A 55,524-nucleotide genomic window follows, 5' to 3' on the forward strand; every position below is an offset into this window, starting at 1 on the left:
ACCGCAACCACGACGGTTTCCTGAGCGCGCGGGAGCTGGCCCAGCCGCCGCGCTGAGGAGTGGTTGAAACCGAACCGCTGACGCCAGTTGCGCGCCACATCCGCAGGGAAGGATCCGGGAGCGGGTGTTGCCGCCTGCGGCGAGGGATAGGCAACGGGCTATTGCCTGGGCCGCAGCAATGCCGGCGCGCCTTTGCGCTATCGTGCGCGCTTCACCGGCCCGACCCGCGCGCATGGACTCGACCCACACCGCCCTGAGCGACACGCGCCGCCGCGCCGCGGTGGCCTTCATCTTCGTCACCGTATTCCTGGACATCCTGGCCTTCGGCATCGTCATTCCGGTGCTGCCGCACCTGATCGAGCAACTGGCCGGCGGCGGCATCGCGAAGGCCGCGTGGTGGGTGGGGGTGTTCTCGACCGTGTTCGCGGTCGTGCAGTTCGCGTTTTCGCCCGTGCAGGGTGCGCTGTCGGACCGCTTCGGACGCCGGCCGGTGATCCTGATCTCCAACCTGGGGCTGGCGATCGACTTCGTGGTGCTCGCGCTCGCGCCCACGCTGTGGCTGCTGTTCGTCAGCCGCACGTTGCTGGGCATGACAGCGGCGAGCTTCACCACCGCCAACGCCTATATCGCCGACATTACGCCGAAGGAGAAGCGCGCGGCGGCCTACGGCGTGTTGGGCGGCGCCTTCGGGCTGGGTTTCATCATGGGGCCGGGACTGGGCGGCTTCCTCGGCGACATCTCGCTGCGGCTGCCGTTCTGGGTCGCCGCGGGGCTGGCGGCGTGCAACTTCCTGTACGGCTTCTTCATCCTGCCTGAGTCGCTGCCGAAAGAACGGCGCACGCCGCGCTTCGAACTGCACAGCGCCCATCCGCTGGGCTCGCTCAAGCTGCTGCGGCGCTACCCGCAGGTGCTCGGGCTGGGTGTGGTGATGTTCCTGGTGTACCTGGCGCACTACGTGCTGCAGACCACCTTCGTGCTGTACGCGGACTACCGCTACGGCTGGGGTCCGCAGGCGGTCGGCTTCGTGCTGATGCTGGTGGGCGCCTGCGACGGTTCGGTGCAGGCCTTCCTCACGGGTAGGCTGACGCCGCGCTTCGGCGAACGGCGCGTGCTGCTGGCGGGCATGCTGTTCGGCATCGGCGCATTCCTGTTGATGGGCGTGGCGAGCCAGGGCTGGCTGTTCCTGGTCGGCATTCCGCTGATGGCGCTGTGGAGTCTGGCCGGTCCGCCGATCCAGGCGATCATGACGCACCAGGTCGATCCATCCGAACAGGGGCGGCTGCAGGGGGCGATCACCAGCCTGGGCAGCTTCGCCGGCATCTTCGGCCCGTATCTGTTCGCGCAGGTGTTCGCCTTCTCGATCGCGCCCGGCTCGCCGGTGCACCTGCCCGGCCTGGCCTTCGTGCTGTCCGCGCTGCTGCTGGCCGTCGGCGCCGTCATCGCCGCGCGCGTGACCTCGCATACCGCACCCTTGGCAAGCGCGCCGCCAGACCCCACCGTGGGACCTTCGAGCGCGCTGCCGCACGACCCTACCCACTGACGCTGGAGTTCTCCATGACGCTTTCGATGTACCAGGCTTCCGTACCCGTGTTCGAGCGCGCGCTGTCCAACCTCCTCCATGTGCTCAAGAAAGGCGAGGCGCACGCCAAGGCCAAGGGCGTGACCGACGAAGTGCTGCTGGGCACCCGCCTGATCCCGGACATGCTGCCGCTGACCAAGCAGGTGCAGATCGCCTGCGACATGGCCGCGCGCGGCACTGCCCGTCTCGCCGGCGTGGAACCGGCCTCGTTCGAGGACAACGAGACCACGCTGGAGCAGCTCTACGCCCGCATCGAAAAAGTCATCGCCTATATCAAGGGCTTCGAGCCCGCGCAGATCGACGGTAGCGAAACGCGCGCCATCGAGCTGAAGATGCGCAGCGGCGAGCTGAAGTTCACCGGGCAGGAGTACCTGCTCACCTTCATCGTCCCGAACCTGTATTTCCACTGCACCACCACCTACGTGATCCTGCGCGAGGCCGGCGCGGACCTGGGCAAGACCGACTTCATCGCCGGCGCCCAGCAGTAAGGTCCGAGCGGGCGCGGCGGCCTGCCGCCGCGCCCGGCTGAACCTTGGCGGCACGCCGATCCGCCGCATGTTGCGAAACGTGATGGGCTTCACGCTGGCCGGCGGCCACTGGCCCGCCTTCTGCTTGCTCCTGCGCGAGCCCCACTCGAGCAGACCCATGGAAAACTTCGTCGAATGCATCATCGCCGGCGGCCCGCAGCACGGGCTGGTCTATCGGCGCCCGCTGGATACCGCCCGTCCCACGCCGCTGGCCGTGGTCACCGATGACGGTGAGCTGTGCACGCCGGCCGCGCGCAAGTACGGCTCGCGCGTCGTGCTGCTGCACCCGCGGGCCACCGGCGCGCAGTTCCTGACCATTCTTGCCGCCTGAGGCCGATGCGGCATGGACTGGAATGCGCCGGCGTTGAGCACCTGAGGGCAAGGCCTGTCCCGATGCGTCACCCGCCGGCTCGCCTTGTCCAGGCCCGCCCCTCGCACGGACAATACGCAGCCTGGCGCGACGGACCGATCCCGGTCCCGGCCACCAACCTGCCGGCTCCATGCTGCGACTGACCGACCTCAAGCTTCCGCTAGACCATCCGCCCGAAGCGCTGGACCGCGCCATCCGCGAGCGGCTGTGCATTCCCGCGGAGGCGTTGCGCGGCTACAGCGTGTTCCGCCGCGGCTACGACGCGCGCAAGCGCGGTGCGATCGCGCTGATCTACACGCTGGACGTGGAAGTGGCGGACGAGGCGGCGGTGCTCGCGCGCTTCGCCGACGATCGCCACGTGCAGCCCACGCCCGACACGAGCTACCACCCGGTCGCGCAGGCGCCCGTCCGGTACGCACACCGCCCGCTCGTGGTCGGCTTCGGCCCGTGCGGCATCTTCGCCGCGCTGATCCTGGCCGAGCTGGGCCTGGCGCCGATCGTGCTCGACCGCGGCAAGGCAGTGCGCGAGCGCACCAAGGACACCTGGGACCTGTGGCGCAAGCGCAACCTGCATCCGGAGTCGAACGTGCAGTTCGGCGAGGGCGGTGCCGGCACCTTTTCCGACGGCAAGCTGCACAGCCAGATCTCCGACCCGCACCATCACGGCCGCAAGGTGCTGACCGAGTTCGTCAAGGCCGGCGCGCCGGAGGAGATCCTCTACGTCAGCAAGCCGCACATCGGCACTTTCCGTCTGGTGACGATGGTGGAGAACATGCGCGCCACGATCCAGGCGCTGGGTGGCGAGATCCGCTTCGACCAGCGGGTGGACGACCTGCTGGTCGAGACCGGCGCCGACGGCGCGCGCCACGTGCGCGGCGTTCGGCTGGCCGACGGCGAGGAACTGCGCTCGGATCATATGGTGCTGGCCGTGGGCCACAGCGCGCGCGATACCTTCGAGATGCTGCACGCACGCGGCGTCCACCTGGAGGCCAAGCCATTTTCGATCGGCTTCCGCATCGAGCATCCGCAATCGGTGATCGACCGCGCCCGCTTCGGCTCGCAGGCCGGGCACCCGGTCCTGGGCGCGGCCGACTACAAGCTGGTCCACCACGGCAACAAGGCCGGCCAGAGCGGGCGGTCGGTGTACAGCTTCTGCATGTGCCCCGGCGGCACGGTGGTGGCCGCCACCTCCGAGCCGGGCCGCGTGGTCACCAACGGCATGAGCCAGTACTCCCGCAACGAACGCAACGCCAACGCGGCGATCGTCTGCGGCATCACGCCGGAGGACTTCGCGCCCTACGGCGAGGGGCCGCTGGCCGGCATCGCGCTGCAGCGGCACTGGGAGTCGCATGCCTTCGCCATGGGCGGCGGCGACTACAGCGCGCCGGGCCAGCGCGTGGGTGACTTCCTCGCCGGTCGTCCCTCGAAGGCCTTCGGCGAAGTGCTGCCTTCGTACAAGCCTGGCGTGCACCTGGCCGACCTCTCCAGCGCATTGCCGGACTACGCCATCGGCGCGATCCGCGAGGCGCTGCCGATGTTCGACCGGCAGATCCGCGGCTTCGCCATGCACGATGCAATGCTGACCGGCGTGGAGACGCGCACGTCTTCTCCGGTGCGCATCCGGCGCAACGAGGGCGACTATCAGAGCCTCAACACGCGCGGGCTGTTTCCCGCGGGCGAAGGCGCGGGGTATGCGGGCGGGATCCTTTCCGCTGCGGTGGACGGGATCCGCGTGGCGGAGGCGGTCGCGCGGGATATCGTCGGGCAGTAGCGCGCGCTGCGGCCGTGCCGGGAACTACACCTCGTTCCGCAACCATTGCCCGATCGGCGCCGGGCGACCCAGCAGATAGCCCTGCCCCAGCTCGCAGCCCATGTCCAGCAGCGCCTGGCGCTGGGCCGGCGTCTCGATGCCTTCGGCGATCACCTGGATGTTGAGCGCGCGGGCCAGCGCCAGAATCGCGGCCACGACGGTGGTCGCGGTGCTGTGCTCGTCCTCGCCCAGCGCATGCACGAATGCGCGGTCGATCTTGAGCATGCGCAGCGGCAGCGAGTGCAGGTAGCTCAGCGACGAGTAGCCGGTGCCGAAATCGTCCAGCGCGGCGCCCACGCCGATCGCCCGCAGGCGTTCGAGCATCGTGCGCACCTGTTCGGGGTTGTCCAGCAGGGAGCCCTCGGTGACCTCCACGATAAGCCGCCAGGGCGGCAGCTTCATGCGCTCGAGCAGGCGCACCAGGCGGACGTCGAAATCGCCGTGGCGCAGGTGCAGCGCCGAGACGTTGAAGGTCAGGAAGGTATCGGTGTCCGAAAGCCGCAGGAAGCGCTCGCAGCTGCGCTCGAACAGCCGCCAATCGATGGTCTCGATGTGCCCGCTGTCCTGCGCCACCTTGAGGAAGTCGGCCGGCCCGAGCACGCCCAGCACCGGATGGTTCCAGCGCAGCAGCGCCTCGTAGCCCACCACCCTGTTGTCGTCGAGCCGGCAGAACGGCTGCAGGTAGGGCTCGAACTCGTCGCGCTGCAGGGCCTGGCGCAGTTCGCCTTCCATCATCAGCACGTCGACCGCGTTCTTGGCCAGCGTCTCGTCGAACAGTTCGTAGCGGTTGCGGCCCTGCTCCTTGGCTCGATAGAGCGCGATGTCGGCGTCGCGCAGCAGTTCGTCGGCGGTCTGATAGGTGTTGTCGCCAACGGCGATACCCATGCTGGCCGATGGCGCCAGCTCGCGGCCGGCGACCTGCATCGGCACGCTGAGCGCATCGAGCACGCGCTGGGCGACCGCCACCGCAGCCGCCGGCACCTCCACGTTCTCCAGCAGGATCGCGAATTCGTCGCCGGACAGCCGCGCCACCACGTCCGGCTCGCGCATGCAGATTTGCAGGCGGTGTGCGATCTCCTTGAGGAAGGCGTCGCCGGCGAGATGTCCGAGGCTGTCGTTGATCACCTTGAAGCGGTCCACGTCCAGGTACAGCAACGCGCAACGCCGGCCGGGCTCGTGCTGCAGGATCGCGAGTGCGCGCTCGAGGCGCTCGCGCAGGAAGCCGCGGTTGGGCAACCCGGTGAGCGCATCGTGCATCACCTCGTGCTTGAGCTGGTCCTGGACGCGCTCGCGTTCGGCGATCTCCTGGCGCAGCTCGAAGGTGCGCTCCTGCACGCGCAGCTCCAGCTCCGCATAGGCGCGCTGCAGCGACGCCGCCGCGCGGCGACGATGAATGCTGTTGGCGATTTGCAACGCGGCGAAGGTGAGCAGCTCCTGATCGGCCTGGTCGTAATCGACCGAGGGCGTATAGCTCTGCACCGCGACCAGGCCGATCGCCTCCTCCGCGACCCGCAGCGGCACCCCGAGCCAACACACGGCCGGCCGGCCGACACGCTGCAGGTCCACCTCGCCCTGGCGGGCCAGCGCGAGCGTGTCATCCTGGAAGGCCAGCAGCGGCCGGCCGGTGCGCAACACGTATTCGGAGAGGCCGCGGCCGAGCGCGCGCTCCTCCGCCTTGCGCACGCCGGCGTCGACGTAATAGGGGAACACCAGCCGCTGGCGGTCATCCGAGAGCAGCGCGATGAAGAAGTTGTCCGCGTTGATCAACTCGTTGACCACCGCATGGGTGCGCTCGTAGAACTCGTTCTTGTCGATGTCGGCGGTGGCCAGCTGCGCCAGGTGGAACAGCGCCGCCTGCAGACGCTCGGCGCGCTGGCGTTCCAGCACCTCCTGCTGCAGGCCGCGGTTGGCCGCCGCCAGTTCCTGCGTGCGGAGGCGCACGCGCCCTTCCAGTTCGGCCTTGCTCTGCTTGCGTTCGAGCGCGGTCAGCACGTGGCTGCCGACGAACTCCAGCAGGGCGCGGTCCTCCTCGGAAAAGCCGATACCGGGACGGTAGCTCTGCACCACCAGCGCGCCATGCACCTGGCCGTCGCGCAGCATGGGCACGCCCAGCCAGTCGACGCTGTCCGGCCCGGACGGCGAGAACGTGCCGGTGACCTTGCGGCTGATCTCTTCCAGGCTGCCCATCAGCGCCTTGCCACCGGTGAGCAGGTGCCAGGTGAGCGAATTGCGCAGGCTAGCCAGCGGCACGTCGTGACTGGTATCGGGTGCGTCGGTGTCCTCCACGTCGACGTAGTAGAGGAAGCGCATGGTGCCGTGCTGGGGGTCGCTGCGTACGATGAAGAAGTTCTCGGCGTACATCAGCGAGCTGATGATGCCGTGGATGCCGCGCAACATCTCCGGCATGTCCAGTTCGGAACCGGCCAGGTCGGCGATGGCGAACAGGGCGCGCTGCAGCGCCTCGGAGCGCGCCAGCTGCTTGTGCGAGTCCTGCAGGTCGGTCAGTTGCAGCACTCGTTGCAGGTGCTGGCTGGCCAGTTCGAGGAACGGTTCCAGCGATGCCATCAGCGGTTCGGCCTTCTGACCCTCCTTGAGCGCCAGCAGCAGCATTGCGCGCTGTTGCGGCAGCAGGCGGATCGCCAGGTGGCAGCCGATGGTCACGAAGGGAGCGGTGGATGCCTCCAGCATCGTGCGTGCGTGCGCTACCTGCTCGGTATCGGGAGGGGGGCCGCTCGCGCTGCAAGCAAACGGCATGCCCGAGCCGATCCAGGTGACGGCCGCGTCGGCGCAACCCTGCGCGCGCGCGAAGGCCGCGATGGTCGCGCCCACCGTCACCGGCGTGGCGGCGGCGACCAGTCGCCTGAGCCAGGCCAGCTGCCCGGTTTCCGCCGCTGGCGACGGCGTGTCGCGTGAAACGTTCATGCGAGCCATCCTCGCCGGTTCGGTGGCCCGGACCCGCAGGCATGCGGGTCCAAGCCATGCCCCCTTATGCAACTACTGTAATGTCCTCGCGCGCAAGTCATCATCGGCTATCACCGGATCGGCCGCCACGACCATATCTTGAGCCGTGTCTCGAGCTTGCGAGGGGCGCTGCAGCACGCGCCCGGCTAGAATCGGGCGATGCTCACCGACCCCACCAAGGACGCGATCCGCGCCGCCTACGCGCGCCTGAAGGAAGGCTTGCCCGGCTTCCGCCCACGCGCCGCGCAGGGGCGGATGATCGCCGAGGTGGCCAAGGCGCTGGCCAGCGAGGGCGGCGCCGCGGCGATCGAGGCGCCGACCGGCACCGGCAAGTCGATGGCCTACCTGATCGCGGGCATGGAAGTGGCCCGCGCACAGAAGAAGAAGCTGCTGATCGCCACCGCCACCGTGGCGCTGCAGGAGCAATTGGTCGAGCGCGACATCCCGCTGTACCTGAAACTTGTCGGGTACCAGGCCAAGGTCGCGCTGGCCAAGGGCCGCGGCCGCTACCTGTGCCCGCGCAACCTGGCGATGGCCCGCCAGAGCATGGGCGCCGAGGCCAGCCAGCTGGGCCTGGGTTTCGATGCCGACCTCGCGCTGTGGTCCAAGCCACCGGCCGAGCGCGACAAGCAGGCGCTGTCCAAGCTCGCCGGCGCCTTCGAGCGCGGCGAGTGGAGCGGCGACATGGATGCCGCGCCCGAGCCGGTCGGCGACGTGCTTCGCCCGATGCTGACCACCAGCGCCGGCGGCTGCACCTCTCGCAAGTGCATCCACTTCATGAACTGCCCGTTCTTCGCCGCGCGCCGCGCGGTAGCCGACGCCGAGCTGATCGTCGCCAACCAGGACCTGGTGCTGGCCGACCTCACCATGCCCGGCGAGGACGAGGGCTGGGGCGGCGTGATCCTGCCCAAGCCGGCCGAGACGCTGTACGTGTTCGACGAGGCGCATCACGTGCCGGCCAAGGCGATCGACCGCGGCGCCGCCGAGGTGTACATGGGCGCCAGCGTGCGCCAGCTGAGCCGCCTGGCGCGCCAGGTGCACGCGGCCTATTCGCTCACCGACAAGGAGTCGCTGGGCAAGCTGACTCTCGATGCGGGCGACACCAAGCTGCAGGAGTTGAGCGACGGCCTGGAGGAATTGGAAAAGGCGATCCGCCTGGCCTGGCTGCCCGACCCGGGCGAGAACGAGCCGATGTACCGCGGCTCGCTCGGCCAGCTGCCGGAAGACTGGGTGATGCAGGCACAGGCGCTGCATGCGCAGACTGCCGAGATCCAGCGCTGGCTCACCGCCGTGCGCCGCGCCGTGGTCGAGATGACCGACGGCGGCCCGACCCAGGAGGCGCTGGCGCGCGAGCTCGGCATGGCACTGGAGCGGCTGGACCGGCAGGAACGCACCTGGCGCGCATGGTCCGACGAGGATGCCGAGCATGCGCCGCCGCTGGCACGCTGGGTCACCCTGGCCGGCGACCAGCAACTGGTCTGCCATGCCTCGTCCGTCTCCGCCGGGGGCCTGCTGCGCCACGTGCTGTGGAACAACGCCAGCGGCGTGGTGCTGACCTCGGCCACGCTGAGCGCCGGCGGCAACTTCCGCGGCTACGCCGATGCGGTGGGCCTGCCGGACCAGGCGGTCACGCTGAGCCTGCCCTCGCCGTTCGATCTCGCGCGCCAGGCGCGGCTGGAAGTCCCCGCTCTCGATGCGCTGCCCGACGCGCGCGAGGAGCACGCCCAGGCGATCTGCGACTGGCTGGCCGGGCACCTGGACTGGGGCGCCGGCAACCTGGTGCTGTTCACCTCGCGAGCCAAGCTCGACCGGGTGCTGCAGCGCCTGCCGATCGACAAGGTGCGCAAGGTGCGCGCGCAGGGCTCGTTGGGCAAGGCGCAACTGATCGCCGAACACGTCGCTGACATCGAAGCCGGCAAGGGCAGCACGCTGTTCGGCCTGGCCAGCTTCGGCGAGGGCCTGGACCTGCCCGGCAAGTTGTGCGAGACGGTGGTGATCACCCAGCTCCCGTTCGCCGTGCCGACCGATCCGGTCGGCGCCACCTATGCCGAGTGGCTGGAATCGCGCGGGCGCAATCCGTTCCTGGAAGTGAGCATTCCGGAGGCCACGCGCCTGCTGACCCAGTACTGCGGCCGCCTGATCCGCAGCGAGGCCGACCGTGGGCGCATCGTGCTGCTGGACCGCCGCGTGGTCACCAAGCGCTACGGCGCCGGCATGCTGCGCGCGCTGCCGCCGTTCGAGCGGGTGATCACCTGAGGCCACCGGCTCGCACGCGGGGAAGACTCGCCGCCGCGCAGCCTCGTGAGAGGCCTTCCCCCGCTTGCCGGGAGAAGAATCGACTGCGCTCATGGGTAATCGAAATCACCCCTACAATCCCGCCGCTCCCGCCAGCAAACCACCATGCCGATCCTGCACCTGCACGACTGCCCCGCCCAGCCCTGGAAGAATGGCCTGGGCCGCACGCGCGAGCTCGCCGTCGAGCCGCCGGGGGCCGGCATGGAGGATTTCCTCTGGCGCGCCAGCATCGCGGAGGTGGACAGCGCCGCGCCGTTCTCCGCCTTTCCCGGCGTCGACCGCAGCATCGTGCTGCTCGAAGGGGAGGGCTTCCGCATGCAACTGGATGACGGGCGCGGCCACGACCTGACCGAGCCATTCGCGCCCTTCGATTTCCGTGGCGAGGCGAAGGTGACCGTGGCGCTGGCCGGCGGCCCCACCCGCGACTTCAACCTGATGACGCGACGCGGTCGCGCGCGCGGCCGGCTCACGGTGTGGCGCACGCCGGCGGATGCGACGATCCACCCGGACACGGTGCTGGTCTACCTCGCCCGCGGCACGCTCGTGCTGGATGGCCGCACGCTGCAGGAAGGCGACATCTGGCGGCGGCAGAACGAGACCCCCTCGCGCATCCTGCTGGCGCCGCAGGGCGTGGCGCTCGCCGTGCAGGTGCACCGCCTGGACTGAAAGCACGCCAGCGGCCAAGCGAGCCCGTCACACGGGCCCGCCGCCTGCATCCTATGATCGGCCGCGGGCCCTCACGGAGAAACGCGATGCAGATCCTGATCTTCGGCCTGTTCGCCTTCTGCGGCGTGCACCTTGTGCGCCTGCTCGCGCCGCGCTGGCGCGAGCGGCAGATCGCGCATTTCGGCGAGAGGCCGTGGAAGGGACTGTTCGCGCTGGTCGCACTGGCCGGCCTGGTGATGATCTGCTGGGGCTTCGGGCTGGCCCGGCAGCTGCCGCTGGTGCTGTATGCGCCGCCGGCCTCGCTGCGCCACCTCACCGCGCTGTTCACGCTGGTGGCCTTCGTACTGGTGGCGGCCGCGTACGTGCCGCGCAACCACATCAAGGCCGCGCTGGGGCAACCAATGCTGTTGGGTGTGGTGGTGTGGGCCTCCGGGCACCTGTTGTCCAACGGCATGCTGCACGACGCGGTGCTGTTCGGTGCCTTCCTGTCCTGGGCACTGCTGATGGCCCTCGCCCTGCAGCAACGCGACCGACTGGCCGGCGTGCGTGCTGCACCGGGCACGCTGCGCGGCGATGGGATCGCGCTGGTGGTCGGCACCGTCGCCTGGGCGGTGTTCGCGTTCTGGCTGCACGGCTGGCTGATCGGCGTCGATCCGATGGCAGGCATGCACTAGCGAGCCTTCGAAAGGCAATACGCGGGTGCCGGGAGGCATCTACGCGATGCCCCCGTGGCGCGCTAGAGTCGCAGCATTTCCACTGCCCGAGGAATGGTCATGGTCGGTTTCCTGCTCTGGCTTCTGCTGCTCGTGTTCTGCTGGCCGCTCGCGCTGCTGGCCTTGGTGCTCTACCCGATCGTGTGGCTGGCCTCGCTGCCGTTCCGGCTGGTCGGCATCACGCTGCACGCCGTGTTCGCCTTCCTCGCCGCATTGCTGTTGCTTCCGGCGCGCGTGCTGCGCGGCCGCCCCGCCTGAGCATGCCTTGGCATGGTGCGGACCCGCACTTGAGGCAGGGTTGAGCGGCACGTGTGCCGCCTGGGCCGAGTGCACGCGCATTTGCAATTTTTTCGCGACGCGGCAGGATGGGCTTGCTGTCTTGCTGCGGACTTCCTTACCACGTGCGCGCCGTCGACACCCTCACGCCCTGCCCTTGCGGCAATGCCAGCGGTTACGCGCGCTGCTGCGGTCCGCTGCATGAAGGCAGGCCCGCCTCCTCGGCCGAGGCGTTGATGCGCTCGCGCTACAGCGCCTACGTGCTCAAGCGCGAGGATTACCTGCTAGCCACCTGGCATCCGAGCACGCGGCCGGCTCACCTGAAACTGGCCACGCAACAACCGGCGCCGAGCTGGCTGGGACTATCGGTCAAGCGCCACGAGGACGGCGCTACCGAGTCGGTAGTGGAGTTCGTCGCTCGCTTGCGCTACGGCGGCGGGCGCGCGCAGCGGCTGCACGAGGTCAGCCGCTTCCGGCGCGATGACGGGCGCTGGTACTACCTCGACGGCGAGATTCTCACCTAGCGGCCACTGCAGCCTGCCCACGCCGGCTGCCCGGCACACCCGCCGACCGGTCGAATCCGCGCGCGAGATTCAGAAGCCCGCGACACCAGCCTCGTGCAATCGATCCGCCAGCCGTTGCACTTCCGGATGATGGAAGAACGCCCGCAACTGCGCCGCCCGTCCCGGGCCAACGCCCGGTTCGCTCTCCCACGCGGCGGCATCGCGTCGCGACAGCGACCGCCAGTCGGGCAGCGAGGCCTTGCCTGCCGGCGGCATGCCGAGCGCGGCAAGCCAAGACGTGAAGGCTTTGCCGCGGCTGCGCGCGAAAGTCCGGGCCAGATGCGCGGCGCGCCCCGGCCCGATCCCCGGCACTACCGCCAACTGCGCGGGCGTCAGGTTCATCCAGTCGAGCAGGCCATGTACCAGTCCGGCATCGATGAGGGCGCTCCATGTCGCCTCGCCGGCACCGTCCAGAGCCAGCCCCTGGCGCCCGCCCAGCCACACCAACCGCGCCAGGAACTGGCGTCGGCAACCGGCCTGCGGATGCCAGCAGTCCAGCCCGTCGCGTGCTTCCTCGTCCGGCATCGCCACCGCCGCGCGCTCGCGCGTGCGCCAGACCACCGCATCGAAGCGCGGGATGGTCAGGCCCGCCAACGACAGCGCGACCTGGTCGCCTGGCCGCACATCGAGGCGGCGCCAGTGTTCGATCGAGCCCACGCTCACGCGGCGCACCGTGCGGTCGTCCAGCACCACCGGCTCCAGTTCCAGCACCACGCTGATGCGGCCGCGCCGGCCACGGCGGAAGTCGACAGCGCGCACCGTGGCCAGCGCCTGTGCTGGCGGGTATTTCCACGCGACCGCCCAATCCGGCGGCGATGCGATCCATTGCGCCGCGGGCGGGCGACCGCCCTGGCGCAGGACGGTGCCGTCGGTGGCGAAGGGCAAGGCGCCGCGATACCAGCGATCGCGCCAGCGGCGCACCTCATCCAGGTCGCGCACAGGCTCGGTCAGCGCGGCGCTGGCGCCCAGGCCCATGGCCGCAAGACCGGCCAAGCGGGCACGCATGTCGGGCGGGCCGCTCGGCCAGTCCCACACGAACAGGTCGATACGCTCGCCCACCCGCCCGTCGAACGGTTCGCGTGCCAGTGCACCGGCGACATCGGCGCGTGCACGCACGCCGCCGTCCTGCGCCTGCCGATGACCGGGCAGGCGCCACACCAGCTCACCCTGCAGCACGACGCGAGCCGGTGCCTGCGGCAGTTGCTTTGGCACTGCCGCGATGCGCTGCACCTTGGCTGTCCAGTCCGAGCCGCGCACGCCGTCGCCGCGGCTCACTGCCTGGCGCAGCCGGCCATCGACGTAGAGCAAGGTCACGGCCACGCCATCGGCCTTGGGTTGCACCCACAGGTCGCGCCCGCCGCGCGCGTCCATCCAGGCCTGCACGGCGGCAGCGTCGTACAGCTTGGCCAGACCGGTCTGCGCGACCGGCGCGCGCACCGGTCCGGTGGCATCGGCGAGGTGCGCGAGGGGTGCGGGTGCCTGTGCGGGAAAACAGACGAGCCAGCTTTCGTAGCGCTCCAGCGCCTGGTCGTAGATCGCATCGTCGACCGGCGAACGGCCATCCGTGCGGTAGGCATGGTTCCAGCCGTCGAGCTGGTCGTGCAGTGCGCGCAGCTCCTGGCTGGCGCGCTGGGCGTTCCATGCCGGACAAACGGCGTGGCACGGCGCCGCGAGCCAGAGTCCGGCCAGCAGCCCGCAAGGGTATCGCCATGGCTTGCGCATCGGTCGCATCCTGCGGTTGATCCTTCGGCCACGGTACGCGCCAGGCCGGACCGCCGCATGGGCGGGAGGCCCACCGGATGCGTAAGGCAACGGGGATGCGCCGCGTGCGCGTTCAGGCAGGCGTGGACACCGCCCGGCCAGCGACGACCCACGCTACGGCGCGCGTGCGTGCTCGGACGGCGCCCATTGCAGCGAGGTCTCGCCCTCGGGGCGCCCGCCGGGACCAAAGCGGCGCTCGATGATGCGGCCGCCGCCGGCATGATCGATCGCCACCACGGTGCTCGCGCGGGTGCCGTAGGTCTCGCCGCGGATGAACGCGGCCGACAGATGGCGCTCGCGCTCGCGGCCGATGCCGGTGTCGGGCAGTTCCTCGTCGCTCGCAGGAAGCTCGTCGGCCAGGGCTTTGAACAGCACCGCGAAATCGTCCGGCGTGGCGTCCTCCAGCCAGGCTTGCAGGCGCGCCATCAGCCGGCGCGTCTTCGGCCAGGTCGTGTTGAAGTCGGCGTTGGAAAGACCGTGCACGCCAGGCGCCACCGGCTGCGCACTGGGTCCGGGCCTGTTGCCCAGGTAGAAGGCGGCTTGGTCGTCGAAGGTGAGCAGGTTGAAGGGCCGGTAACGGACCGCGAGCTGGTGCAGGGCACGCGCGTGCATGGGGGCATCCGACGTCGCGAGCAGCCAGTCGGTCACCAGCAGACCGCGCGAGAGGCCGTGTTGCGGATCGCGCGGGTCGCGCACGTTGGTCACCACGCCGCAGCGGCCCGACGAGTTCACGCCGAGCCAGGTGCCGCCGCCTTCCAGGTCGCGCCCGGCGATCAGCGGTAGGCCGTCCCAACGTGCAAGCGGGGCGCTCGCCCGCGCATGGAATTCGTCGCGGTTGCCCGCCAGCACCAGCCGCCAGCGCGGGTGCGACAGCCAGGCGAAGGCGATCAGGCACATGGCGTTCCTATCGACGGCAAAAAAAAGCGCGCGCCGAACATCGACGCACGCACGGCATGATGCCAGAGCACCTCGCCCGCGACGGTGCCGCGGGCGAGGTGGCTGTCTTACAGGCGCACCTTCACACCCAGGTTGTAGAAGCGGCCCACGACGCCCGCCTGCGACCAGGTCGGGTTGTAGTTGGCGCCCGCGCCGGCGTAGTTGGCCGGGTCGAACGGCGGCTTGTGATCGAACAGGTTCATGATCGAAGCGGTGAGGCTGACCTTGTCGTTGAAGGCGTAGCTACCGGTCAGGTCGAAGTCGTAGAACGAGCCCACATGGCAACTCGCCGGGAAGTTGGTGCCCGCCGGCGTGGTGGACAGGCAGTCGCCGTCGAACAAGCCGAGCACACCCACGTCCGCCGCGATCTCCTTATAGCCGCTGGTGTAGTAGAGCGTACCTGTGACCGTGAGCGGGCCGGCTTCCAGCGTATTGGCCCACGACGCTCGGGTGCGCGGCGTGCCGGCGCCGGAGGACAGGTTGTACGGACCCTGTGTGCCCACGTAGCTCTGGCTGGTGCCGTCAGGCAGCCTCAGCTTCCACTGGAAGATCTGCGTGCCGGTCAGCTCGGTGGTGTAGCGCATGCCGTTGGGGAAATCGAAATGGGCCTGCAGGTCCAGGTCCACGCCGGTGGTCTTGAGCTGCTGCGCGTTGAGGTAGGAGCCGATCAGTTCGGCGGGTCGCGGCTGCGCGGCCGGATTGGCCGGGTCGGGCAGGTCGGGCACCACGGTCACGCCGGGCGATTGCGGCAGGCCGGCATAGTAGTTGGCCAGCGCCGCCGACGTGTCGGCCTGCACGATCAGGTTGCTCTTCCTGATGTTGTAGTAGTCGATCGAGGCATTGAGCCAGCTGGTCGGCTGCAGCACCACACCCAGGGTGAAGCTCCTGGACTTCTCCGGCTTGATGTTGGGGTTGGCCAGGGTGTACTCCGACAGGCCGTAGGGCACGGTCACGTAGGTACTGCCGCCGTGCAGTGCCTGGAAGGCCGGCGGCGGCGTGTAGGTGATGAAGCCCTGGGTCGAACTGGAGCCATTCTCGGCGAACGCCGGGGCGCGGAAACCCTTCGACCAGGTGCCGCGGATGGCCACCCAGTCGAACGGCTTGTACTTGATGCCCAGCTTGGGCGAGAAATTGTTGCCCACGTCGGTGTAGTGGTCGAAACGCCCGGAGGCATCCACTTCCAACTGCTGGAACAGCGGCAAGTCAAGCTCGGCATAGGCGCCGCTCACGTCGCGGCTGCCCTTGGTCTGCGCGTTGCCCAGGCCCTGGAACTCGAAGTTGGGATTGAGCGTGGGATCGTTCTGCGCCTCATGCCGCAATTGCACGCCTAAGGCGAGGCCGGCCGAGCCGCCGGGCAGATCCCACAGCGAGCGGTTGGCCGACAGGTCCAGCGAGTCCAGATCGGTGGTGGAGGTCTTCTGGTAGCCCGGCGCCAGTGACGCGCGGACCGCAGCGGAATTGGCGCTGGGATTGACGAAGTTGTAGGAACCGTTGGCCACAGCGGCGAGCAGGCCCTGGTAGCTGATGAAGCCGTATTGGGTAGTGTCCAGCCAGGCGTGGTTGATCACCGCGGTAGCGTCCCAGTTCCAGTCGGACCACTGGCCGCGGACGTCGCCCACGATGCGCGCGTTGTGATTGTTGTAGTTGAAGCCGCTGGGAATGTCGCCGAAGCTGTAGCTGATCAGCGCCGGCACCGCGAACGGATTGGACGGGTTGCCCACAGGCAGGGTGATCCCACTGGTGTTGTGCGGCGTGCTGTTCTGGATCGGCCGCGGGCCGCCCGGAGCTTCGGTCTTGGCCTCCATGTAGCTGGCTTCGAGGTAAGCCTGGGTGGTGTCGTTCAACTTGATGGTAAAGCGCCCGGACACGCCGCCCTGTTCCATCGCCGGTTGCAGCTGACCGAACAGGTTGACCGGGTCGTAGCGGCAGTAGCTGCCCGTGGCATCGGTGACCAAGGGTCCTGAAGTGCAGGCCTGCAGGGGCTGCCACAATCCGCCCGTGCTGGGCATGATGGCGCCGTTGGTGCCGCCGGCCCGCGCCGCCGGGCCGCCCAGCCCCGGTCCGCCGAGCGAACTCAGGTCACCCGTGTTGAACGGGAAGGAGCGCTGCCGGGTCCAGATTGGGTTGTCCTTCTGGTACTGCACGCTCATGTAGCCGTTGTAGCGGTCCTTCTCCAGGTCACCGCCGCCGGCTAGCAACGTGGCCTTGCGGGTGAACCCTCCGCCATGCTGGGAGGTGCCCACGTCGGCGGTGGCCTCGATGCCCTTGAAGCTGGGCTTCATGATGATGTTGACCACGCCCGCGATGGCGTCGGCGCCGTACAGCGACGAGGCGCCGTCCTTCAGCACTTCGATGCGCTCGACCGCGGCCAGCGGAATGGTGTTGAGGTCGACGAAGGAACGTTCGCCGTCATCCGCCACGGGGTAGCTGGTGACGCGATGGCCGTCGATCACCACCAGGGTGGAATTGACTGTCAGGCCACGCAGCGCCACACCCGAAGAACCCGCAGCGAAACCGTTGCTGAAGGCGTTCGGGATCGAGCCGCTGTTGTCGGCCGAAATCGCGCGAACGACGTCCGATATCGTCGTCAGACCGCTGCGCGCGATCTGGGCAGCGGTGATCACCGTGACCGGAGAAGGCGTTTCCACGTCGATACGCGGGATGGCCGAGCCGGTGACGGTAATGGTCTGCAGTTGCTTCGCCTGTTGCGGATTGGCCTGCTGGTCCGGTGGCGGATTCTGCGGGGACGCGTTGCCGGTGGGAGGGGTAGCTGGGGTGGTCTGCGCGAAGGCAGTTCCAAGAGGCGTCAACAGCAAACCAGCCAACGCGAAAGCGAGCTTGTTAGGCTTCATGACTCAAGTCCTCGGATTATGGGTGCGCAACGCGCCCGAGGACTGGGGTGGATGATGCGACGCCACCAGCTCGACGGGCGAGGGGAGTTGCGGCTCGGAGTCTTCCACTTTGTGCCATCACTTACAAGCACTTAACTTCAATATCCGGCAAATTAACGCGCAAGATTTTACGCTTGCAGACACGCTGCCGTGTGGCCGTCTAGGCGTCCAAATGTCGAGCTCGCCAGGGTCCGGGGGGCCGTGGCGGAGCATCTGCTGCAGAGTCCGAACCCGGGCTTTCCTCGGCGGCGACCGGACCGGTGGTGGCCTCGTCCAGCCGGCGCCAGGGCCATTCCGCCCTACCGCGCGCCCGCTTCGGGGATAATCGGGCGCCATGCGCCGCCCCTCCCTTCGTATTCTCGTCCGCCTGACGGCCCTCATCGCTCTGATCGCCGCGGTCCCCGCCGGCGCGCAAGAGTCTTCCCGCCACAAACAGGCCGAGGCCAAGCAGCAGCTGGCCGAACTGCGCAGCAGGATGGAGGCGCTGGCGAACGAGCAGGCGCAAACCGCCGCGCGGCGTGACAGCGCCAACGCCGAGCTGGCGCGCCAGGCCGATGCGCTGGCCGCTGCAGCCCGCGCCCTGCGCGAGGTGGATGCCGCAGTGGCTGCCAAGCAGCAGGACCTCGAGCAGCTGCAGGGGCAACGCGCCGATCTGGAGCGGCGCCTGTCCGGCCAGCGCGCCGCCATCGCCGACCTGCTGCGCGCCACCTACACGCTCGGCCGTGGCACCGACCTGCGCCTGCTGCTGGGCGACCAGGACCTCGCGCAGATCGCGCGCGCGCTGACCTATTCCCGGTACTTCCAGCAGGACCGCGCCGCGCGCGTGGCGCAGTTGATGGGCGAGCTCAGCCGCCTGCAGCAACTGGAGGCCCAGATCACCGCCGAGCAGCAGGCGCTGTCCGCCACCCGCGCCGAGCGCGCCGGCAAGGCCGAGGTGCTGGCGGTACAGCGTGCGGCACAGAAGAAGCTGGTCGCCCAGGTGGATGCCAAGTACAAGGACGAAGCGCAGCGCCTGACCGCGATGAAGCAGAACGCGCAGTCGCTCGATCACCTGGTCGACCAGTTGCAGCGGGCGATCGACGAGGCCGCGCGAGAGGCCGCGCGCAACGCGCGTACCAGTCCGGCCGCGCCCAGCCGTGCCGGCGGCAAGGCCGACATCCGAGGCAACCTGCCTTGGCCTGCGGCCGGCGCGGTGGTCAGTTACGGCAACGGCGTGCTGATCAAGGCCCAGGGCGGCAGCGAAGTGCATGCCGTGGCGCGCGGCCGGGTGGTCTACGCGGCGTTCCTGCGCGGCTACGGCCTGCTGGTCATCCTCAACCACGGCGATGGCTGGCTGAGCATGTACGGCAACAACGAGAGCCTGCTGCAGGGCGTGGGCGACCAGGTCGAGGCCGGCCAGACCATCGGCACCGCCACGCCACTGCTCGGCGTCAACACCGGCGTGTATTTCGAGCTGCGCCACAACAACAAGCCGGTCGATCCGCGCAGCTGGCTGGCAAGGCGGCGTTGACGCGCCCTTCCTCCGGCCGCAGGCTTGCGTTTGAACGACCGCGCCCGCGCGCGGTCCAAGGCCATCCGTCCGGCGAACCCCATCGACGCAGGAGTCATCGCATGCAACCGTCCCCCCGTGCCCTGGCCTGCGCCGTGTGCGCCGCGCTGCTGCTCGCTCCGCTGCATGCGCAGCAGGCTCCGGCCCATGCCGTGAGCGCGCCGGCGGCCGCGGCCAGCGCGCCCGACCGCGTCGATCTGGACGACGTGCGCAACTTCAGTCGCGTCTACGAGGTGATCCGCCAGGCGTACGTCGAGCCGGTCGACAACAAGACCCTGATGAAGGCCGCCATCAGCGGCATGCTGAGCGGACTGGACCCCCACAGCGAATACCTGGACAAGCAGGGCCTGGAGCAGCTCTCGGAAGACACCACCGGCCAGTACAGCGGCTTGGGGATCGAGGTGCTGGAGGTCGACGGCACGCTGCGCATCGTCTCGCCGATCGACGACACCCCTGCGGCGCGCGCTGGCATTAAGCCCGGCGACACCATCGTCAAGATCGACGGCAAAGCGGTCGACCCGGACAACGTCGACGACATGTTCAAGCTGCTGCGCGGCGAACCGGGCAGCAAGATCACCCTGACCATCCTGCACGAAAAGAGCGACAAGCCGGTCGACATGCATCTGGTGCGCGAGCAGATCTCGGTGACCAGCGTGAAGCTGCGCGAGCTCGAGCCCGGCTACGTCTACATCCGCATCAGCCAGTTCCAGGAAGACACCGCCGGCGACCTCGAGAAGAAATTCGCCGACTACGCGGCCAAGCATGGCCAGCCCAAGGGCGCGGTGCTGGACCTGCGCTCCAATCCCGGCGGCCTGCTCACCACCGCGGTAGCGGTCAGCGACGACTTCCTCGATGCGGGTACGATCGTCACCACGCGCGGGCGCCTGGCCGATGCGAACCTCAAGTTCGCCGCGCACCCGGGCGACCTGCTCAAGGGCGCGCCGATCGTCCTGCTGGTGGACAACGGCACCGCCTCGGCCGCCGAGATCGTTTCCGGCGCGCTCAAGGACAACCGCCGCGCGCTGATCGTGGGACGGCGCACCTTCGGCAAGGGCGTGGTGCAGACGGTGCTGCCGCTGGACGCCGACCACGCGGTCAAGCTCACCACCGCCCGCTACTACACGCCCAACGGCACCTCGATCCAGGCGGCAGGCATCAAGCCGGACATCGCCCTGGCCGACCTCACCGTCAATCGCGCCGACAACGGGCCTGAGCCGATCTCCTCCGAGGCCGACCTCAGGCATCACCTGGCCAACGAGAACGCCGGCGCCGGCAAGGACATCGACAACGACGGCAGCGCCGCCAACGCCAAGCTCGCCACCGAGGACTACACCCTGGCGCAGGCGCTGAACATCCTCAAGGGATTGGCGCTCGGGCATCGCGCCAGTACGGCGCGGTAGTCGTCGGGACTCCTCGCTCTCCCGAGGGAGCGGAGTCAGGCGTGCGACTCGTCCGAAGCCTCGCGCGGCTTGACCAGCCAGCGCACCGCCAGCACGCCCAGCTCATAGAGCAGGCACATCGGCACTGCCAGCATGATCATCGAGGTGATGTCCGGCGGCGTGATCACCGCGGCGATCGCGAACGCGCCCACGACCGCGTAGCGGCGCACGCTGCGCAGCTTGGCCACGTCGACCACGCCCACCGCAGCCAGGATCACCACCGCCACCGGCACCTCGAAGCACAGGCCGAAGGCAAAGAACATCAGCATCACGAAATCCAGGTAATGCGTGATGTCGGTCATCATCTCCACGCCCGCGGGGGTCACCGCGGTGAGGAAGCGGAACGCCGCCGGCAGCACCAGGAAATAGGCGAAGGCGCAGCCGATGTAGAACAGCACCATGGCCGCCACCAGCAGCGGCCGCGCCAGCCGCTTCTCATGCTTGTACAGGCCGGGGCTGACGAACGCCCACAGCTGGTAGAGGATCACCGGCATGCTGATGAACAGCGCGGTGTAGAAGGCGAGCTTCAGCGGCGTGACGAACGGGCTGGCCACTTCGGTAGCGATCAGGTGCGCGCCTTGCGGCAGCCGGGCCACCAGCGGCGCGGCCAGCAGCGAGTAGAGCCGGTTGGCGAAGGGGATCAGCGCCACCAGCACGATGAGCACCATCGCGCAGGCCTTGAGCAGGCGCGAGCGCAGTTCGATCAGGTGCGAGAACAGGCCCTGCTGCAGATCCAGCTGGGGCTGGGGCTCAGGCGAGGCCATGCGGATGTTCCTTCACCGGGGCATGCTGCGGGTCGTCGGCGAACAGGTCGCCAGTCAGGGTATCGCGTTCGGGCGGCGGCTCCTCGAGTGGAGCGGACTCGATTTCCGGTTCACCGGCCAGGCGCATCGGCTCCGCCACCGGCGCGGATGCCGGCGCGGCCGTCACCGCACTGACCGCCTCGCGGACTTCGCGGGCGGTGGCATTCATCTGCTCCTGCGCGGCCTCGGCGCGCGTGGCCGCCTCGCGCGCGGCGCGTTTGATCTCCTCGATCTCCAGTTCGCGGGTGACCTCCGCGCGCACGCTTTCCCAGCTGTTGCGCACGCGCCGCACCAGCGCGCCGGCGGTGCGTGCTGCGCCGGGCAGCTTCTCCGGCCCGAGCACGAGCAGCGCAATGAGCGCAAGCAACAGCAGCTTGCCGAAGCTGATCTCGATCATCGCCGCGCCACCGCGCGCTTACTTGGTCTGGCTGGTGTCGCGCGCCTTGCTGGCGGCGCCCTCCGGCGCGGGCGGGTCGGCGCGCAGCTGCTCCTGCGACTTGCGCTTGGCCTCTTCCTCTTCCTCGTCACCCTGCATGGCCTTCTTGAAGCCGCGCACGGCGTTGCCAAGATCCGGGCCGATCTTGGAGAGCTTGCTGGTGCCGAAGATCACCAGCACCACCACCAGCAGAATGATCCAATGCCAAAAACTGTCCAGACCCATGACTGCGAACCTCTGACGGACTGAGCCGAAAACGTAGCGTTGCCGCCCACCATGCCAGCAACGCGGATCAACGCGAAGTGTACTCCTCAAGCTGGTCGCGGAAGTCCACGACCGGCCCCGGCACATTGGCGACCCCGCCTTCGAAGATGCGCCGCGGCGTGACGCCTGCGCCATAGATGGCGGCGTTGGCGTCGTAATCGATGCGCAGCACCGAGCCGTCCAGCGCCACGCCGGCGAACAGGCCGCGCGAGCGCGAGTAGGAGTAGATCTCCGCCTTCATCTGCTCGTCGGTGGCCGCGGTGGCGGTGCGGCCGACCGGGCCGGCCGCGGCGGCCGCGTCGGCGCCCATGGTGAACTTGCCGTTGACGATCGAGTCCACCCCGCGCTGAGTGCGGAACACCAGGATCACGTCGGTCGAGGACACGCCTGCCTGGAAGCCCACGCTGCCGCCGGTTAGCGTGATGAAGCTCGGGTTGGACCAGGTGCCGTCCGGACCCTTCACCGAGATCAGGCCTTCGCCGCGACGCCCGCCGAAGATCAGCCCGGCCTTGACCATGTCGGGAATCACCGCGATCGCCTTGGCATTCTTGAGCAGATCCTGCGGGATCGCCTTGTCCGGCGCCTGCATGACCTCGCGCAGCACGCGCACGGCATTCTGCGAGCGCACCAGCGGCGGATCTTCCGCATGCACGGCCATCGCCGGCAGCAGCAGGGCCAGAGCGATCAGCGAGCAACGACGCAATGCCTTGAACATGGGATGCTCCTTCCACCAGGGATGTGAGGGCGTACCGACGGCTTGTGGCAGACTCCACCGCCTGCCCGCGCGCCACCGGTCCGTTCGATGCCACAGTCCAACCACTATACCGGCCCTGCCGGCACCGCCCCTGACCGCGGCGTTCAGGCTGGCGCCCCGGCAACCGGCGTGCTGCTGGTGAACCTGGGTACGCCGGAGGCGCCCACGCCACGCGCACTGCGCACCTATCTGGCCCAATTCCTTTCCGATCCGCGCGTCATCGACTATCCGCGCTGGCTCTGGTGGCCGATCCTCAAGGTCATCCTGGCGATACGCCCGCGCCGCTCGGCCCATGCCTACGCGCGCATCTGGACCGCTGCCGGTTCGCCGCTGCGCGTGCTCAGCGAGGCGCTGGCCCAGGCGCTTGCGACCGAACTGGACGGACGGGCGCAGGTGGCGCTGGCGATGCGCTATGGCGCGCCGTCGGTGCAAGCGCAGATCGACCGGTTGCAGGCGGCTGGCGTCCGTCGCCTGCTGGTGATTCCGCTGTACCCGCAATACTCCGCCACCTCCACCGGATCGGTGATCGACGCCGTCGCGGACGCACTCAAGCGCCTGCGCTGGCCGCCGGAATTGCGCCTGGTCAGCGACTACCACGACGAACCGGCGCATATCGAGGCGTTGGCCAGCAGCATCGAGCGCTGGTGGGCCGAGCACGGCCGTGGGGAGAAGCTGCTGCTGTCCTTCCACGGCATCCCCGAGCGCTATGTGCGGCTGGGCGATCCCTATCTGGATCAGTGCCAGGCCACTGCACACCGCCTGCGCACGCGGCTGGGGCTGGATCCGGGCCAGTTGCTGCTGAGCTTCCAGTCGCGTGTGGGCCGCGAGCCATGGTTGCAGCCTTACACGGACGCCACCGTGCGTCAGCTCGCCGCCGAGGGGGTTCGGCGGCTGGACGTGGCCTGCCCCGGCTTCGCGGTGGACTGCCTGGAGACGCTGGAGGAAATCGCCATGCAGAACCGCGATTTCTTCGTTGCCGCCGGCGGCAAGGAGTTGCGCTACATCCCTGCACTCAACGATTCGCCCGAGCAGGTGGCGAGCCTGGCCGCACTGGTCCGCCGGCACGCGCAGGGCTGGCCGGATTCCGGCGCGTAGCGTTTGCGGTTGATCCCTCACGTGCGTGAGGGATCGACGTCAGAGCCGCCCGCCCTGATCGGCTGCCAGCAATTCGGCGGCCAGCGGAAGCGCATCCAGGCCGCGCGCGAACAGCATGGCCTGGAAGCGTTCGCCCATCTGTTCGGGCATCGTCAGCCGGCGCACCTCCTGCGCCAGCCGGTGGCGAGCGAGGTCGTCGGCCGCTTGCGCGTACGCCTGCTCGAACACGCCCTGCAGGCCGCTCGCCAGCAGAAACGGCGCCTGCGGCAGGTACGCCGCCACGCCGAAACCGGCGCTGTTGCCAGCCTCCGCCAGCGCGGTGAAATCGACCGAGGCGGTCAGGTCGTTGAGCCCGGGCAGGTAGAGCGGATCGGCGTGGGCGTGGTGGCGGTAGTGCGCCATCAGCGTGCCATCCCGGCGTTCGGCTAGGTAGTACTCGCGGCGCACGTAGCCGTAGTCGACGAACAGCATCACGCCGGCCTCGAGCGAGCCGGCCACCGCCTGGATCCAGTACGGCAGCTGCGGCAGCACTTCGGAGCGGTAGCCGTCCTCGAACGGCCGGCCGAGGTCGCGCTCCAGGTGGCGCACGGCGCCGGCGACCAGCGCGTCGGCCGGACGGTCGGTGCGCATCAGCCGGCCTTCGCCATCCAGCGCCACGTGTTCCTCGTAGACCTCGCCGGTGCGCAGGGTGAAGCGCGTGGTCGGCAAGGCGTCGACGACCTCGTTGGCGAACAGCACGCCGCGCCAGCCATCTTCCGGCGGGCGGTCCAGCCAGGCCACGCGCGCGTTGAGCCCGGCCGGCAGGGCGGTGGCGAGCCGTTCGCGCTGGCGCTCGCGCAGGTCGGCGCTGGGTTCCAGGATCAGGTAGCGGCGCGGCGGCACGCCGGCGTCGGCGAAGGCGAGCAGCGCGGCCTCGGCGAACGCGCCGCTGCCGCCGCCGAGCTCGAGGAAATCCGCCTGCTCGCCCAGCATCGCCATGACCGGCTGCACCGCGTTGACCACGCAGCGGGCGAACAGGCCACCGAGTTCCGGCGCCGTGACGAAATCGCCCGCCGCGCCGAACTTGGTCTTGCCCGCGCTGTAGTAGCCCAGGCCCGGTGCGTAAAGGCAGCGCTCCATGTACTGCGCGAACGGCATCGGGCCCTGCGAGGCGATCTGCGTGCGCAGCAGCTGCAGCAGGCGTTCGGAATGCGCGCGCTCGTCGGCGCCAGGATCGGGGAGTCGGGAGGCCATGGGTCGCGGCTGGTGCAAAAGGTGCACAGGGTAGCCGATGCGGCGTGGGCATCCTGTTTTGGACGCCACGCTGGCCTCCGGCTCATGCGCGGGAAGGAGCTGCCGCTCAAAAATCCTTCTGCAGACTGAGGTACACCCCGCGCCGTGGGCCGAACTGCGGCGCGCCCACGCCGATGCCGCTGCCGTCGCGTAGCTCGTAGCTGCGATCCAGTGCGTTGATGACCGCCAGCTGCGTGTGCAGGTCGCCCAGGTGACCCCAGCTGAAGTCGTGCGCAAGGCTCAGGTTGAGCTGGAAGTATGCCGGCAGCGAGGCGCCGTTGGGCACGCGGCCGTTCTTGCGCAGGCCGCTGCCGAACAGGTAGTCGGCGCCCACGCGGGTCTTGTCCGAAAGCGTGTAGCTCAGGCCGCCGGAGGAGGAATACGCCTGGTCGTGGTCGAGGAAGATGTAGTGGTCGGCGAGGTAGGCCAGATCGCCCGGGTCGAAATGGTACTGGCTGGTGATGACCCGGCTGCCGATCGCCTGGCTGGCTGCCAGGTTGAAGTAGGCGCTGAACGGGCCGCTGTCGTAGTTGGCGGTGAACTCCACGCCCTTGATCCGGCCTTTTGCGTAGTTGAAGGTGGAATACACCAGCGCGGCGCCGAACTGGCCTTCGTCCTGCAGGCGCCGCACCTTGCGGTAATAGGTGTCCAGGCCCAGGGTGAGAGGACCAAACTGCTGCTGCACGCCGACATCGAAATAGTCGCTGCGCTCGCTCAGCGGCGTGTTGTCGCCGGCGTGCGGCAAGGCATTGGTCGTTCCATCGAACTTTTCGATATTCGTCGTGGTGATCGCCTCGGTCGCCGGCGGCGTGAAGTAGCGGGAGTAGCCGGCGTGCAGCACGGTGCTGTCGGTCGCCTGGTACACCAGGCCCAGGCGCGGGCTGAGCTGGCTTTCGGTGCGGAACGCATGGTAGCGGTCGCCGCGCAGGCCGTAGTTCACCGTCAGCTTGTCGCCGATGCTCCACTCGTCCTGCAGGTAGGCCGACCACGTCCTGGCGGTCAGTCGGTTGCCGTCCGCGATGAGGATCGGCGTGGTGCTCGCCTGGTTGCCGGTGGCGTCGGTCGGGAACACGTAGGCGTCATTGCGGCTAGGCGCGCGCTCGAAGCTGCCGTAGACGCCGTAGCGCAGGGTGTGGTTGTCGCCCAGCGGCGTGGCGAAGTCGGCCTGCAGGGTGCTGGCGCGGTTGCTGCGGTCGATGGTCGAGGCGACGCCGTTGAACATCAGGTCGCCGACGAGGTCGGGGATGAACTGGAGGCTGGAATAGCGCTGACCCAGCGACACCTGGTAGTCGGTGGCGCCCAGCTTGCCCTGCAGCGAAAGCACGCCGAAGCGGGTGTTCTCGCGCTGTCGCTCATCGAGCCGGGCGGAGTCGAAGTACACGGTATCCAGGTAGCCGAACTGCGGCGACTGCCCCGGATTGTTCGGGATATGGAAGCGGTTGTTGCTGACCCCGAACAGCAGGCTCAGGCGCGTGTCGTCGTCGATCAGGTAGGAGACGTCGCCGAAACCCTTCACCTGGTGGGTGCGGTCGTGGATCGGCCTGCGGCTGGACGTGGGGTTCTCCACGCCCACGTCGCTCTGCAGGTAGTTGGCGGTGAAGAAGAAGCTCCAGCGGTCGTTGCTGCCCCACAGCGAGGCGTTCGGATTGAGCATGCCGAACGAGCCGCCGGTGACTCCGACGCTGCCGCCGTCGCCGAGCTGGCGTCCGCTCTTGGTGGTGATGTCCACCACGGCGGCGGTGCGCAGGCCGTATTGCGCCGGCAGGGCACCATCGAGCAGCTTCACGGTCTCCACGGTGCGCGCATCCAGCGCCTGCCCGAAGCCGGCGATCGATTCGGGGATGATCACGCCGTTGATGCGGTACTGCAGGTTGGCGTGGTCGCCGCGCACGTGCAGACCGCCGTAGGAATCCTGCACCACGCCCGGCGCCTGCAGCACGACCTGGTTGAGCGGCGTGGACGCGCCAAGCGGCAATTGCTGGATCGCCTTCTCATCGATCACGTACTGGCTGGAACCGGTATCGGGCGACAGCGCGTTGCGCGACCGGTCCAGGGCGCCGCTGACGTCGACCGTGCCCAGCTGGCGCACCTGCGGCGGAGCGGTGGCCGCCGTCGTCGTATTGTCGGCAAAGGCCGGGGCCGCCAATGCCAGAGCAAGACTGGCGGCGAGCAGGGGGCGGTTCATCGTGGCTCCGTCGGCGGAATGAGGTTCTTCTTTAAGATATATTATAACGTTTCATTCGGACTCCGACAAAGATCATGGGCACTGCGTTCCCGCCCATTCACGTCCTCCCACCCACACTGGCGTTCTCCGCTTGGAAGGACGAACCATGGCCAAGCCGCCGATCCAAATTCCCGCCGTGCCCGCAACCGCCGATCATGGGCGGCTCGCAACGGCGATCCTCGATTTCGCCAGCCAGATTCCGGATAGCCAGGTCCATCGCGGCCTCCATCCCGAAGCGAAGGCCCAGGAGCTGGTCCGCCAGGCGGCACGCAAGGCGGCGCTGACGGCCGGCTCGCTGGCCTTGCCGCCCGGGCCGCTGGGATGGTTGACGGTGCTGCCCGAACTGGTGGCGATCTGGCGCATCCAGGCACAGATGGTCAGCGACATCGCCGCGGCCTACGGGCAGCACGCCAGCCTCGGCCGCGAGCAGATGCTCTGGTGCCTGTTCCGCCACACCGCCGCGCAGGCCTTCCGCGACCTGGTGGTACGCCTGGGCGACCGGCTGCTCTTCCGCCAGCTTTCCGCCACAGTGGCCGAACGGGTGGCACGGCGCATCGGCATCAGCCTGTCGCAGCGCGCGGTGGGCGCCGGCATCTCGCGCTGGCTGCCGGTGGTCGGCGCCGCCGGCGTGGGCGCCTACGCCTGGTACGACACCCGCAGCGTGGGGCGCACGGCGATCGAGCTGTTCGGCAGCGGCAGCCTCGTGCAGACCGAACCGTTGGCGACGCCAACCGACTCCATGCAGGAACCCGACGCGGGCGTTTCGCCGCCGGATCGGTGACGCCCCGCCCGCTTTGCGGCAAGCTCGCCGCATGAGCACCGAGCCTTCCCGCCCCGTCGCCCTGGTCACCGGCGCTGCCCGCCGCGTCGGCGCGACCATCGCCCGCACCTTGCACGCAGCCGGCTACGACATCGCGCTGCACCACCGCCACTCCGCCGGCGAGGCGGCGGCGCTGCGCGCGCAACTGGAACGCGAACGGCCCGGCAGCACGCTCGGCGTGCAGGTCGACCTGGCCGCGATCGAGCACCTGCCCGCGCTGATCGAAGACGTGCTGGCGCACTTCGGCCGGCTCGATGCGCTGGTCAACAACGCCTCGGCCTTCTATCCCACGCCCATCGGGAGCGTTACGCCAACGCACTGGAACGAACTGTTTGCCTCCAACGCGCAGGCGCCGTTCTTTCTCGTCCAGGCCGCCTTGCCCGCGCTGCGCGCGGCGCGCGGCGCGATCGTCAACCTGGTCGATATCTATGCCGAGCGCGCACTCGCCGGCCATCCGGTGTACGTCATGGCAAAGGCCGCCCTGGCCGCGATGACGCGCACGCTGGCGCAGGACCTGGCGCCGGAGGTACGCATCAACGGCGTCGCCCCCGGCGCGGTGCTGTGGCCGGCCGAGGGCAAGGATTACGACGATCGCGCCGCGCTGCTGGCGCGCACGCCGCTCGGGCGCGCCGGCACGCCGGAGGATGTCGCCTCCGCCGTGCTGTGGCTGCTGCGCGATGCGCCCTTCGTCACCGGCCAGATCATCCGCGTGGACGGCGGCCGTACGCTGGCGGTCTAGCCGTCACTTCTTCGTGCGGAAAGCGTTTTCCAGCAGCGCTTGGTCGAAACCGGCGCCCGCCTGGCCGACCTCGGCATAGCGGTACAGCGCCGCTGCATAGATGCCCTGCAGCGAGGCCTGCACCAGGCTGAGCAGCACCAAGGCGACCACCACCACGCCCACCGCCACCACCAGCGCCGGCAGCGAGTGCAGCGCCACTGCGCCGCCTATCAGCACCGCGCCGGCCAGAATGGCGAGGAAGGTCATCAGCCCGAACGCGGCACCCAGGCCGACGCTGCCGATCAGGTTCTCGCCCCAGGTGCGCTTGAGCAGCTCTACGCTGCGCTTGACCGCATCGACCGGTCCGATGTCCTGGCTGGCCAGCACGGGCACCACCAGGAAGGTCGCAACCGTCCACGCCAGACCGAGCAGGCCGGCCACCAGCCGCCCGATCAGACCCAGTCGCTCCTGCAACGCGCGCAGGAACAGGCCCACCGTCGCGGCGATCAAGGCATAGCCCAGGATGCTGGTCCAGCGCGAGCGCGCCAGGGCGAGGCCATCGGACAGGCTGGTCGGCTCGCCGCGCAGGTGCCGCAGCGCACAGCCGGCCAGCGCCGTGTTGAAGAACACGATGACGAAGTACTGCACCAGGTAAAAGGCGAAGAACACCAGCCAGGTGACCGGCGACCAGCGATGGGCCTGACCGGCCAGGTGGGCGTCGTCCGCCAGCACCGCCAGCGCCACCGGCACCAGGAAACTGGCCGCCACCACCAGCGAGCAGACACCCGACAGCAAGGGGAAGGCCAACAGTGCCTTGTCCGAGCGCAGCATCGCCGCACTCGCCTTCATCAACGACCAGCTGCGCGCGAACTTGCCTGCCATAAGCCCCCCTCGATCCGTGAATGCCAGGCGCCTTTCTAGCATCGGCGTCGGCAGCGCGACAGTGGCGCAGCGGCTAAGGCCAGGGCAGCGGCTCGGGCGTGAGCGGCTCGCTTTCCTGCGCGAACGCGGCCCACAGGTCGGCCATGCGGCGGCCGTCGCTTGGATGGCGCGCGTCGGGCGCGATGTCGGCCAGCGGCCGCAGCACGAAGGCGTGGCGCAGTTCGTCGCGCGGCACCTGCAGGTGACCTGACCCGTCGATCACCGCGTCGCCGTAGAGCACCAGGTCCACGTCCAGCGTGCGGTCGGCATAGCGCGGCACGTCACGGCGGCGGCCGTGGCGATCCTCCAGCGCGTGCAGCCAGCCGTTCAGTGCTTCGGGCGACAGGTCGGTATCCAGGCCGACCGCGAGGTTGATGAAATCCGGGCCGTCGAAGCCCACCGCGCGGCTGCGGTAGGCGGGTGATACGGCCAGCTCGCCGAAGCGGGCCTTCAGCTCGTCCAGCGCGGCGCGCAGATAGCGGTGCGGCTGCAGGTTGGAGCCGAGGCTGAGATAGGCGCGCGTCACGGCCGCGTGCCGCGCTCGATGCGCACGCCCACCGCGCGCGCGCCGCGCACGGCGCCCGGCTTGGAGAGTTTCAGCCGCACCCAGGCGACGCCGAACTCCTCAAGGATGATCGCAGCGCAGCGCTCGGCCAGCGTCTCCACCAGGCCGAAGCTGGAATCGCCAACGTACTCGATCAACCGCTTGGACACGTCCTTGTAATTGAGCGTATGGGCGATGTCGTCGCTCGCCGCCGGCACGGTGTTGTCGAAGGCCATCTCGATGTCGAAGGCGAGCGTCTGGCGCACCCGCCGCTCCCAGTCGTAGATGCCGATCACTGCGTCGATGCGCAGGTCTTCGATGAAAACGATGTCCATGCGGCGAAGGGTCGGCAACTTGGCCGGGCGATGCAAGCGGCGTGTCGCAGCCCCGGGCCCGGGAGCGCCGATCCGCGCGGGTTCTCCCGCCCCGCTAGGACGATGGCGCCCCGGCTATACCGCCGGCAGACTTTCCAGATCCCACCGGGGCGACACGCGCACCGCGTCGTCCTGGCCCTGCCCCGCCGCCAGCCGGATCGCGCCTGCCAGCGCGATCATGGCGCCGTTGTCGGTGCAGAACTGAAGCCGCGGGAAATACGTGCGGAAACCATCCTTCTGGCCGGCTGCCGCCAGCGTGTCGCGCAGGCGCCGGTTGGCGCCGACGCCGCCGGCGATTACCAACCGCTGGGTACCGGTGGCCTCGAGCGCGCGGCGGCACTTGATCACCAGCGTGTCGACGATGGCTTCCTCGAATCCGCGCGCGATGTCGGCACGGGTCTGTTCGGACTGGTCGGAGTGCTGCCAGGCGAGCAGTACCTGGGTCTTCAGGCCCGAGAAGCTGAAGTCCAGTCCCGGCCGGTCGGTCATCGGGCGCGAGAAGCGGAACACACCCGGCCTGCCCTGCTCGGCCAGCTTCGCCAGCGCCGGGCCGCCCGGATAAGGCAGGCCCATCAGCTTGGCGGTCTTGTCGAAGGCCTCGCCGGCCGCGTCGTCCAGGGTGTCGCCGAGGATGCGGTAGCGGCCGATCGCGGCCACCTCGACCAGCATGGAGTGGCCGCCGGAAACCAGCAGCGCCACGAACGGCGGCTCGGGCGGATCGGCCTCCAGCAGCGGCGCCAGCAGGTGGCCTTCCATGTGGTGCACGCCGATCGCCGGTACGTTGAGCGCCCAGGCCATCGCCCGCGCTGCGGCGGCGCCGACCAGCAGCGCACCGACGAGGCCGGGCCCGGCGGTATAGGCCACACCGCCGAGATCGGCCGGGGTCAGGCCCGCCTGTGCCAGCGCCTCGCGTACCAGCGGCAGCAGTTTGCGCACGTGGTCGCGGCTGGCCAGTTCCGGCACCACGCCGCCGTAGTCCGCGTGCAGCTTGATCTGGCTGTAGAGCGTGTGCGCAAGCAGGCCGCGGCCGGGCTCATCGGGCTCCCAGCGCAGCAGCGCCACGCCGGTCTCGTCGCAGGAGGTTTCCACGCCGAGAACGGGCTTGCCGAGCGGGTTTGAAAGTTGGCTGGTATGCACGCTATACTTCGCGGCTCGCCCTATTCTGAAGGCGCGCCAGGTTGGCGGGCCAGTTTACCACCCGGAGTTTTCATGCCCAGCGTAAAAGTTCGCGAGAACGAGCCGTTCGAGCTTGCCCTGCGCCGTTTCAAGCGTACCTGCGAAAAGGCCGGCGTCCTTGCCGAGACCCGCAAGCGCGAGTTCTACGAGAAGCCGACCCAGGAGCGCAAGCGCAAGCGTGCCGCTGCGGTGAAGCGCCACCTGCGCCGCCTCTCGCGCGACGTTTCGCGCAAGACCCGGATGTACTGATCCACCTCGCCGCAGCGCAGCGCGCGGCAAGGAGATCTTCCGGCGGCACGACCGCCACATCCCAAGGGCCGGTGTTGCCGCGTGGCAACGCCGGCCTTTCGCATTTCCGGAGCCCAACCATGAGCCTCAAGCAGCGGATCAGCGACGACATGAAAGCCGCCATGCGCGGTGGCGAGAAGGAACGGCTGGCGGTGATCCGGCTCATGCTGGCCGCGATCAAGCAGCGCGAAGTGGACGAACGCATCGAGCTCGACGATACCCAGACGCTCGCCGTACTGGAGAAGATGCTCAAGCAGCGGCGCGATTCGATCGTGCAGTACGACGCCGCCGGCCGCGTCGATTTGGCCGACGTCGAGCGCGCGGAGATGACGGTGATCGAGGGCTACCTGCCGGCCAAGCTTTCCGAAGCCGAGGTCGATGCGCTGATTGATGACGCCATCGTGCAGACCGGCGCCAGCTCGCCCCGCGACATGGGCAAGGTGGTCGCTTCAGTCAAGCAGCAGGCGGCCGGACGCGCCGACATGGCACAGGTCTCCGCGCGCATCAAGGCGCGCCTGGGCGGCTGACCGGCGGGCTTTTGCTTTTTTCCCTCCCTCCCCGGGAGAGGACCGAAGCGCCGCTCGGGTGGCTGGACGCCGCCGAAATCACCTCAGGGCGCCCAAGCTCTTCCCCGCAGCTCGCTCGTTACACCGTTCTTCGGAGAAGGGAACGGCAGGGCGAACGTCACGCAGCGCACAGCGAGCTGATGCGCAGCTTTCACGCCCGATCGCCTACAACGGCCCGGCATCGCCGGACCGGAGGCCTCCGCCCCGGCCGCACGACCAGGGAGAAGCCGCATGCTCAAGTGGGCCATCATCTTCGCCATCATCTCGCTGGTCACCGGCTGGCTCGGTTTCGGCGGCATCTCGGGCGTCACCGGGACCATCGCCAAGGTGCTGTTCGCGATCTTCTTGATCCTGTTCCTCATCGCCCTCTTGGCGGTCATCGGCGTATTCCACATCCTGTAGCGCGCGCTCCATTCGTCGGTGATCGCGCACGGCGCCCTGTGTATTGGCCAGCCGCGTGCGTCGTTCCCGGATCGCGGCAAAGCCCAGCCCCCCGTAGTACAGGGCCTGGGCGCGCGGGTTGCTGCAGGCAACTCCCAGGCGTGCGTGGGACGCCCGGCGGCGGTCTTAGGCCAGTTTGCCGGGCCTGGCCGCGCGCTCCCGCGCCCTCCTCCGCCGCCGACATCCCGCAACCTCTAAACTAGCGGCATGCGCGGCCGTATTCCCGACAACTTCATCGACGAACTGCTTGCGCGGGTCGACATCGTCGACGTGATCGAGCGGCGCGTGCCCTTGAAGAAGGCCGGGCGCGAGTGGACTGCCTGCTGTCCGTTCCACAACGAGCGCACGCCCTCGTTCTACGTCAGCCCGACCAAGCAGTTCTTCCACTGCTTCGGCTGCGGCGCGCACGGCAGTGCAGTGAAGTTCCTGATGGACTACGAGCGGCTGGAGTTCCCCGACGCGGTAGAGGAACTGGCGCAGTCGGTCGGCCTCACCGTGCCGCGCGAGGGTGGCCGCGAGGCCGCGCCGCGCGAGGACAAGAGCGACCTCTACGCATTGCTCGACGGCGCCGCGCGCTGGTACGAGAACGAACTGCCCAGGAGCGCCGAGGCGCAGGCCTACTGCGCGAAACGCGGCCTGGACGCCGGCACCATCGCTCGCTTCCGCCTGGGCTGGGCGCCGGCCGGCTACGACGGACTGATCAAGGCATTGGGCGGCAGCGACCGGCGCATGCAGTTGCTGACCGAGGCGGGCATGGTGGCGACCGGCGAACGGGGCCATCGCTACGACCGCTTCCGCGAGCGGCTGATGTTCCCCATCCTCGACCGCCGGGGAAGAGTCATCGCGTTCGGCGGAAGAATCCTTGCAAAGCCCGAAGGGGGATCGCCGGTTCATGATTCAGGCGCGCAGGACGCGCGCAAAAATGACGGCCCCAAGTACCTCAACTCGCCGGAGACCCCGCTGTTCCACAAGGGTCGCGAGCTGTTCGCGCTGTGGCAGGTCAAGCAGGCGAACAGCAGCCTGCAGCGCATCGTGGTGGTCGAGGGCTACATGGACGTGATCGCGCTTCACCAGGCGGGCCTGCCGATCGCGGTCGCCACGTTGGGCACCGCGACTACGCCAGAACACACCGAAGTGCTTTTTCGTGCAGCGCCCGACGTGGTGTTCTGCTTCGACGGCGACCGCGCCGGTCGTGCCGCTGCCTGGAAGGCGCTGGAGGCCGCGCTGCCGCGCCTGCGCGACGGGCGCCAGGCCTACTTCCTGTTCCTGCCCGATGGCGAAGACCCGGACACGCTGGTGCGCAAGGAAGGCAAGGACGGCTTCGAGCAGCGGCTCAAGGCGGCCACGCCGCTGTCGGACTATTTCTTTGGCGAACTGGCGCGCGACGTCGACACCGCCAGCCTCGACGGCCGCGCGCGGCTGGCCGAGCGTGCGCGGCCGCTGATCGCGCGCCTGCCCGATGGCGCCTTCCGCGACCTGATGGCGGACGAGCTGGAAAAGCGCACCGGCGCCCGTGCCAACGTGCCGCCGGAACCGGCCGCGCATCGGGCCGTGCAACGGCCGGTGGCGGTGCAGCGCTCGCTGGTGCGCAGCGCGGTCGCGCTGCTGCTGGCGCAACCGGCGCTGGCCGACCTGGTCGAACCGCCCTACCGCTTCCTGCGCCTGGACCGGCCCGGCGTCGGCCTGCTGGCGGAACTGCTCGACCTGGCGCGCGCGCGTCCGGGCATCAACCCCGCCACGCTGGTGGAGCATTTCGCCGAGCGCACCGAATACGCTTCGCTGCAGAAGCTCATGGCGGCGACCGCGGTGGGCGAGCCGGAAGCGCAGCGCGAGGAATTCCTGGACGCCCTGGCGCGGATGGAGGAACAGGCCACCGCGCTGCGCCGCGAAGCGCTTGCCGCCAAGCACCGCGAAGGGACGCTGAGCCAAGCCGAAAAGGCCGAGCTGCGCGAGTTGCTGGCGGCGCGCAGCCCCTCCGCCATGCAGGGCTGACCGATGGTTCACGTTACCGCGCGCTTGCGCCCTCATGCCACGGCGCGCGCGCCAGGCCAGGCCCACGATGCAGTTGCTTGAGCGGCTGATCCTGCTGTTTGCCGAGAGCGGCTACGCGGCGGTGTTCGTCGCGCTGCTGCTGTGCGGCGCCGGCGCCCCACTGCCGGAGGACATCACCCTGATAGCCGGCGGCGTGATCGCCGGGCTGGGGTACGCCAACGTGCACGCGATGGCGGCAATCGCGCTGGTCGGCGTACTGGTGGGCGACGCGGCGATGTTCCTGCTCGGCCATCGCCATGGCGCGCGCATCATGCAATGGCCGCTGGTCGCGCGGCTGCTCACCCCGGCCCGGTACGCGAAGGTGCAGGAGAAGTTCGCCCGCTACGGCAACCGCCTGCTGTTTCTGGCGCGCTTCCTGCCGGGCATGCGCACGGCGGTGTACGTCACCGCCGGCGCCACGCATCGCATATCGTTCCTGCGCTTCCTGCTGCTCGATGGGTTGGCCGCGCTGATCAGCGTGCCGGTGTGGGTGTACTTAGGCTATGCAGGCGCCAACAACCGCGAATGGCTGGCCATGTGGATCGGCCGCAGCCAGAACGGCATGTGGGTGCTGGCCGTCGCGGCCGCGCTGGTCGCGGGCTGGCTGTGGTGGCGGCGTCGATACCGTGCGGGCCGCTGCGACGGCTGAAGCCGCATCCACGCACGCGCCACTACAATGGGGCGCCATCTGGCACACCGCTTCGCCATGCCCTATCTCTCCCTGCGCCGGCTGTTGCCGGACGGTTTCACCCTTGCCCTGATGGGCACGGTCGGTCTGGCCAGCGTGCTGCCCTGGTCGCAGGGCAAGCCGGCGGGCTGGGCGCGCTGCTGCTGCCGCTGATGATCTTCCGCCAGCTGCAGCTGATGGTGTGTGCTGGCGCGGTGCTACGCCGCCCACCACGGCTGAAGATGGGACGCCCGCGGAGCCTCAGTCGGGCAAGGCCATGTTCAAGCCCAGCGTGAACCAGCGTCCGGGACGCCGGCCGCTCGCGCATCCGGCCAGCAGGTCCAGGCTGGCGGTTGCGTCCAAGGCGCGACGCAGACCGAGTTGCCTGTCCATCTCGCCGCTGCCGTCGGCATAGAGCTCGGCCAGCACGCTCCACTGGCCGGACAGCCGGTGCTCCAGCGCGAGCCCGCCGGCCAGCGCGCCCGCGGCGCCGCGCAGCTTGCTCCAGCCCAGGTCGGCATGCAGCAGCGTGCGCCCCTGCGCGTCCACCGCCAGCGTGACGGGCACGGTGAGGTTCCAGCCCTCCAGGCGCCGCTGTGTGACATCCCACGCCGCGACGAGGGAAATCGCGGCGCCCCAGGCCTGTCCGTCCGGATCGCGCAGCGTGCGCTTGATGCCCGGCGTGAGCAGCAGATCGTGCGGGCGGTCGTAGCTGCTCACCCCCAGGCTGTATTCGACGCCGCCGCGTGTGCACGCCGGCACGGCGCTCCACTCCTGGCCTGGCGCATAGCTGCGTGTCCAGCTCTCCAGCTGGCAGTGGCCGGGCGGCGTGGTCCCGGCGTCGTCGACGTAGAGACTCGCGCCGGCATGCACGGCGCGCGCGGTAGCCAGCAGAGGCAGGCCCAGGGCAAGGAAAGGTCTCAGCTTCATGCACGATTCCGCTCCGCCGCATGCGGCGGAGTGTCGTTTGGTTGTGCGGGGTCGGCGCGGCGTGGCCGCGCTTGCCGGAGAACGCCGCTCTACAGCCAGCGGCCGTAGCGACGGATGTAGAGCAGCTTGACCAGCTGCGTGAGCGCGCAGTACGTGAGCACGGTGAGTGCCACCCAGCCGAAGTAGGCCGTCGGCAAGGGCACCATGCCGATCTTCGTGCCGAAGGCGACGAACGGGACTGCCAGGCCGATGGTGATGATCGCGCCCGTGAGGGCCAGTACCGGCGCCGACGCCACGCTCTGCAGGAACGGGATTCGGCGCGTGCGGATCATGTGCACCACCAGCGTCTGCGTCAGCAGGCTCTCGATGAACCAGCCGCTCTGGAAGAACGACTGGTGCGCCGCCGAATTGGCGCCGAACACGTGCCATAGCAGCAGGAAGGTGGTGACGTCGAAGATCGAACTGACCGGGCCGATCCAGATCATGAAGCGGCCAATGTCGCTGGCGTCCCACTTGCGCGGCTTGGTGAGATATTCCTCGTCCATGCGGTCGAACGGAATGGTCAGCTGGGAGATGTCGTAGAGCAGGTTGAGCACCAGCACCTGCAGCGGCAGCAGCGGCAGAAACGGCAGGAAGGCGCTGGCCACCAGAACGCTGAACACGTTGCCGAAGTTGGAGCTGGCCGTCATCTTGATGTACTTGATGATGTTGCCGAAGGTGACGCGGCCCTCGAGCACGCCCTCCTCCAGCACCATCAGGTTCTTCTCCAGGAGGATGATGTCGGCCGACTCCTTGGCGATGTCGGTGGCGCTGTCCACCGAGATGCCCACATCCGCCGCACGCAGCGCCGGCGCGTCGTTGATGCCGTCGCCGAGGAAACCCACCGTGTGGCCCTGGCGCTGCAACGCCTCGACCACGCGCGCCTTCTGCAGCGGCGACATCTTGGCGAACACCGTGGTGCGTGCCACCACGCCATCGAGCGCGGCCTCGTCCAGCGCATCGATGTCGCGGCCCTGCACCGAGTTGCTGACGTCCAGCCCCACCTCGCGGCAGATCTTGCGCGTCACCGCTTCGTTGTCGCCGGTGACGACCTTCACCGCCACGCCGTGCTGGCGCAACGCGGCGATCGCGGTGGCCGCCGAGTCCTTGGGCGGATCGAGGAAAGCCAGGCAACCGATCGCGGTCAGCCCCGCCTCGTCGGCCAGGCCGTAGGTGTGCCCGCTCGGTTTCTGTCGCTTGACCGCGACCACCAGCACGCGCAGGCCGTCCTCGTTGAGGTGCCGGGTCATCGCGCGGATCTCGGCGCGGCGTGCATCGGTGAGCGGCACGTCGATGCCGTCCTGGCGTGCGGCGGTGCAGATGGCGAGCATCTCCTCCACCGCGCCCTTGCACACCAGCAGGTGCTGGCCGTCACCGCCGGAAAGGACCACCGACATGCGCCGGCGCTGGAAGTCGAACGGGATCTCGTCGACGAGCTGGAAGCGCCCAGCCATCGGCTCAAGATTCCGGTGCGCCAGCACCGCCTTGTCCATCAGGTTCTTCAGGCCGGTCTGGAAGCGGCTGTTGAGATAGCCGAACTCCAGCGCCTCGCCCGAGGCCTCACCATCCAGGTCCAGGTGGCGCTCCAGCACGATCTTGTCGAGCGTCAGCGTGCCGGTCTTGTCGGTGCACAGCACGTCCATCGCGCCGAAGTTCTGGATCGCGTTCAGGCGCTTGACCACCACCTTGCGCTTGGACATCGCCAGCGCGCCCTTGGCCAGGTTCGCGGTGACGATCAGCGGCAGCATCTCGGGAGTCAGCCCCACCGCCACCGACAGCGCGAACAGGAACGCCTGCAGCCAGTCGTGCTTGTCCAGGCCGTTGATCAGGAACACCACCGGCACCATCACCGCCATGAAGCGGATCAGCAGCCAGCTCACCGAGCGCACGCCGCGGTCGAAGCTGGTCTGCACGCGCTCGCCGGAGAGCGTGTGCGCGATGGAGCCCAGATAGCTGCGCGCGCCGGTCGCCACCACCGCGGCGGTGGCGGTGCCGCTGATCACGTTGGTGCCCATGTAGCAGACACTGGGCAGATCCAGCGGGTTGGCAGCCGCGGCCGCGGCCGCGACCATGCCGTGCGCGCTCGGCGCGGCCTTCTCCACCGGCAGCGACTCGCCGGTGAGGATGGCCTGGCTGATGAACAGGTCCTTGGCGCTGAGCAGGCGCAAGTCCGCCGGCACCATGTCGCCCGCGCCCAGGTGCACGATGTCGCCGGCGACCAGCTCGGCCACCGGCACCTCTATCCGCTCGCTGTGGCCGTCGCTGGCGCAGCGGGTGACCGTGGCGGTGTTGCGCACCATCGCCTTGAGCTTCTCGGCGGCGCGGGTGGAGCGGTATTCCTGAATGAAGCTCAGCAGCACGCTGATCGACACCATGGCGCCGATGATCAGCGGCCCGGCCAGGTCACTGCTGTCGGTGCCCAGCTGTACGCCGGCCAGCACCAGCAGCACCACGATGAAGGGGTTCTTGAACGCGCGCAGCAGCTGGCGCGACCAGTGCGGCGGCTTCTCGTGCGCCACCTCGTTCGGTCCGTCGCGGTGCAGGCGCTCGGTGATCTGCGCCTCGTCCAATCCGGCGGTCGAGGTCGACAATGCCGCCAGCAGCTCGTCGTTGCGGCGCAAGGCCTGCTCGGCGGCCACCACGCGCGCCGGTACCGCCGCGCCCTTGCCGACCGCCTTGGCGGTGTTCTGGAGGGTTTTCCTGATCATCTGTCCGCTTCCCGTTGATCGCTTGGTGCCGGTGCGGACGAACGCGCGCGCTCTACCGCCCGTGGGCGTGGCCGCGAGTGCGGCCGACGGGCTTTCCGGCTGGCGGAGGCCAGCCCTTGCACAGTGGGCGAAGAATCATGCGTTGGCCGCCCGCGGCAGCGACGGCGCGGTCGGCGCCTGCACGACCGGGCGGCGCAACTCGACCACGTTGCTCGCCGGCAGTGGCGCCGGCACGGTGACGCTGTAGGCCTGCGGCGCGCGGCGCCCACGGCCGGCGGCCAGTCGGCGCAGCGCGCGCCACCAGGAGGGATTGCGAAGGAGTTTCATGGCCTGCTCCTCGAAACGGTGCCCGCGGCACCCCTCGGGATCAGGCCGGGCTTCCCTAGTCGAGGAAAGCGCCGGCCGACCGCAGGCGGTCGCCGCAGACGATCAGCTTGTAATGCGACGCCGGCACCCGATGCTCGCGGATGTCGACGTTGCGACTAGGGTAGACGTCCATATGCCTTGGAAGGTCTTGGGGAATGCCGCGGCGCAAGCGCGCCGGTGGGCGCGCGCATTGTGGTCACGGAGCGCGCTCATGTCAAGCGCGCAGCGGCTTCACGTCGCGTGCTGCAGCACGAAGCCCGCATCCTGCACGGGCGCGAGCAGCCAGTGGTCGGCCAGCAGGAAGGCGAACAGCGCCATCAGGTACACGATCGAGTACTTGAACACGCGCATGGCGAAAAACTCGTCCGGCGGATTGAGCAGGCGCACGGCGTAGTAGAGGAAGCCGCCGCCGAGCACCATGGCGCCGCCCAGATAGACCGCGCCGCTGAAGCCGGTCAGCGCAGGCAGCAGCGTCACCAGCACCAGCAGCACCGTGTAGAACAGCACGTGCCAGCGCGTGTAGGCGACCCCGTGGGTGACCGGCAGCATCGGGATCTGCGCACGTGCGTAGTCGTCCCGGCGGAAGATCGCCAGCGCCCAGAAATGCGGCGGGGTCCAGACGAAGATGATCAGGCACAGCTGCAGCGCGAAGGCATGCAGCTGCCCGGTCACCGCGGTCCAGCCCAGCACCGGCGGGATCGCGCCGGCCAGGCCGCCGATCACGATGTTCTGCGGCGTGGCGCGTTTGAGATAGGCGGTGTACACCAGCGCGTAGCCGATCAGGCCGCCGAAGGTGAGCCACGCGGTCAGCGGATTGACCAGCAGCGCCAGCACCAGCATCGAGACGACCCCTAGTGCGATGGCGAAAACCAATACCTGGCGGGGCTTCAGCGCACCGGTGGCCAGCGGCCTGCGCGCGGTGCGTGCCATGAGCTTGTCGATGCGCTCGTCGATCAGATGATTGAACGCGGCGGCCGAGCCGGACGCCATCCAGATGCCGAGCGTCCCGAACACCAGCGCACGCCACGGCGGGATGCCCGGCACCGCCAGGAACATGCCGATCACCGAACAGAACACCAGCAGCGCGACCACGCGCGGCTTGGTCAGTTGCAGGTATTCGCGCAGGTGCGCGCTCATCGCGGTAACTCCACGGATGCCGATGCCGCATCATCCGTGCGCGGCTGCGTGCGTGCCAGTGTCGCCAGCAGCGTGAACAGCAGCAACGCGGCCACGCCGTTGTGGGCCGTGGCGACCGGCAACGGCAAGCCAAAGTGCACGTTGCTGATGCCGAGCAGGACCTGCGCGAGGAGCACCACGCCGATCGCCGCGCCTGCCAGGCGCAGGCCACGCCGGGCAAGGCGATGCCCCAACCACAGGAGGTAGGCGAACACCACCAGCGCACCGATGCGGTGTGCGATCTGGATCGCGCTGCGCGCCGCCATGTCCAGCACGCCGCCCTCGTAGTTCACGCCTATGCCACGCCAGAGCACGAAGCCTTGCTTGAAGTCGGTCGGCGGCGCCCATTGCCCGAGGCACTTGGGGAACGCGTCGGGACCGGTGCCGCAGGCGAGCGCGGCATAGTTGGACGACGTCCAGCCGCCGAGCGCGATCTGGCACGCCAGCAGCACGATGCCCAGCGCGATCCATCGGCGCAGGGACGCATGGCGTGCGTCCGGCGCGCCGACGCCGGCCAGCCGCAGCGCGACGTAGGCAAGCAGCGCGAAGGTGGTGATGCCGCCCAGAAGGTGGCCCATCACTACGATGGGCTTGAGCAGCAGCGTCACCGTCCACATCCCAAGCATGGCCTGGAAGATGATCACCGCAAGCGCCAGCACGGCCAGCCGCCAGGCGCCGGGACGTGGAAGACCGGCCGCCGTCGCCAGCGGCAGCGCGATGGCGATCACCGCCAGCAGCGAGGACCATGCATGTTCGCCGTGCATGTACAGGCTTACCCCGCCGGCCGCGAACACGGCGCCCAGCACCACGGCCAGTCGCGCCCGGCGCGGTCGCCAGGCGGCGAGCAAGGCCAGGGCCAGCACCAGAACACCCAGCGTGCCCGCGAGGAAGCGATGCACTTGCTCGCGCCAGGCCTTGGTGGCCTCGTACGGGCGATCCGGGAAGGCCGCATCGGCACGTGCCACCGCCTGCTCGTGATGCGGCCAGGTCACCTGTCCATAGCAGGTGGGCCAGTCCGGACAGGACAACCCCGCATTGGACAGCCGCACGAACGCACCGAACATCACCACGCCGAAGGCGAACACCGCCGCGCCCAGCGCCAGCCAGCGCATGATCCGGCGCAGCTTGCGCGCACCCGCCTCGCCGGAAGCGCCGGCATGGGCATCCACGTTCGCCTGCATCGTCTTGTCGTGCGCGCTCATTTGACCACCTTGATCACGTCCCGCATCAGGCCCGTGCCGTCGAAGCCTGCCGGATAGAAAGCCAAGGCCGTTCCGTTGGATTCGACCAGCAGCGCGCTCACGCTGTCGGCCGTGGCGGGTCGGAAGGCCGCCAGCTTGCCCTCGTCGTCGCGCCCGAACGTCCAGTACGTCTTCACCGCCGCCTGCTGGGCAGGGTCGGCCGGCGGCTCGCCCAGATACAGGAGCCGCAGGCGCTGCTGGTTGCGATTGAGCATGACCCAGGCCTTGGCCATGCCGCTCAGCGCATCGAAGCAGCGCGCAGCGCAGCCGGGTCCGGCCAGCGCGACCAGCGTCATGCGCGGCTGGGCCGGATCGCGCCAGGCGTAGTCGCCGCCGCCGGCCAGACTCACGCGCAGATGCTCGTCGACGAAGTTGCGCTGCGGCTGGACCGGCTGGCCGTAGCCCTTCCCGCCGGGCTGCCAGCCGGCGAAGGTGAGCAGGCCGGCGACGATCATCGGCGCGGCGAAGACGGCCGCGATGGCCAGGAGCTTCAGGCGGGCGGCCTTGGGCGGGGATGGCGCAGGTGTACTCATCGGTTGTCCGTGCGTCGGGGGCGGCGCTTGCGGTGCAGGATCGCGAAGATCACCAACACCGCCACCGCAAAGCTGAACCATTGGAAGGCGTAGGCCCGATGCCGTGCCGGCGGCATCGAGGAGAAATCGAACGCATGCACGCGCTGGTAGATCGACGCCGGATCGGCATCGAGCGCGAGCACGCGCGGATAGAGCGGGCGCCCCAGATCCTTGGCCACCTGCGCCAGGTCGAGGTAGATCGTGGTCTTGGGCCAGTGCGATTGGCTGGTCAGCGCATCGCCGCCCAGTTCCAGGCCGACGCCCGGTGGCGGCAGATAGAGTCCGTGCAGGCGCACGTCGCTCAGCGGCAACGGTGGCAGTTGCGGCGCCTTGTCGCTGCCGGTGCCAGGCAGGAAGCCCAGGTCCACCAGCAGCAGCCGGGGCTGTCCCGCCAGTTCCAGCGGCACATAGGCCTCGACCCCGCCCCGCGCGTCGTGGTGGGGATTGTCCAGCAGGAAGATGCGGTCGCCGAGATAGCGGCCCGTCACCGCCACCCGCGGAAAGGCGTCGGCCGGCGGCGCCGCGGCCACCTGCCCGAAGGGCACCGGCGCGGCGGCCGCCGCGGCGGCATAGCGTCGCATCAGGCTGTCCTTGTAGTCGGCCCGGTGCAACTGCCACACGCCCAGACGCACGAACAGCGCGGCCGCAGCCACGGTCAGCAGCACGCTCCACCAGGCCGGCCTGCGCCAACGTGTCACGGGGAGGCCTCGGCGGCCGTGGCTATACTGCCGGCTCGGAAGTCGTTCGGACCGCTCACGTGGAAACCATCTACAAAATCGCGCTGGTGATCATGTTCCTGATCGTGGTGTTCAACCTCGGCCAGGCGCTCTATTTCATGATGACCGACAAGGACGGCAGCAAACGCACCGCCTGGGCGCTGACCCGGCGCATCGGCCTGTCGATCGTGCTGATCGCCATGATCATGCTGGGCATCTGGATGGGCTGGCTGCAGCCCCATGGCGTCGGCCGCTAATTGTAGCCGGCGGCGCCGGCCGGGGCCGCGAGCGCGACATTTAGTGCACGACCGCCCACGTCGCCCCCGGTCCGGCGTCCAAATAAAAAGCCCGCCATCCGGCGGGCTTTTTGCTCTGCGGAGCGTGGTGTCGCTCAGAGGATGTAGACGAACATGAACAGGCCCAGCCAGACCACGTCCACAAAGTGCCAGTACCACGCCACCGCCTCGAAACCGAAGTGATGCTCCGGGGTGAAGTGGCCCTTGAGCACACGCAGCCAGATGACCGCCAGCATGATCGTGCCCAGCGTCACGTGCAGGCCGTGGAAGCCGGTCAGCATGAAGAAGGTCGAGCCGTACACGCCGGTGTGCAGGGTGAGGTTGAGCTCCTTGTAGGCCTCGATGTACTCGTGCGCCTGGGCATACACGAAGGTCGCACCCAGCAGCACGGTCAGCCCCAGGAACACCAGAACCTTGTTGCGATGGCCGGCCCTCAGCGCATGGTGCGCGATGGTCACGGTGACGCTGGAGGTAAGCAGGATCAGCGTGTTCAGCAGCGGCAGGCCCCACGGCGCCACCGTCTGGAAGTTGCCGCCGATGTTGGCCGGTCCGTTGCCGCCGCCGGCGCCCCACGCTGCGGCGTAGTCGCTCCACAGGAACTGGTGGGTCAGCACGCCGTGGCCCGCGCCGCCCAGCCACGGCACCGAGAACATGCGGGTGTAGAACAGCGCGCCGAAGAAAGCCGCGAAGAACATCACCTCGGAAAAGATGAACCACATCATGCCCATGCGGAACGAGCGGTCCACCTGGGCGTCGTAGCGGCCGGCCAGCGATTCATGGATCACCGAACGGAACCAGCCGAAGAACATCAGCAGGATGCCGATGAAGCCGATGGTGATGACCGTCTTGCCGAAGCCCGCTTCGCCCGGCGCGGCATTCAACCAATGCGCGGCACCGAGTACGGTGATGAACATGACCACCGCGGCCACGATCGGCCACTGGCTCTTGGCCGGTACGAAGTAAGCGCCTTGCTGCTGACCCATGAGTGATCCCCGTGGATATCTCTTGATTTGCTTCCATCCCCGCCATGCCACACGGGGAACTGCTGCCGACGCGCCGCGGCGCGCCGGGGAAAAACCCTTAACTAGCCGATCTTGAACATGCTCAGGATCGAGAGCAGGAAAAACGCCACCGCGATCGTTCCGGCGATCCAGAGCGTGCGCCGCACGCCTGTCCGGTACGACGGCTCCCGGTCTTTTGCCTGCCCTTTCATCGTTTCGCGCCCACCCGACGCACCCGCCGCCAGGACGGGTGCGCCCGTTGCATCACTCATCGACGTGGCCGTGGGCCAGTTCTTCATCATGGATCACCGGCGGCAGCGCGAAGGTGTGGTGCGGGGCCGGCGAAGGCACCGTCCACTCCAGGCCGCGCGCGCCTTCCCACACCCGGTCGGGCGCCTTCTTCTTGGAGAAGAACACCGCGTGGATGATCACGCCGAGGAAGATCAGCTGCGAGGCACCGAACAGGAAGCCGCCGATCGAGCTGACCATGTTGAAGTTGGCGAAGGCCACGTTGTAGTCCGGGATGCGGCGCGGCATACCGGCCAAGCCCAGGAAGTGCTGCGGGAAGAACAGCACGTTCACCCACACCACCGAATTCCAGAAGTGCATCTTGCCCCAGAACTCGCTGTACATGTGGCCGCACCACTTGGGCAGCCAGTAATAGGTGCCGGACATGATCGCGAACGCGGCGCCGGTCACCAGCACGTAGTGGAAATGCGCCACCACGAAGTAGGTGTCGTGGTACTGGAAGTCGGCCGGAACCAGCGCCAGCATCAGGCCGGAGAAGCCACCGATGGTGAACAGGATGACGAACGCGATGGCGAACAGCATCGGCGTCTCGAACGTCAGCGAGCCGCCCCACATCGTGGACACCCAGTTGAACACCTTCACGCCTGTGGGTACCGCGATCAGCATGGTGGCGTACATGAAGAAGATCTCGGCGCCCAGCGGCAGGCCCACCGCGAACATGTGGTGCGCCCACACGATGAACGACAGGAAGGCGATCGAGGCGATCGCGAACACCATCGCCTTGTAGCCGAAGATCGGCTTGCGCGAGAACGTGGGAATCACTTCCGAGATGATCCCGAACGCCGGCAGGATCATGATGTACACCTCGGGGTGGCCGAAGAACCAGAACACGTGCTGGTACAGCACCGGATCGCCACCGCCGGCGGCGTTGAAGAAGCTGGTGCCGAAGAACTTGTCGGTCAACAGCATGGTGACCGCACCGGCCAGCACCGGCATCACCGCGATCAGCAGGAACGCGGTGATCAGCCAGCTCCACACGAACACCGGCATCTTCAGCAGGTCCATGCCCGGCGCGCGCATGTTGAGGATGGTCGCGATGATGTTGATCGCACCCATGATCGAGCTGATGCCCATCAGGTGGATCGCGAACACGACGTAGGGCAGCGAATCGCTCTGCAGCGACAGCGGCGGATACATCGTCCAGCCGCCGGCCGGGCCGCCGCCCGGCATGAACAGCGTGGACAGCATCAGCGCGAAGGCGAACGGCAGGATCCAGAACGAGAGGTTGTTCATGCGCGGCAGCGCCATGTCCGGCGCGCCGACCATCAACGGGATCATCCAGTTACCCAGGCCCACGAAGGCCGGCATGATCGCGCCGAAGATCATCACCAGCGCATGCATGGTGGTCATCTCGTTGAAGAAGTACGGCTGCACCAGCTGCATGCCCGGCTTGAACAGCTCGGCGCGTATCACCATCGCGAAGCTGCCGCCGATGAAGAACATCGTCAGCGAGAAGATCAGGTACAGCGTGCCGATGTCCTTGTGATTCGTGGACATGAACCAGCGCGTGAAGAAATTCGACGGCGCGCCGTGGTGCTCGTCGTGGTGATCGTGGGTCGCTGCGTGGGCCATGGCCTTGCACCTCTACCTAATGCGAATACTTGGAAAGCGGATGGACGGGCGGAGCCTTAGCCCTGCTTGCCCGCGGTCTTTGCAGCCGGGTTGGCCGGTGCCGCGGCGGTCGACGCCTTCGCGGGCATCGGCGTCGCTGGCGTGGCCGGCGGCGCCTTGGTGGCGGCTTCCTGCTGCGCCAGCCAGCGGGCGAACTCGGCCTTCGGCAGCGCCTTCACCACGATCGGCATGAAGCCGTGGTCCTGGCCGCAGAGTTCGGCGCACTGGCCGCGGTAGGTGCCGGGCACCTTGATGTTGGTCCAGGCCGCGTTGACGATGCCCGGGATCGCGTCCATCTTCCAGCCCAGCGCCGGCACCCACCAGGAGTGGATCACGTCGCCAGCGGTGATTACGAAGCGGATCTTGGTGTCGACCGGGACTACCAGCGGCTTGTCCACGTTGAGCAGGTAGGTGTTCTCGTCACCGACCTTGACAGCGCGCGGGTCCAGGCCGGAGTCGAGCTGGCGGGTCTCGTTGCTCTGCTCGTCGAGCTTGGACATGAAGCCGACCTTGTCGATCGCCTTGCCCTGGTAGTCGACGTAGTCGTACCGCCACTTCCACTGGTAGCCGGTGACCTTGACGGTCATCTGCGAGCCGGTGGTGTCGGCGAAGGAAGTCAGGCCCCCGGTGGCCATCCACGCCAGGATGATCAGGATGATCACCGGGATGGTGGTCCACACCACTTCGAGCATGGTGTTGTGCGACCACTTCTCCGCCACCGCGCCCCGCGATTTGCGGAAGCGGAACATGGCGATGAACATCGCGCCGAACACCAGGACGCCGATCACGATGCACACGCCGAGTGCGACGTTGTTGAGGAAGTAAGGCTCGGACGACCACTCGGTCACGCCGCGGGTCATGTTGAGCTGGCCCGGCTGAGGGTTGGCCCACGCCGTACTAACCCACGCCGCCCCGCCGAACAGCGCACAGGCTGCTGCCGCCCATGCCTTGAACCTGATGCCGCCAGATGTCATGTCCTGCACCTTTGTTGTAGCTACCTGCACGGCTGGCCTTGCACATCGGCCAGCAGCACCTTGAGTTTTCCAGCCACCTCGGCGCGTTCCTCCTCGGCGAGGAAAGCTCCGATCTCCAGCTCGCGTCCATGCGACCCCAGCAGCAGACGGTCGTGCCCATTGCCCGGCGCCAGCCGCACACGCACCCAGTAGGACTGGAAGCAGGCGCGGCGTCGCCCGGGCAGCGAGCGCACTTCCAGCGACGAGGCGTCGAAGGTGATGCGTTCGCTGCGGTCACCCGCGCGCCAGGCCTGCCTCAGGGCAAGGGCCATCGCGCAGGACTCGACCAGGGCAAACAGCGGAGCGAACACATTCCCCTGCCACGCGCCCAACCCGGCCGTCGTCAGCGCCAAGGCCGCCAGAACCACGATCAAGCGACGCAGTCCGCGTCGGCTGAGTGCGCGATTGGGCCGAAGCCACATCGTCACGCACGGCAGGCCGGCGGCAGCTGGTCGAAGCACGATCATGGGGATCCGGCGTGCCTGGAACAGCGGAATGATAGGCTGCCGCATCGCAAGGTGGCAAGAATGTCGCACCCGACTGACCTGGATCATGGTGCCGGGAAACGAGCGGCAGCGACCGGTGGACGCCCACCGCACGGTGCGTAATGCATGGCTGCCGCTCCGGTCACCGCTCGTTTCCGGCAGGACGGCCGCGGCGGAAGCGCATCAGTCCGAGGGCGTGCCGCCGCACACGGATGCGTGCGCCTGCATGCGGGGCGTACAATCGCCGGCTCCCCGCCGCGCCGGCGGTTCCCGACGAACATCCCGTGATCGAACCCATCCTCAGCCCCGAACTCCCCGCCGGCGCCGAGCCGGCCCGCGCACGCATCACCGCGGCCTGGCTGCGCGACGAGACCGAGGCGGTCAATGACCTGTTGACCCAGGCCACGCTGCCCGCCGTCGAGCGCGAGCAGGTGATCGACCTGGCCGCCGACCTGGTCAGCCGCGTGCGCGCCCGCGCCAGGGATCAGAGCGCGGTCGAGTCCTTCATGCGTCAGTACGACCTCTCCTCCGAGGAGGGCGTGCTGCTGATGTGCGTGGCCGAGGCGCTGCTGCGCATCCCGGACAAGGTCACCGCCGACAAGCTGATCCGTGACAAGCTCGGCGATGCCGACTGGAAGAAGCACCTGGGCCAGAGCGAGTCGCTGTTCGTCAACGCCAGCACCTGGGGCCTGATGCTCACCGGCAAGCTGGTCAACCTGGCCGAGGAAACCCGCCACGACTTCACCGGTGCGCTCAAGCGCCTGGTCGCGCGCGCCGGCGAGCCGGCGATCCGCCTGGCCGTGCGCCAGGCAATGCGCATCATGGGCCACCAGTTCGTGATGGGCCGGACCATCGACGAGGCGCTGGACCGCTGCGCGAAGAAGGAATACGCGATGTACCGCTATTCCTACGACATGCTGGGCGAATCCGCGCTCACCGCCGAGACGGCCGAGCGCTACCAGGAGGACTACCGCCGCGCGATCGCGCGCATCGGTGCCCGCGGCCCGTTCGCCAACCACACCGTCGCACCGTCGATCTCGGTCAAGCTCTCGGCGCTGCACCCGCGCTATGAGGTGGCCAACCGCGCGAGCGCGCGGCGCGACCTCACCGCCAAGCTGCTGGAGTTGTCCCAGCTCGCGATGAAGCAAGGTATCGCGCTGTCGGTGGATGCCGAGGAGGCCGACCGCCTGGAGCTGTCGCTGGACATCATCGGCGACGTCTTCGCGCATCCCTCGCTGCAGGGCTGGAACGGCCTGGGGATAGTGGTGCAGGCGTATTCGAAGCGCACCCCGTTCGTGATCGACTGGCTGATCGAGACGGCCCGCGCCACCGGCCGGCTCTGGTACGTGCGCCTGGTCAAGGGCGCCTACTGGGATGCCGAGATCAAGCGCGCGCAGGAGAGCGGCCTTGCCGGCTACCCGGTCTATACGCGCAAGCCGAACACCGACGTTTCCTATCTGGCCTGCGCGCGCAAGCTGTTCGATGCCGGCGTGGAACTGATCTACCCGCAGTTCGCCACGCACAACGCGCACACCATCGCCGCCGTGCACCACCTGTCCAAGGGGCGGCCGTTCGAGTATCAGCGCCTGCACGGCATGGGCACCGACCTGTACGCCGAGGTGATCGGCGCGCAGAACCTGGACGTGCCCTGCCGCGTCTACGCGCCGGTCGGCACGCACGAAGACCTGCTGCCCTACCTGGTACGTCGCCTGCTCGAGAACGGCGCCAACACCAGCTTCGTCAACCGTGTGGTGGACGAGAGCCTGCCGGTGCGCGAACTGGTCGCCGACCCGTGCGAGACGGTGCGCAGCTTCGCTTCGATTCCCCACCCGCGCATTCCCCTGCCGGTCAACCTGTACGGCGAACTTCGGAAGAATTCCATGGGCGTGAACTTCTCCAACGACAACGAACTCCGCTCGCTCGCCGACGCGGTCAACAGCCATGCCGGCCCGTGGCAGGCCACCCCGCTGGTACCGGGCGGCGCGAACGCCGGCGGTGCGAGCGTGCAGGTCACCAACCCGGCCGACCGCCGCCAGGTGATCGGCAGCTATGTCGCCGGCGACGCCGCCATGGCCGACAAGGCGCTGGCCAACGCGGTCGCCGCACAGCCCGGCTGGGATCGCCTGCCGGCCGCCAGCCGTGCCGCCATCCTGGAGCACGCCGCCGACCAGCTCGAGGCGCGCCGCGGCGAATTCATCGCCCTGTGCGTGCGCGAGGCCGGCAAGAGCCTGCCCGACGCCATCGCCGAGATCCGCGAGGCGGCCGACTTCCTGCGCTACTACGCCACCATGGCGCGCCGGCTGTTCGGCCAGCCGGAACAGCTGCCCGGCCCGACCGGCGAGAGCAACCAGCTGTTCTTGAACGGCCGCGGCGTGTTCGTCTGCATCAGCCCCTGGAATTTCCCGCTGGCGATCTTCCTCGGCCAGGTCTCCGCCGCGCTCGCCGCCGGCAACGCCGTCATCGCCAAGCCCGCGGAACAGACCTCGCTGATCGGCTACATGGCGGTCAAGCTGCTGCACGAGGCCGGCATCCCCGCCGAGGTGCTGCAGTACCTGCCGGGCGACGGCGCCGTGGTCGGCGCCGCGCTCACCAAGGACCCGCGCGTGGCCGGCGTAGCCTTCACCGGCTCGACCGAAACCGCCTGGGCGATCAACCGCGCGCTCGCCTCGCGCAACGCGCCGATCGCCGCCCTGATCGCCGAGACCGGCGGCCAGAACGCGATGATCGCCGACTCCTCTGCCCTGCCCGAGCAGATCGTCAAGGACGTCATCTCCGCCGCTTTCCAGTCCGCCGGCCAGCGCTGTTCGGCCGCGCGCGTGCTGTTCGTGCAAGAGGACATCGCCGACAAGGTGATCGGCATGCTCGCCGGCGCGATGGCCGAGCTCAAGGTCGGCGATCCGGGACTGCTCTCCACCGATGTCGGCCCGGTAATCGATGCCGACGCGCTTAAGATCCTCGTCGAGCACGCTGCGCGCATGGACAAGGAAGCATCGAAGATCGCCGAGGTCCCGCTCGATCCGGCGACCACGGGCCACGGCACCTTTTTCGCGCCGCGCGCCTACGAGATCCCCTCGCTCAAGACGCTGACCCGCGAAATCTTCGGCCCCGTGTTGCACGTGATCCGCTGGAAAGCCAACGAGCTCTCCAGCGTGATCGACCAGATCAACGCCACCGGCTACGGCCTCACGCTCGGCATCCACAGCCGCATCGACGATACCGTGCAGTTCATCCAGAGCCGCGCGCGCGTGGGCAATTGTTACGTCAACCGCAACCAGATCGGCGCGGTGGTCGGCGTGCAGCCCTTCGGCGGCGAGGCGCTGTCGGGTACCGGCCCGAAGGCGGGCGGCCCGCACTACCTGCTGCGCTTCGCCGGCGAACGCACGCTCACCATCAACACCACCGCTGCCGGCGGCAACGCCTCGCTGCTGACCATCGGCGAGTGATGCCGACGCCGCCCGTGCCGTTGCCTGGCACGGGTGGCGCGAGTACGGTTTGTGGGCCAAGAGGGCTTCCACATGTCCGTACGAAAAAAGGGCCTGGCCGAGTTCGTCCGATGGATGGGCCCGCTACTTGATTGTCTGCGTGCACTCGGCGGCTCGGCCAAACCCGCAGAGGTCTCGGGTTGGATCGCGCGCGAACTGAAGCTGCCCGCGGCGATCACCAACGCCGCGCTCAAGTGCGCTGCCAACCGCTTCCACAACCAAGTGCGGCGGACGCGCCAGTATTTCGTTCGGGTCGACCAAGCCCTCTTCGGCGACTTCCGCCGCCAGGTCGCCTGATGCACGGCCAAGCGCTTCCACTGGACGCAACACTCATCCGCCTGCGCGAGGCGCAATCGCGCGATCCCCAGCCGTCGTGGCACGTGCGCGCCGATCGCCTGCACCGCCTCGCGCGCATGCTGCGCGAGCAACGCGGCGCCTTTGCCCGGGCCATCGATGCCGACTTCGGCCAGCGGCCGGTGGAGGAGACCGAGTTGCTGGAGCTGTTTCCCGCGCTGTCGGCCATCCGCTACGCCCTGCGTCGCGGCAAGCGCTGGATGCGGCCGCGGCGGGCACCGACCGGGCTGGCCTTCCTGCCGGGGCGCAACCGCCTGCTGCCGCAGCCGCGCGGCGTGGTCGGCATCGTGGTGCCGTGGAACTATCCGCTGTACCTCGCCGTCGGCCCGCTGGTGGATGCGCTGGTAGCCGGCAACCGCGTGATGGTCAAGATGAGCGAGTACACGCCGCGCTTCTCGACACTGTTTGCCGAGCAGGTGGCGCGCAGCTTCGCCGATGACGAGGTGGTGGTGGTGACCGGCGATGCCGCCGTGGCGCAGGCGTTCACCGCCTTGCCGTTCGACTACCTGCTGTTCACCGGCTCGACCGCGGTGGGCCACCAGGTGATGCGCGCGGCTTCGGCCAACCTCACGCCGGTGACGCTGGAACTGGGCGGCAAGTCGCCGGCGATCGTGGGACCAGGGGCCGATCTTGCGCAGGCGGTCGAGCGCATCCTGGTCGGCAAGCTGGTCAACGCCGGGCAGACCTGCATCGCGCCGGACTACGTGCTGTTGCCGCGCGCACGGGTGGAGGACTTCGTCGCCACCGCGCGCGAGGCGGCGGCCCGGCTCTATCCCGACCTGGCGCGCAACCGCCAGTACGCCAGCCTGGTTTCCGAGCGCCACTTCGCGCGGATGGTGCGGCTGCGCGATGAGGCGGCCGCCGCCGGTGCCCACGTCCAGACGCTTGGCACGGCGAGCGAGGATCCCGCGCTCCGCCTGTTTCCCCCGCAGCTGTTGCTGGACGTGCCGCAGGACGCGGCCGTGATGCGCGAGGAGATCTTCGGGCCGCTGCTGCCCCTGGTCGCCTACGATACGCTGGAGCAGGCGATCGACTACGTCGCCGCTCGGCCGCACCCGCTCGCGCTGTACTTGTTCGAGCGCGACCGCAGGGTGATCGAGCGGGTATTGCAGGCTACCCAGGCCGGCGGCGTCACGCTCAACGACACGCTCTACCACATCGCCCAGCACGGCCTGCCCTTTGGCGGCGTGGGTGCCTCGGGCATGGGCGGCTACCACGGCAGGGCCGGTTTCGACACGTTCTCGCACGTCAAGCCGGTGTTCGCGCAATCGCGCTGGAGCGGCGCGGGGCTGCTGCGCCCGCCCTACGGTCCGCGCTTCCGGCGCATGCTGGAACTGTTGCTGCGCCACGGCTAAAGGCACGCCCGCAACCGTGCTTGCGCGCCGGCGACGGTGCGCTGGCGACACTGCACGCGGATCATCGCAGTGAGCCTGCCATGCCCAGATCGCATCTTCCCCACGACGAGCCCGCCCCGGATCCTGCGGGCGTCGACGCCGGCCCCCAAGGCGACGCAGGCGGCGGCGAGCCCAAGGGCGCGCAGCTGAAACCACGCGACAACGCCTGATCGGCGAACGCAGAGAAAGTCGACCGATCGCGCCGCGAGCACTCCTCGGACAAGGCGCAGCCGGACTATCGCGCGCGCCCCGCCGGCCAGAGCGGCATCGGCGAGCAGCCCGATCACCCTTCGCCGCTGCGCGAGCCGCAAGGCAAGGGCAACTACATCGCTACCGACCGCGGCGACAAGCCGCTGCGCAACGGCTGACGAGGGGCAAAAAAAACCTCCCCGCTCACGCGGGGAGGCTCGTATTGCAACCGATCAGAACTTGTACTGCGCCGACAGGCTCAGCAGGTTGCCGTAGTCGTTGAAATTGCCGGCCAGCACGTCGCCAGTCGCGCTGGCGGCTCCGTTCACGCCCGCATGGCTGACGAAGATATGCGCGTAGGAGGCGTTGATCTCGAAGTGGTCGTTCGCCTTGTAGCCGATGCCGACGGTGGCCATGCGCCGAGCCGCATCAGGCACGCGCGGGTCCCGGTTGGCGGCGTTCATCGGCGCCTGGTCGATCGCCAGGCCGGCGCGCAGGGTCAGCTTGTCGGTGGCGTAGTACTCGCCGCCCACCGAGGCATACCAGGTGTCACGCCAGTTGAACGGCAGCGTGGTGGTCGGCTGCAGCGGATTGGCGTACTTGAGGGTGAGCGCGCGCATCACGCTCCACTGTGTCCATGCCACGTCCATACCGAGGCCGAACTTCTCCTCCTGGTGCCAGTAACTCAGGCTGGCTACCGCCGGGTTGGTTAGGCGCGCCTTGCCGGCGGTGCGCTGGAACGCCGGGATGCTGCCGGACAGCGCCGGGTTGGCCAGCAGCAGGTCATAGCCTGGTGTGGTGGTGAAGTTGGCGGTGCCGTCGATGTCATGGGTGATGCGCGAACGGTAGTTCAGCGCGACCCGATCGTTCGCAGTCGGCTTCCAGTACGTGCCGACCTGCCAGCCCCAGGCCCAGCTGTTGCCCTTGACCTCGGCGTAGCCGTCGGCGCCCTGCGGGGTCACCGCGGCCACGCCGGCCGCAGCAGCCTGGCCTTGCTGCGCAGCGGCTTGGATCATCGCGGCGGCCTGCGCGGGCGGGATCTGCCCCGCTGCCGCTGCGGCCTGGATCTGCGCGATGCCGGCAGCCGTCTGCGCGGCGATGCCTTGCTGGATGCCCAGGCCCACGCCGTTGAAGTTGATTGCGTTGGTGAGGTCGGCATTGGTGCGCTCGGCGATCGCACTGGCGCCCACGCTCCACTGGTCGTTGATCTTGAACGAGGCCGACAGCGTGCTGTCGAACGACTGCAACTTGGTCTTGATCGCGTCGTAGCGGCCGACCCAGTCGCGGTCATACTCGGTCTGGAAACCGAACGGCACGTCGAGGGCGATGCCCAGGTTGACCCGATCGCTCATCTTGGTGGCGAAGGCCAGCGCCGGCACCGGCAGCGTGGTCCCGGCGTCACCGCCGTTGCCGCCGCTGATCGGACGGCCCAGCGCGTCGTGCGCGCCACCGGTGAACTTGGCGCTGAAGTTGATCGCGGTGAGATCGGCCTGGAAATAGGTGCCGTCCAGGTCGCTCATCGCCGCCGGGTTGTTGGCCACCACCGAGACATCGCCGCCCGCGGTCGCCGAGCCGGCATAGGCGCGGCCCAGGCCCTTGGCGCTGTTTTCCTTCAGCTGGAAGGCGCTGGCGTGTGCGGCTTCTGGCAGCGCAAGCGCACCGGCGACGGCAAGGCTCAGTGCGGCCAGCGCTAGGGGCCGGGCTACGCCCGGGAGGGAACGAAAAGACATAGGCATTGCTTGCTCCTGCTTATCTTGGACGCGGCTCGGGGTGGCACGGGATCGTCGTCGCCGGCTTTTTTCATACGCGCGTTTGACGCCCCCGCGCGACACTCTGCCCAGCCACCCAGGGGCTTGCAAGTGCGACCGCAGCATTTGCGCGACACGCTGCTACCCTTCGCGCCCCCGCTCTC

At 68.8% G+C, this 55,524-nt stretch carries 52 protein-coding genes and 2 pseudogenes (1 of these 54 running past the window's edge); 25 read left to right on the forward strand and 29 right to left on the reverse strand.

Features of this window, described 5'->3' with window-relative positions:
* The 5 genes from VGU65_RS09620 to VGU65_RS09640 form a co-directional block, all read left to right on the forward strand.
* Nucleotides 1–56, forward strand: the final stretch of a protein-coding gene (locus VGU65_RS09620) for an EF-hand domain-containing protein (RefSeq protein ID WP_327475141.1). It extends 280 nt beyond the left edge of the window; 56 of the gene's 336 nt are visible here — the last part of the coding sequence; its start codon lies beyond the left edge, outside the window; it ends in the stop codon at nucleotides 54–56.
* A gap of 176 nt (nucleotides 57–232) precedes the next feature.
* Nucleotides 233–1,540, forward strand: a complete 1,308-nt coding sequence (locus VGU65_RS09625) for a TCR/Tet family MFS transporter (RefSeq protein ID WP_327475142.1) — start codon at nucleotides 233–235, stop codon at nucleotides 1,538–1,540.
* 14 nt (nucleotides 1,541–1,554) lie between these two features.
* A complete protein-coding gene (locus tag VGU65_RS09630) occupies nucleotides 1,555–2,067 on the forward strand; it encodes a DUF1993 domain-containing protein (protein ID WP_327475144.1) in 513 nt (170 codons plus the stop codon).
* 157 nt (nucleotides 2,068–2,224) lie between these two features.
* Nucleotides 2,225–2,437, forward strand: coding sequence for a hypothetical protein (locus tag VGU65_RS09635; RefSeq protein ID WP_327475146.1), 213 nt, complete (start codon nucleotides 2,225–2,227; stop codon nucleotides 2,435–2,437).
* A 169-nt stretch (nucleotides 2,438–2,606) separates the two neighbouring features.
* Nucleotides 2,607–4,247 carry an NAD(P)/FAD-dependent oxidoreductase gene (locus VGU65_RS09640; protein WP_327475148.1) on the forward strand — a complete coding sequence of 547 codons (1,641 nt, stop codon included), beginning with the start codon at nucleotides 2,607–2,609 and terminating at the stop codon, nucleotides 4,245–4,247.
* Between the two features lie 24 nt (nucleotides 4,248–4,271).
* On the opposite strand, the gene VGU65_RS15640 is transcribed toward VGU65_RS09640, so the two are convergent.
* The 3 genes and pseudogenes from VGU65_RS15640 to VGU65_RS15650 all read right to left on the reverse strand — a co-directional run.
* Nucleotides 4,272–5,021 (reverse strand): EAL domain-containing protein, encoded by a 750-nt coding sequence (locus tag VGU65_RS15640; RefSeq protein WP_414655811.1) that lies wholly within the window; start codon nucleotides 5,019–5,021, stop codon nucleotides 4,272–4,274.
* A gap of 51 nt (nucleotides 5,022–5,072) precedes the next feature.
* Nucleotides 5,073–5,621: pseudogene (locus VGU65_RS15645) on the reverse strand (diguanylate cyclase domain-containing protein); the annotation flags it as partial.
* 66 nt (nucleotides 5,622–5,687) lie between these two features.
* A pseudogene (locus VGU65_RS15650) lies at nucleotides 5,688–7,217 on the reverse strand (GAF domain-containing protein); the annotation flags it as partial.
* Between the two features lie 189 nt (nucleotides 7,218–7,406).
* Between VGU65_RS15650 and dinG the strand changes: the two are divergent.
* The 5 genes from dinG to VGU65_RS09670 all read left to right on the forward strand — a co-directional run bounded on the left by dinG (nucleotide 7,407) and on the right by VGU65_RS09670 (nucleotide 11,721).
* On the forward strand, nucleotides 7,407–9,503 hold the full coding sequence (gene dinG, locus VGU65_RS09650; protein ID WP_327475152.1) for an ATP-dependent DNA helicase DinG: 2,097 nt from the start codon (nucleotides 7,407–7,409) through the stop codon (nucleotides 9,501–9,503).
* Nucleotides 9,504–9,647: 144 nt separating this feature from the next.
* Nucleotides 9,648–10,208 (forward strand): HutD/Ves family protein, encoded by a 561-nt coding sequence (locus VGU65_RS09655; protein WP_327475154.1) that lies wholly within the window; start codon nucleotides 9,648–9,650, stop codon nucleotides 10,206–10,208.
* An 86-nt stretch (nucleotides 10,209–10,294) separates the two neighbouring features.
* Nucleotides 10,295–10,882, forward strand: coding sequence for an NnrU family protein (locus tag VGU65_RS09660; protein WP_327475156.1), 588 nt, complete (start codon nucleotides 10,295–10,297; stop codon nucleotides 10,880–10,882).
* 99 nt (nucleotides 10,883–10,981) lie between these two features.
* The gene (locus tag VGU65_RS09665) at nucleotides 10,982–11,179 is read left to right on the forward strand and encodes a hypothetical protein (protein ID WP_327475157.1); all 198 of its coding nucleotides are present in this window, start codon (nucleotides 10,982–10,984) and stop codon (nucleotides 11,177–11,179) included.
* 143 nt (nucleotides 11,180–11,322) lie between these two features.
* Entirely contained in the window at nucleotides 11,323–11,721 is a 399-nt protein-coding gene (locus VGU65_RS09670; RefSeq protein WP_414655807.1) for a YchJ family protein, read from the forward strand.
* Nucleotides 11,722–11,790: 69 nt separating this feature from the next.
* On the opposite strand, the gene ligB is transcribed toward VGU65_RS09670, so the two are convergent.
* The 3 genes from ligB to VGU65_RS09685 form a co-directional block, all read right to left on the reverse strand.
* Nucleotides 11,791–13,482, reverse strand: a complete 1,692-nt coding sequence (ligB, locus tag VGU65_RS09675) for an NAD-dependent DNA ligase LigB (protein ID WP_327475161.1) — start codon at nucleotides 13,480–13,482, stop codon at nucleotides 11,791–11,793.
* Nucleotides 13,483–13,635: 153 nt separating this feature from the next.
* Complete coding sequence (locus VGU65_RS09680) at nucleotides 13,636–14,418, reverse strand: NRDE family protein (RefSeq protein ID WP_327475163.1); 783 nt, start codon at nucleotides 14,416–14,418, stop codon at nucleotides 13,636–13,638.
* Between the two features lie 107 nt (nucleotides 14,419–14,525).
* Nucleotides 14,526–17,309 (reverse strand): TonB-dependent receptor, encoded by a 2,784-nt coding sequence (locus VGU65_RS09685; protein WP_327475165.1) that lies wholly within the window; start codon nucleotides 17,307–17,309, stop codon nucleotides 14,526–14,528.
* Nucleotides 17,310–17,682: 373 nt separating this feature from the next.
* On the opposite strand from VGU65_RS09685, the gene VGU65_RS09690 reads away from it, so the two are divergent.
* Together VGU65_RS09690 and VGU65_RS09695 are read left to right on the forward strand one after the other, a co-directional pair.
* Nucleotides 17,683–18,858: a murein hydrolase activator EnvC family protein gene (locus tag VGU65_RS09690; RefSeq protein WP_327475167.1), complete on the forward strand. Its 1,176-nt coding sequence runs from the start codon at nucleotides 17,683–17,685 to the stop codon at nucleotides 18,856–18,858.
* Nucleotides 18,859–18,959: 101 nt separating this feature from the next.
* Nucleotides 18,960–20,297 (forward strand): S41 family peptidase, encoded by a 1,338-nt coding sequence (locus VGU65_RS09695; protein WP_327475169.1) that lies wholly within the window; start codon nucleotides 18,960–18,962, stop codon nucleotides 20,295–20,297.
* A gap of 35 nt (nucleotides 20,298–20,332) precedes the next feature.
* Here VGU65_RS09695 and tatC read toward each other — a convergent pair whose 3' ends face one another.
* From tatC to VGU65_RS09715, 4 genes are all read right to left on the reverse strand, one after another.
* Nucleotides 20,333–21,100 carry a twin-arginine translocase subunit TatC gene (tatC, locus tag VGU65_RS09700; RefSeq protein ID WP_327475171.1) on the reverse strand — a complete coding sequence of 256 codons (768 nt, stop codon included), beginning with the start codon at nucleotides 21,098–21,100 and terminating at the stop codon, nucleotides 20,333–20,335.
* On the reverse strand, nucleotides 21,087–21,536 hold the full coding sequence (gene tatB / locus VGU65_RS09705) for a Sec-independent protein translocase protein TatB (RefSeq protein ID WP_327475173.1): 450 nt from the start codon (nucleotides 21,534–21,536) through the stop codon (nucleotides 21,087–21,089). The genes tatC and tatB overlap by 14 nt, the downstream gene beginning before the upstream one ends.
* A gap of 18 nt (nucleotides 21,537–21,554) precedes the next feature.
* Nucleotides 21,555–21,800, reverse strand: coding sequence for a twin-arginine translocase TatA/TatE family subunit (locus tag VGU65_RS09710; RefSeq protein ID WP_327475175.1), 246 nt, complete (start codon nucleotides 21,798–21,800; stop codon nucleotides 21,555–21,557).
* A gap of 67 nt (nucleotides 21,801–21,867) precedes the next feature.
* The gene (locus tag VGU65_RS09715) at nucleotides 21,868–22,554 is read right to left on the reverse strand and encodes a lipid-binding SYLF domain-containing protein (RefSeq protein WP_327475177.1); all 687 of its coding nucleotides are present in this window, start codon (nucleotides 22,552–22,554) and stop codon (nucleotides 21,868–21,870) included.
* Between the two features lie 87 nt (nucleotides 22,555–22,641).
* On the opposite strand from VGU65_RS09715, the gene hemH reads away from it, so the two are divergent.
* Entirely contained in the window at nucleotides 22,642–23,688 is a 1,047-nt protein-coding gene (hemH, locus tag VGU65_RS09720; RefSeq protein ID WP_327475179.1) for a ferrochelatase, read from the forward strand.
* Between the two features lie 39 nt (nucleotides 23,689–23,727).
* Here hemH and VGU65_RS09725 read toward each other — a convergent pair whose 3' ends face one another.
* Together VGU65_RS09725 and VGU65_RS09730 are read right to left on the reverse strand one after the other, a co-directional pair.
* The gene (locus VGU65_RS09725; protein WP_327475181.1) at nucleotides 23,728–24,921 is read right to left on the reverse strand and encodes a class I SAM-dependent methyltransferase; all 1,194 of its coding nucleotides are present in this window, start codon (nucleotides 24,919–24,921) and stop codon (nucleotides 23,728–23,730) included.
* Nucleotides 24,922–25,027: 106 nt separating this feature from the next.
* A complete protein-coding gene (locus tag VGU65_RS09730) occupies nucleotides 25,028–27,145 on the reverse strand; it encodes a TonB-dependent receptor (RefSeq protein ID WP_327475183.1) in 2,118 nt (705 codons plus the stop codon).
* 145 nt (nucleotides 27,146–27,290) lie between these two features.
* On the opposite strand from VGU65_RS09730, the gene VGU65_RS09735 reads away from it, so the two are divergent.
* Complete coding sequence (locus tag VGU65_RS09735) at nucleotides 27,291–27,965, forward strand: hypothetical protein (protein WP_327475185.1); 675 nt, start codon at nucleotides 27,291–27,293, stop codon at nucleotides 27,963–27,965.
* 31 nt (nucleotides 27,966–27,996) lie between these two features.
* Nucleotides 27,997–28,743, forward strand: a complete 747-nt coding sequence (locus VGU65_RS09740) for a pteridine reductase (RefSeq protein ID WP_327475187.1) — start codon at nucleotides 27,997–27,999, stop codon at nucleotides 28,741–28,743.
* 3 nt (nucleotides 28,744–28,746) lie between these two features.
* Here the strand turns inward: VGU65_RS09740 and VGU65_RS09745 are convergent, their stop codons facing one another.
* From VGU65_RS09745 to tsaD, 4 genes are all read right to left on the reverse strand, one after another.
* Nucleotides 28,747–29,604: a DUF6159 family protein gene (locus tag VGU65_RS09745; protein WP_327475189.1), complete on the reverse strand. Its 858-nt coding sequence runs from the start codon at nucleotides 29,602–29,604 to the stop codon at nucleotides 28,747–28,749.
* Nucleotides 29,605–29,677: 73 nt separating this feature from the next.
* Complete coding sequence (gene folK / locus VGU65_RS09750) at nucleotides 29,678–30,169, reverse strand: 2-amino-4-hydroxy-6-hydroxymethyldihydropteridine diphosphokinase (protein ID WP_327475191.1); 492 nt, start codon at nucleotides 30,167–30,169, stop codon at nucleotides 29,678–29,680.
* A complete protein-coding gene (gene folB / locus VGU65_RS09755; RefSeq protein ID WP_327475193.1) occupies nucleotides 30,166–30,522 on the reverse strand; it encodes a dihydroneopterin aldolase in 357 nt (118 codons plus the stop codon). The genes folK and folB overlap by 4 nt, the downstream gene beginning before the upstream one ends.
* Before the next feature lie 114 nt (nucleotides 30,523–30,636).
* Nucleotides 30,637–31,698: a tRNA (adenosine(37)-N6)-threonylcarbamoyltransferase complex transferase subunit TsaD gene (tsaD, locus tag VGU65_RS09760; RefSeq protein WP_327475194.1), complete on the reverse strand. Its 1,062-nt coding sequence runs from the start codon at nucleotides 31,696–31,698 to the stop codon at nucleotides 30,637–30,639.
* Nucleotides 31,699–31,770: 72 nt separating this feature from the next.
* Between tsaD and rpsU the strand changes: the two genes are divergently transcribed.
* The 6 genes from rpsU (at nucleotide 31,771) to VGU65_RS09790 (ending at nucleotide 35,904) form a co-directional block, all read left to right on the forward strand.
* A complete protein-coding gene (rpsU, locus tag VGU65_RS09765; RefSeq protein ID WP_055999514.1) occupies nucleotides 31,771–31,986 on the forward strand; it encodes a 30S ribosomal protein S21 in 216 nt (71 codons plus the stop codon).
* A 119-nt stretch (nucleotides 31,987–32,105) separates the two neighbouring features.
* On the forward strand, nucleotides 32,106–32,552 hold the full coding sequence (locus VGU65_RS09770; RefSeq protein WP_327475195.1) for a GatB/YqeY domain-containing protein: 447 nt from the start codon (nucleotides 32,106–32,108) through the stop codon (nucleotides 32,550–32,552).
* Nucleotides 32,553–32,822: 270 nt separating this feature from the next.
* Nucleotides 32,823–32,993 (forward strand): DUF1328 domain-containing protein, encoded by a 171-nt coding sequence (locus VGU65_RS09775; protein WP_327475197.1) that lies wholly within the window; start codon nucleotides 32,823–32,825, stop codon nucleotides 32,991–32,993.
* A gap of 246 nt (nucleotides 32,994–33,239) precedes the next feature.
* Nucleotides 33,240–35,024, forward strand: coding sequence for a DNA primase (gene dnaG / locus VGU65_RS09780; protein ID WP_327475199.1), 1,785 nt, complete (start codon nucleotides 33,240–33,242; stop codon nucleotides 35,022–35,024).
* A 67-nt stretch (nucleotides 35,025–35,091) separates the two neighbouring features.
* Entirely contained in the window at nucleotides 35,092–35,712 is a 621-nt protein-coding gene (locus VGU65_RS09785) for a DedA family protein (protein ID WP_327475201.1), read from the forward strand.
* A gap of 57 nt (nucleotides 35,713–35,769) precedes the next feature.
* On the forward strand, nucleotides 35,770–35,904 hold the full coding sequence (locus VGU65_RS09790; protein ID WP_327475203.1) for a hypothetical protein: 135 nt from the start codon (nucleotides 35,770–35,772) through the stop codon (nucleotides 35,902–35,904).
* An 87-nt stretch (nucleotides 35,905–35,991) separates the two neighbouring features.
* Here VGU65_RS09790 and VGU65_RS09795 read toward each other — a convergent pair whose 3' ends face one another.
* From VGU65_RS09795 to VGU65_RS09825, 7 genes are all read right to left on the reverse strand, one after another.
* Nucleotides 35,992–36,660 (reverse strand): PA4824 family protein, encoded by a 669-nt coding sequence (locus tag VGU65_RS09795; protein WP_327475205.1) that lies wholly within the window; start codon nucleotides 36,658–36,660, stop codon nucleotides 35,992–35,994.
* Between the two features lie 89 nt (nucleotides 36,661–36,749).
* Nucleotides 36,750–39,407, reverse strand: coding sequence for a magnesium-translocating P-type ATPase (gene mgtA / locus VGU65_RS09800; RefSeq protein WP_327475207.1), 2,658 nt, complete (start codon nucleotides 39,405–39,407; stop codon nucleotides 36,750–36,752).
* A gap of 135 nt (nucleotides 39,408–39,542) precedes the next feature.
* Complete coding sequence (locus VGU65_RS09805; RefSeq protein WP_327475209.1) at nucleotides 39,543–39,734, reverse strand: hypothetical protein; 192 nt, start codon at nucleotides 39,732–39,734, stop codon at nucleotides 39,543–39,545.
* Nucleotides 39,735–40,004: 270 nt separating this feature from the next.
* Entirely contained in the window at nucleotides 40,005–40,910 is a 906-nt protein-coding gene (gene cyoE, locus VGU65_RS09810) for a heme o synthase (protein WP_327475211.1), read from the reverse strand.
* A complete protein-coding gene (locus VGU65_RS09815; protein ID WP_327475486.1) occupies nucleotides 40,907–42,061 on the reverse strand; it encodes a COX15/CtaA family protein in 1,155 nt (384 codons plus the stop codon). The genes cyoE and VGU65_RS09815 overlap by 4 nt, the downstream gene beginning before the upstream one ends.
* A gap of 86 nt (nucleotides 42,062–42,147) precedes the next feature.
* Entirely contained in the window at nucleotides 42,148–42,723 is a 576-nt protein-coding gene (locus VGU65_RS09820) for a redox-active disulfide-containing membrane protein (protein ID WP_327475213.1), read from the reverse strand.
* On the reverse strand, nucleotides 42,720–43,460 hold the full coding sequence (locus tag VGU65_RS09825) for an SURF1 family protein (protein WP_327475215.1): 741 nt from the start codon (nucleotides 43,458–43,460) through the stop codon (nucleotides 42,720–42,722). The genes VGU65_RS09820 and VGU65_RS09825 overlap by 4 nt, the downstream gene beginning before the upstream one ends.
* Before the next feature lie 59 nt (nucleotides 43,461–43,519).
* Between VGU65_RS09825 and VGU65_RS09830 the strand changes: the two genes are divergently transcribed.
* On the forward strand, nucleotides 43,520–43,735 hold the full coding sequence (locus tag VGU65_RS09830) for a twin transmembrane helix small protein (protein ID WP_327475216.1): 216 nt from the start codon (nucleotides 43,520–43,522) through the stop codon (nucleotides 43,733–43,735).
* A gap of 134 nt (nucleotides 43,736–43,869) precedes the next feature.
* Here the strand turns inward: VGU65_RS09830 and VGU65_RS09835 are convergent, their stop codons facing one another.
* The 5 genes from VGU65_RS09835 to VGU65_RS09855 all read right to left on the reverse strand — a co-directional run bounded on the left by VGU65_RS09835 (nucleotide 43,870) and on the right by VGU65_RS09855 (nucleotide 48,130).
* Nucleotides 43,870–44,757 carry a cytochrome c oxidase subunit 3 gene (locus VGU65_RS09835; RefSeq protein WP_327475218.1) on the reverse strand — a complete coding sequence of 296 codons (888 nt, stop codon included), beginning with the start codon at nucleotides 44,755–44,757 and terminating at the stop codon, nucleotides 43,870–43,872.
* A gap of 101 nt (nucleotides 44,758–44,858) precedes the next feature.
* Nucleotides 44,859–45,077, reverse strand: a complete 219-nt coding sequence (locus VGU65_RS09840; RefSeq protein ID WP_327475220.1) for a hypothetical protein — start codon at nucleotides 45,075–45,077, stop codon at nucleotides 44,859–44,861.
* Nucleotides 45,040–46,656 carry a cytochrome c oxidase subunit I gene (gene ctaD, locus VGU65_RS09845; RefSeq protein WP_327475221.1) on the reverse strand — a complete coding sequence of 539 codons (1,617 nt, stop codon included), beginning with the start codon at nucleotides 46,654–46,656 and terminating at the stop codon, nucleotides 45,040–45,042. Before ctaD ends, VGU65_RS09840 begins: the two co-directional genes overlap by 38 nt.
* A gap of 56 nt (nucleotides 46,657–46,712) precedes the next feature.
* Nucleotides 46,713–47,669 carry a cytochrome c oxidase subunit II gene (gene coxB, locus VGU65_RS09850; RefSeq protein ID WP_327475223.1) on the reverse strand — a complete coding sequence of 319 codons (957 nt, stop codon included), beginning with the start codon at nucleotides 47,667–47,669 and terminating at the stop codon, nucleotides 46,713–46,715.
* 20 nt (nucleotides 47,670–47,689) lie between these two features.
* Nucleotides 47,690–48,130: a DUF2244 domain-containing protein gene (locus VGU65_RS09855; protein ID WP_327475487.1), complete on the reverse strand. Its 441-nt coding sequence runs from the start codon at nucleotides 48,128–48,130 to the stop codon at nucleotides 47,690–47,692.
* Nucleotides 48,131–48,477: 347 nt separating this feature from the next.
* Here VGU65_RS09855 and putA point away from each other — a divergent pair, with 347 nt between their 5' ends.
* The 3 genes from putA to VGU65_RS09870 all read left to right on the forward strand — a co-directional run bounded on the left by putA (nucleotide 48,478) and on the right by VGU65_RS09870 (nucleotide 53,384).
* On the forward strand, nucleotides 48,478–51,636 hold the full coding sequence (gene putA / locus VGU65_RS09860; protein ID WP_327475225.1) for a bifunctional proline dehydrogenase/L-glutamate gamma-semialdehyde dehydrogenase PutA: 3,159 nt from the start codon (nucleotides 48,478–48,480) through the stop codon (nucleotides 51,634–51,636).
* A gap of 72 nt (nucleotides 51,637–51,708) precedes the next feature.
* Nucleotides 51,709–51,972 (forward strand): hypothetical protein, encoded by a 264-nt coding sequence (locus tag VGU65_RS09865; protein WP_327475227.1) that lies wholly within the window; start codon nucleotides 51,709–51,711, stop codon nucleotides 51,970–51,972.
* A complete protein-coding gene (locus VGU65_RS09870; RefSeq protein ID WP_327475229.1) occupies nucleotides 51,972–53,384 on the forward strand; it encodes a coniferyl aldehyde dehydrogenase in 1,413 nt (470 codons plus the stop codon). The genes VGU65_RS09865 and VGU65_RS09870 overlap by 1 nt, the downstream gene beginning before the upstream one ends.
* Before the next feature lie 461 nt (nucleotides 53,385–53,845).
* On the opposite strand, the gene VGU65_RS09875 is transcribed toward VGU65_RS09870, so the two are convergent.
* Nucleotides 53,846–55,342 carry an OmpP1/FadL family transporter gene (locus VGU65_RS09875; protein ID WP_327475231.1) on the reverse strand — a complete coding sequence of 499 codons (1,497 nt, stop codon included), beginning with the start codon at nucleotides 55,340–55,342 and terminating at the stop codon, nucleotides 53,846–53,848.
* Nucleotides 55,343–55,524: the final 182 nt, after the last annotated feature.

Origin of the sequence: Frateuria sp. (assembly GCF_035943815.1) — a bacterium.
GTDB lineage: Bacteria > Pseudomonadota > Gammaproteobacteria > Xanthomonadales > Rhodanobacteraceae > Frateuria_A.

Bases quoted from the DNA above. Each gene is read 5' to 3' on its own strand.
- VGU65_RS09785 (WP_327475201.1), top strand. From the start codon at position 35,092: ATGCAGTTGCTTGAGCGGCTGATCCTGCTGTTTGCCGAGAGCGGCTAC.
- VGU65_RS09715 (WP_327475177.1), bottom strand. From the start codon at position 22,554: ATGTTCAAGGCATTGCGTCGTTGCTCGCTGATCGCTCTGGCCCTGCTG.
- VGU65_RS09870 (WP_327475229.1), top strand. From the start codon at position 51,972: ATGCACGGCCAAGCGCTTCCACTGGACGCAACACTCATCCGCCTGCGC.
- tatC (WP_327475171.1), bottom strand. From the start codon at position 21,100: ATGGCCTCGCCTGAGCCCCAGCCCCAGCTGGATCTGCAGCAGGGCCTG.
- VGU65_RS09820 (WP_327475213.1), bottom strand. From the start codon at position 42,723: ATGAGTACACCTGCGCCATCCCCGCCCAAGGCCGCCCGCCTGAAGCTC.
- coxB (WP_327475223.1), bottom strand. From the start codon at position 47,669: ATGACATCTGGCGGCATCAGGTTCAAGGCATGGGCGGCAGCAGCCTGT.
- cyoE (WP_327475211.1), bottom strand. From the start codon at position 40,910: ATGAGCGCGCACCTGCGCGAATACCTGCAACTGACCAAGCCGCGCGTG.
- VGU65_RS09770 (WP_327475195.1), top strand. From the start codon at position 32,106: ATGAGCCTCAAGCAGCGGATCAGCGACGACATGAAAGCCGCCATGCGC.
- VGU65_RS09630 (WP_327475144.1), top strand. From the start codon at position 1,555: ATGACGCTTTCGATGTACCAGGCTTCCGTACCCGTGTTCGAGCGCGCG.
- VGU65_RS09840 (WP_327475220.1), bottom strand. From the start codon at position 45,077: ATGATGAAGAACTGGCCCACGGCCACGTCGATGAGTGATGCAACGGGC.
- ligB (WP_327475161.1), bottom strand. From the start codon at position 13,482: ATGCGCAAGCCATGGCGATACCCTTGCGGGCTGCTGGCCGGACTCTGG.
- VGU65_RS09690 (WP_327475167.1), top strand. From the start codon at position 17,683: ATGCGCCGCCCCTCCCTTCGTATTCTCGTCCGCCTGACGGCCCTCATC.
- folB (WP_327475193.1), bottom strand. From the start codon at position 30,522: ATGGACATCGTTTTCATCGAAGACCTGCGCATCGACGCAGTGATCGGC.
- VGU65_RS09625 (WP_327475142.1), top strand. From the start codon at position 233: ATGGACTCGACCCACACCGCCCTGAGCGACACGCGCCGCCGCGCCGCG.
- VGU65_RS09875 (WP_327475231.1), bottom strand. From the start codon at position 55,342: ATGTCTTTTCGTTCCCTCCCGGGCGTAGCCCGGCCCCTAGCGCTGGCC.
- VGU65_RS09685 (WP_327475165.1), bottom strand. From the start codon at position 17,309: ATGAAGCCTAACAAGCTCGCTTTCGCGTTGGCTGGTTTGCTGTTGACG.
- VGU65_RS09730 (WP_327475183.1), bottom strand. From the start codon at position 27,145: ATGAACCGCCCCCTGCTCGCCGCCAGTCTTGCTCTGGCATTGGCGGCC.
- VGU65_RS09735 (WP_327475185.1), top strand. From the start codon at position 27,291: ATGGCCAAGCCGCCGATCCAAATTCCCGCCGTGCCCGCAACCGCCGAT.
- VGU65_RS09865 (WP_327475227.1), top strand. From the start codon at position 51,709: ATGTCCGTACGAAAAAAGGGCCTGGCCGAGTTCGTCCGATGGATGGGC.
- dinG (WP_327475152.1), top strand. From the start codon at position 7,407: ATGCTCACCGACCCCACCAAGGACGCGATCCGCGCCGCCTACGCGCGC.
- VGU65_RS09855 (WP_327475487.1), bottom strand. From the start codon at position 48,130: ATGTGGCTTCGGCCCAATCGCGCACTCAGCCGACGCGGACTGCGTCGC.
- ctaD (WP_327475221.1), bottom strand. From the start codon at position 46,656: ATGGCCCACGCAGCGACCCACGATCACCACGACGAGCACCACGGCGCG.
- hemH (WP_327475179.1), top strand. From the start codon at position 22,642: ATGCCACAGTCCAACCACTATACCGGCCCTGCCGGCACCGCCCCTGAC.
- VGU65_RS09635 (WP_327475146.1), top strand. From the start codon at position 2,225: ATGGAAAACTTCGTCGAATGCATCATCGCCGGCGGCCCGCAGCACGGG.
- VGU65_RS09740 (WP_327475187.1), top strand. From the start codon at position 27,997: ATGAGCACCGAGCCTTCCCGCCCCGTCGCCCTGGTCACCGGCGCTGCC.
- mgtA (WP_327475207.1), bottom strand. From the start codon at position 39,407: ATGATCAGGAAAACCCTCCAGAACACCGCCAAGGCGGTCGGCAAGGGC.
- VGU65_RS09795 (WP_327475205.1), bottom strand. From the start codon at position 36,660: ATGAAGCTGAGACCTTTCCTTGCCCTGGGCCTGCCTCTGCTGGCTACC.
- VGU65_RS09835 (WP_327475218.1), bottom strand. From the start codon at position 44,757: ATGGGTCAGCAGCAAGGCGCTTACTTCGTACCGGCCAAGAGCCAGTGG.
- VGU65_RS09655 (WP_327475154.1), top strand. From the start codon at position 9,648: ATGCCGATCCTGCACCTGCACGACTGCCCCGCCCAGCCCTGGAAGAAT.
- VGU65_RS09725 (WP_327475181.1), bottom strand. From the start codon at position 24,921: ATGGCCTCCCGACTCCCCGATCCTGGCGCCGACGAGCGCGCGCATTCC.
- VGU65_RS09805 (WP_327475209.1), bottom strand. From the start codon at position 39,734: ATGAAACTCCTTCGCAATCCCTCCTGGTGGCGCGCGCTGCGCCGACTG.
- VGU65_RS15640 (WP_414655811.1), bottom strand. From the start codon at position 5,021: ATGATGGAAGGCGAACTGCGCCAGGCCCTGCAGCGCGACGAGTTCGAG.
- VGU65_RS09710 (WP_327475175.1), bottom strand. From the start codon at position 21,800: ATGGGTCTGGACAGTTTTTGGCATTGGATCATTCTGCTGGTGGTGGTG.
- VGU65_RS09775 (WP_327475197.1), top strand. From the start codon at position 32,823: ATGCTCAAGTGGGCCATCATCTTCGCCATCATCTCGCTGGTCACCGGC.
- dnaG (WP_327475199.1), top strand. From the start codon at position 33,240: ATGCGCGGCCGTATTCCCGACAACTTCATCGACGAACTGCTTGCGCGG.
- VGU65_RS09815 (WP_327475486.1), bottom strand. From the start codon at position 42,061: ATGCGCTGGCTGGCGCTGGGCGCGGCGGTGTTCGCCTTCGGCGTGGTG.
- tatB (WP_327475173.1), bottom strand. From the start codon at position 21,536: ATGATCGAGATCAGCTTCGGCAAGCTGCTGTTGCTTGCGCTCATTGCG.
- VGU65_RS09745 (WP_327475189.1), bottom strand. From the start codon at position 29,604: ATGGCAGGCAAGTTCGCGCGCAGCTGGTCGTTGATGAAGGCGAGTGCG.
- VGU65_RS09660 (WP_327475156.1), top strand. From the start codon at position 10,295: ATGCAGATCCTGATCTTCGGCCTGTTCGCCTTCTGCGGCGTGCACCTT.
- VGU65_RS09640 (WP_327475148.1), top strand. From the start codon at position 2,607: ATGCTGCGACTGACCGACCTCAAGCTTCCGCTAGACCATCCGCCCGAA.
- VGU65_RS09695 (WP_327475169.1), top strand. From the start codon at position 18,960: ATGCAACCGTCCCCCCGTGCCCTGGCCTGCGCCGTGTGCGCCGCGCTG.
- rpsU (WP_055999514.1), top strand. From the start codon at position 31,771: ATGCCCAGCGTAAAAGTTCGCGAGAACGAGCCGTTCGAGCTTGCCCTG.
- VGU65_RS09790 (WP_327475203.1), top strand. From the start codon at position 35,770: ATGCCCTATCTCTCCCTGCGCCGGCTGTTGCCGGACGGTTTCACCCTT.
- VGU65_RS09680 (WP_327475163.1), bottom strand. From the start codon at position 14,418: ATGTGCCTGATCGCCTTCGCCTGGCTGTCGCACCCGCGCTGGCGGCTG.
- VGU65_RS09665 (WP_327475157.1), top strand. From the start codon at position 10,982: ATGGTCGGTTTCCTGCTCTGGCTTCTGCTGCTCGTGTTCTGCTGGCCG.